Below are 57,671 nucleotides of genomic sequence, written 5' to 3' on the forward strand. Positions count from 1 at the left end.
TTTCAGAAATCGTCAGTTTTCTAAAAATGGAAGCTTCTTGCGGTAAATAGCCAATCCCTTTACGGGCTCGTTCATGCATGGCCAGATCTGACAAATCAAGATCATCCAAATGAATCTCGCCTTTGTCCATGCGGACCAGACCCACCACCATATAGAAACTTGTGGTTTTACCTGCACCATTCGGACCGAGCAAGCCTACAATCTGCCCACTCTGCATCTGGAAAGACACATCCTTGACTACCCATCTTTTACTATAGTTTTTTGCAAGGTGCTTAATACAGAGCGTTTGGGGCTGGTTGAGTGACTGATCCATTAATCACGTGCTCCCGGGAAAGATTTTGAGCTTGATGGCGGAATAACAATTTGCACACGGCCTGAAGAAGAGCCGGTATTGTTTGGTGTACCAGTCGCTTCTACATCACCTTTATTCATACTGTATTTCAAGGTATTACCGCGAATACTTGCCCCATCTTGCTGCAACCACGCACTGCCAGACAAAGTAATAATGCCAGTTTGGGCATTATATAAAATCTTTTGTGCCTGACCTTTGGCCATGCCTTTATTGACATCGGTTTTTTGCTGGAAACGTGCAGGACCACCACTCGCGGTAATAGTACTGATTTGTTTTTGACTGTTCAGATTTGCCACAATTGAATTGGCTTGCAACTTCATGGTGCCCTGTTCAATGATGACATTACCGGTATAAGTGGTCACACCTGTTTTTTCATTATAGGTGGCACGGTCAGCAACCAATGAAATGGGCTGATTTCGGTCAGAAGGAATAGCAAATGCCGCTGCCGACGAGAATACAACCAAACCGACTAAAGCTGCTTGCTTAAGCAAGGTTTTAGAAAATGTAAGCTTAAGATTTTGGTTCATATTTTCCTCGAATATTAAAAAATTCGTATTGACCGTCATTTAAATTGGCTTTCAGTCCTTGGCTCACGAATTCAGCTTGCGGAGATTCCACCATGACCTGTTTATCTGTTTCAATTTCCCGGCTTTCAGGATATCCGGTTAATTCTTGAGTCCGAAACTGCATTTGGCCTTGTTGCATCAGCTTGGTTGCCACTACATTGCCTGACAAAACCACGCGTTGATTATCATCATAACTATTTGCAACTTTGGCATAAAAAGTCGCATCTACTGCGCCGTTCTTATACATTGAGGCATTGAGGTTGGTCAGTTTTGCAGTTTCTTTTTGCAAGTCCTGTTCCAGACGATCCACCTGGGCACGGACATACAAATTACCTTTATCATCGGTTTGAGTCAGGTTAATTTTTTCAGCGGAATAGGTCATGCTTCTGGCTGAGTCAACCTCGAGCTTGTTACCCTTACCACTGTAATAGTAGTAACCACCACTTATAGCTGCAATTGCTATAGCAGTTACGTATAAAACTTTTGTATCCATAAGTGTGGTACTTAACTCAAATTCAATGGATTATTTAATCATTAATGTGGGACAGCGGTATATTTTTCAAGAAGCTCTTCATAAGCTCCTTTGGCCATTAAAATCATGTCACAGATTTCACGCACTGCACCACGACCGCCCATGGCCTGAGTGACCAGATCTGCACGGCGTCGAACTTCTACATGACCATTAGGTACCGTCACTTTCATGCCTGCAATGGCAAATGCCGAAAGATCAGGCCAATCATCGCCCATATACAAACAATCTTCTGGAGCAACATTCAATTGAGCACAGGCTTCGCGTAATGCCACACCTTTATCTTCTCGGCCCTGAAAAACCAGGTCTACACCTAAGTCAGACATGCGCTTTTCCACAATATTACTTTTACGTCCAGTAATAATAATGACTTTCACACCTGCTTTCTGTACAAGTTTCATGCCCAAACCGTCACGAATATCAAAGGACTTGATTTCATCACCAGTATTGGTCAGGGTCACAAAACCATCACTCAGAATCCCGTCGACATCAAGAACCAAGGCCTCAACATGACGCGCCTGTTCCAATAAAATATAAGATGCCATTTATTAATTTACCCCAGCTTGAATCAGATCATGCATGCTAATCACACCAATGACCTTATTTACACTATCTACTACTACAAATTGATTGATTTTCTTTTCATTCATTCGCTCTAAAGCTTCAACAGCACGTGCTTCTTGCGAAATGGTTAAAGGATTTTTAGTCATGACTTCAGCAACTGCCAAGTTCACATCAAAACCCTGTTGCTTATCAATTAGGCGACGCAAATCTCCGTCGGTGAAAATACCCAATAGAACGTCATTTTGATCCACAATTGTGGTTAAACCTAGGCGTTTATTTGAAATTTCGTATAAAACCTGATTCATTGGTGTATCTGGAGATACTTTTGGCAATTCTGCGCCTGTATGCATGATGTGTTTTACATGTAGCAACAAACGTTTGCCCAAAGCCCCGGCAGGATGAGACAGGGCAAAATCATCGGCAGTAAAGCCACGCGCATCAAGTAAGGCAACCGCCAAGGCATCGCCTAAAGCCAAAGTTGCAGTGGTACTTGAGGTCGGCGCCAGACCCAGTGGACATGCTTCCTGAATATTTCCCAAAGTTAAAGCCACATCTGCATTTTGCGGCATAGGTCCTTTGTCATCCCCACTAATGGTAATTAATGGGATTTCCAAGCGTTTGATTAATGGCATGAGCATCATGATTTCGTCGCTCTTGCCCGAATTTGAAATAGCAATGAGTACATCACCAGGAACCAGCATGCCTAGGTCGCCATGTCCGGCTTCACCCGGATGCATAAAGAATGATGGCGTACCTGTAGAGGCAAAAGTTGCTGCCATTTTACGGCCAATATGCCCTGACTTCCCCATACCGGTAATGACTAAACGCCCTCGGCACTGCAAAATAATTTCACATGTACGGCTAAAACGTTCATCAATTTGCGTCGCCAATATTTCTAGCGCTTGTTCTTCTATACGCAAAGTTTCTAATGCGACTTTTTGAAAGTCTATTTGATTTGGCATATTTGGTGGGTTCAAAGTAGGTTTACCTTAACTCTATATAGAGTTGACTCAGTCTAGCAAAAAATAATTTTCGCAATTTTATCATATCTATGCAAATGCCACGTTTTAATATGTATAAGATTTCATGAAATGTGCAGAAATTATGGTTTGATAAAGCAAGTGTATCTATGCTGTGCTCATTCTGAAAAATTCGGATTATTGGTGTACCCAAATTCCCTCATCCCCTATAAAGTAAGTGTGATTATGCTCTACTTCAATGGTATAAACATCAGCACAATAATGATCAAAGGTCGGTCTTAATTGTGCAAAAAACTGTACTTCAGGGTTATTTTTATCATCAGGCAATATGCGCTTGGTTTGAGTACTTGCTAATACTTTTTCAAGTAAACCACAACTTAAATAAGCACCACCGCCAGCAATAACTACAGCTAATCCTCCACGTAAATCTACATAGCAGCTAAAGTCATCATCATAAAGCATCGCAACTAGTGGGTCTGCTGTACAACTGATCGTTTTTTCATTATTAATATCGGCAGAAATCTTCTGGTTGCTCAATTTTTATTTCTCCGTCCATCGCTGTTTATTTTTATTTGCAATGCGCCATCTTAAGCCATAATTAATGACATTGAATATTCATATTTAAATCATGTGGTTCAATTCTAATTTAGTATTTTATTTTTACAGCCCATAAAAAAACCCTAATCTTTCGACTAGGGCTTTTCGTATTCTGGAGCGGGAAAGGAGACTCGAACTCCCGACCCCAACCTTGGCAAGGTTATGCTCTACCAACTGAGCTATTCCCGCAATATGGAAGTGAATTATAGAGAGTTTCATTCAACTGTCAACTCTTTATGCTTCCAAATGTTTAATTAATCAGCACGACGCCAAATGGTGCCTTGACGCGTATCTTCCAGAACTACCCCTTGATCGAGTAACGACTGGCGAATTTCATCCGCTTTGGCAAATTCTTTGGCCTTTTTCGCATCTTTACGTTGTTGAATCAAATCTTCAATTTGTTCTTCAGTTAAACCTAATGCTTCCTGACCAATATCCGACTTCAAAAAGTCATCTACATTATGCTGAACCAGACCCAGAATATTGGTGAGGTGACGTAAAGTTGAATAATAAACCTCTGCCTGTTCTTGGTTTTCATCTTTCACTGCACGGTTGAGCTCTTTGTTGATTTCAAACAATACGGCAATCGCTTCTGCAGTATTGAAATCATCACGCATGGCTGCATTAAAACGTTCAACCAAAGCATCATCTAAACGATCTACTGTTCTTTCACCATAAGCTTGTTGATACGCTTTAAATGAATGATAGAAACGGGAAAGGGTGTTCTTTGCTTCTTTTAAAGCAGTATCAGAGAAGTTGACCGGACTACGATAATGCGAAGAAACAATAAAGAAACGGATCACTTCAGGATGAAACTTATCCATTACATCGCGAATGGTGAAGAAGTTACCTAAAGACTTCGACATTTTTTCGCCATCGACATTAATAAAGCCGACGTGCATCCAGTAATTGACATACTGTTCACCAGTTGATGCTTCCGATTGCGCAATTTCATTTTCGTGATGCGGGAAAGTTAAATCTGAACCACCACCGTGAATATCAAAATGGTTGCCCAGGCAGCAGGTCGACATGGCTGAACATTCAATATGCCAGCCCGGACGGCCATTGCCCCAAGGCGAAGCCCAAGAAGGTTCGTTTTCCTTGGCGTGTTTCCACAGTACAAAGTCAAAGGGATGTTTCTTTTCTACTTCAACATCAACGCGTTCAGATGCACCAGCCTGCATATCTTCAAGCTTACGCCCAGAAAGACGGCCATATTTGGCAAATTTTTCCACCTGGAAATAAACATCGCCATTTGCAGATGGATAAGCCGTGCCGTTATTGACCAGGTTACCAATCATGTTTTGCATCTGGTCAATATAATCCGTCGCACGAGGCGCTTCATCTGGATGCAAACAACCCAGATTTTCGGCATCTTCATTCATGGCTTTAATAAAGCGATCAGTTAATGCAGTAATGCTTTCGCCATTTTCATTGGCACGGGCAATAATTTTGTCATCGATGTCGGTGATATTTCGAACGTATTTCACGTTCCAACCCTGACTGCGCAGGAAACGGATAATGTAGTCGAATGCAACCATGACTCGAGCATGCCCAATATGACAGTAATCATAAACTGTCATACCGCACACATACATGTCGATATGTCCTTCTTTACGTGGAACAAATTCAACTTTTTTACGTTGCTCTGAATTGTATAGAACAAATGGTTGCATAGGTCTTCTAAAATGCTTTTACAAATGATGGCTCATCTTAACCTAAGCATTATTTTTCATAAAGTTTTCATGCCTTTTTCTTCTGAATATTTTTATGAAGCATAAAAAAGACCAGCGGTTGCTGGTCTTTTTAAATATTAGGCTTTAAGTTCTGTCTTGCACTGTATCAACATTTTATCGGTTTTTGGACCAAAGAAATTGCTGGCACTGGTATTAGAAACACGTGCATAGTTTTGCTGATCTTTCTGGTAAAAATCCACCGTAAAACCTTGATATTTAGCTGTCATTAAATATTGATAATCATTAAAAGACTTTGCACTTTTTTGCTCCATTGATTTAAATAAAGCGTGCTTTTTCTTAGCAGAAATTAAGCGAAAAATACTCTGGTTTGAAATGGCATAAGACAAGTCATGCGCTTTTTCTTTGGAACAATCCAAAGCATAACGTCCTTTTAAAGGCTCTAAACTTGGTGTATTACCGTGCTGAGTATTTAAAGTTTGAGCGAATGTCAAATTGCAAATAAATACTGAACAACCCATAAATAATATACGACGTTTTTTCATACTTGATAACTCGTTAGACAATTAATAAAACTGTTTATTAATTTTTTAAAAAATCTATTTGCTCTGGTCTGACTTTATTTAAAAACACAGTATCATAACTATTATTTAAATGACCGACATCCAGTCCTCTTAGGCCATATTGATGTAATCTTGCGGAAAGAACTGTTCCTGTGGGGCCCAGTGCAATTAGAAACATATCCACATTTTTTTTTCTCAATACATTTCTGAAAAATATCATCAATAAAAGCATAAGCATTATTATTTTTAGAGAAAATATATTCTGCACTTTGAATATTAGAAAATATAGAATGGTTCGCATTCAAACGTGAATTTTCCCCTGTGACAAAACAGACTTTCTTATCGCACCAAATTGCTTTCCATAAATCTACAATCTGTTGACCATAAAAATAGAATGCTTCAGGTCTGGTAATCATAGAATCGCCTAAACGATTCTGATTTAAATAAAATTTACACTTAGGCCAAAATTCAGCCCAAAAATTATTCCAAAATGCATCTTCAATGAGTAGACCTGGATAACACACCATTAAATCATTATTCTGTAAACTAATATCTCTTAATTCCTGCATGAGTTTCCAATCATGCTTTTGGAAAATACACCCCGTGTTGGTTACCATGCAACGGATTTCACCATCGCCAAAACGAGCAACACTGAGTTGCTGTTCTTTAATCGCAATTAAAGTTTCACGTATTGATAAAAACCTATTGCGATAACTAGAAGCCATATCCATACAAACATCATGTAATCGTTTTAACTTCATTTCTTGATTAAGTTGAAATACATTAGAATTCAAGTTATTCAATAAATACTGATGATCCTGCTTGTACGCCAATAACTGGTCAATTAATTGATGAATAATTTGTACAATATTGTCTTTAACTGTAATTGCAAAACACTCAATCAAAGACCGGTTTTGAGCAACAATTTTTGTCTTATCTCTAAAAGGATAATTAAAATATTGGCTCATAAATTTCCGGCTTTGCTGATTTCTACATACCAGAAAAATATCCAGTTCAATATTAATATCTAAAGCAATAAAAAATGTATCCGTTTTAATATCTAAATACACCACTTCATTTTGAAAAATATTGACACGTTCAACATGCTTCAAAGCTAGAAAGTTGGTTTTCAATATTTCATAGAGCTGCTGTAAACTCATGATATTTTCCATTTTGCTTCGCTATTAGAAAATTACTTATCCTGTATACTAGGCGACATAAGCTTGCTTTAAGCCATAGCACCTAGTATGGATAATCATTAAGAGAATTGTTGAATTGCTTGTACCTGTTCTTCAAAACCAAGACGGTTTAAACACTGAATTAAATTTTGAACCTCAGAATAAGTATCTTTTTTAATTAAAGTTTGATAATCGTTTAACTGATGAATTACCCGCTGTACCAGACCTGCCGAAGCAGTTTTCAAAAGCTGCTTGAATGCCTGATATGCAATATTTTTTTGATCTAATTTAAATGCATTAATACATACTTCATAATGACACCAATATTGATAAATATCATTATTTAAGAATAACTTATTACCTTTTGGTAAAGACAGTTTCTGGGCTTTTTCTGCAAAACATAATGCTAAATCATAATGTTTATCCCAGTTATGTCGTCGAGCAAGATGATACCAACATTCAGCACGTGCAGGATCGATACTCACGCCACGTTGCCAATAATAGAGTGCTTCCATAATTTGGTTTTTTTTCTCATAAAGCAGTCCTAACTGCAAAAAACTAAAGTAGATTTCCTGATCCCAATCTCCAAGTTCAGTTCTTTTTTTATACCATTCAATAGCTTGTTCAGACTTTGCAGCATCTCGATAAGATTGCGCACAGTAAAATGAATAACGGGCGATTAAATCAGGATCGACTTGATCTTGAATTGCTTTTTCCAGAATTTGTGCATCTTTTAAATACTTATCGGGATCCAGACTACGATGTCCCTTACGGCCAGAAATGACCGTATAATCTCCCTCAATATGTGCGGTTTCTACAGGCTCTTTAGTGCCTAAAAATTCGTGCAGGACGCCTCGCCAATAATGTTTTCCATTATTTTTAATAAGTAATTGTCGCTGGTATTTTACCGCACTGCCTTCATTGGTCATTTTTAAATAATAAGCGTCTTTATCTAAAACCGGCAGGTTCAATTCACCCTTAAAATGGTCATCAGCATCAAAAAATAAAATATAATCACTTTTACCCTGACATGCTTTTAATGCAACATCACGGTTATGACCAAAGTTCAGCCATCGCTCATGAATAATTTCACCTGTTATATTTTTCTTTTTAAAAAAACTCTCAATGAGTTCTACAGTATTATCTGTCGACCCTGTATCAGAAATAACCCAATATGCTAATTCAACGTGCTGACAAATATTTTCCAAGGTTTTTTCTATAATATGACTTTCATTTTTTACAATCATATTTAAACAAATAGATGCCATATTTATTACTACTACCCTAATAACTTTAATTTTTAAATTTCTAATTACCAATATTAATGTTCATTTAAAAATCAAATATTGGTACTAAATTTGTGTTTAATTTTACTACATTAATCGCTTAATATTTCATTAATTATTAGAATTTTCCAATAAAAAACCGCTTCATAAATGAAACGGTTTTTTTAAACTAGAACAGATTAAAACAATAGCTGATTGTTATGCAATAACTCTTCCAGACTGGTATCGACATTTTTCAAGGTCAACAGAGGCGTGTTCGTTGGGTAATCATCAGGAATCAGCTTGTTGCTGGCATCATACTTTTTACCATCTCGGTCAATACTGATCACCGTATCATCTCCAACTTTCTGTACGTTCACAAATTGGCCTAAATAGTTCTGCGCACCAGTGATATCTCCATTATCAATCAATAGATGATCGTAGTTACTACGATCAAATTCACCCAATAATTCAGAAATATCAATTATGTCTGCATCCGCATTAAACTGTGTATTACCCTCTTGGAATCCATACCAGCTATCCGATCCGTGACCACCGGTTGCATCATTTGCAATCAGCAAATCATAAATCACCGTATCACGACCTCCGGCTTGACTGTGGAACTCATCATTTCCAGCACCACCCTTGAGGGTATTGGAACCAGTACCGCCATAGAGGATGTCATTCCCTTGGCCACCCAATAAGTAGTCATTTCCAGCACCCCCATAGATGATGTCGTTGCCGTCTCCACCAGATACATAGTCATTACCCGCACCCGCATTAATCGTATCATTACCGCGACCACCATAAATGGTGTCGTTATAACGACTGCCAATAAGGTTATCATCCCCATCATAGCCATAGATTATTGCAGATTTAGCTGAACTCGAAGCATCAAGGCGGTTAGCAGCATTATCACCTTCCACTAAATTCAAGCCTGAATTTAAGCTGGAATCCTGGGTAATCAGACTGAGATCCAGTAATTTACCCAATGATTCTGTTGTAGAAATATTTTGACTGTCTGTTGCCGTTACTTTGATGTTATTGAGCAAGTCAAGTGACAACAAATTACCATCGACAATGCCAAGTGCAGCATCTTCCGTGGTGAATTTCACTGTTGCCAGGAATTGGTTAATTGCCGCATTACTGATGTTTGGCTGTAAACCATTTGCACTGCTAATAGTTAAACTGACAGTCGGTGCAATCAGATTTAATACCCCTGTAGTGATTGAAATTTCAGCTTTAAGGCCTAGCTCTGCAGCCAGTTTGCTCGAATATGTAAATGTTGGTTTAGTCACATTTACACCCAAGATTTGTTCAAAGCTCAAGGTGACTTGACGTAAGTCATTATTCGGATCAACCACATAGATATCTTGAGCACCCAGATCAATCAGCCCTAAAACATCCAGACCCACCAAACCTAATAATGAGGTGTCCTTACCAAAGATGAGCGGCGCCTGATTATTTGGATTAAATGACACATCCGTTAAATTCGTGGTATCGAATTTCAGATCAGTGCTTGCCGTATCGCCATCGTTATCCTGAACCACAATATTGACATCAGTTACCGTACTGCTAGACGTAGCATTGATGGCATTGGTAATTAATTTACCATTGGCAATCAGTGAATTAATGACTTCATAATCAGAATTGAATTGAGCTGCATAAGTACCCTCTCCCTGCTGTAACAAATTCACATTATCCAGTTTAATCACCTGATTAACACTCGACATATGCAAGTCTGCGCTGAAACCACCTGTAAACAGACCATCTTTGCTGATGTAGATAATGGTTTGATTGGTGCTTGCATCGTAAGCGAAGTGCAAGTAATTCATTAAATTACCAGCACTAAAACCAAAGCGACCCGCACCCACAAGCAGATTTGAGAAATCCAACACATCCCCGCCCAGGGTTACAGGACGAATATCGAAGTCGGTAATACGATCTTCTGCTGCGTTAAAGCCATTCAGATAATCGTTTTTCTCCCAACGGAAGATATCTGAACCTTCACCACCTGTCAGGATGTCATTGCCCTGACCACCAACAATGAGGTCGTTACCCGCACCACCAACAATAGTGTCATTGCCTGAACCACCATACAGAATGTCATTGGCATTACCACCCTGAATCAGGTCATTACCGCCCAGACCATAAATTGAATAGGATAAATTATTGTCGATTGGACGAAGTTCCGAACTACGTGATCCATCATCAACAATGACTGTGGAAGCTTTTTCGCCTGAAAGCAGGTCACCTAAAAGACCGACATTGGCAAGTTCTGTATTGCCTTTTGAGGCCAATGTGGCACCCATGCTATTTTTTGCCACAATGTTCACGGTTGGCAAGACGGATAAATCCAGAATGCCACCCAAAGCACCGCCATCGACTGTTACCGTCTGTAATAACTGATTTACTTTGAGCGAATCCAAGTTATTAATTTCTGTACCATCCAGATTGGTAATGGTGAGCTTCATAGGTACCAAGCCTAGAGTTGCCTTTTGTGACACCACTTTTAAGCCCAGCTCGGTTGCCAGTTTTGCATTAAACAGTAACTCTTTAGAATTGCCTAATACCGTACCCAATAAGCCACCAACATCTACTGCCCAAATGCTGACTTCTACCGAGTGCATCCCTTGGCCTGACACCGAGAACAACTGGTTATTTTGCAGCTCAATCAGTCCGGCAACATTTAGACCAACCGTACCGAGCAAGCTATTTGACTGACCGCCCAATGAGACTGATACAGGCTCTGGCTGGTTATAAGTGCCTGGAGCTGCCTCAAATACCGAATAATGATATTCACCTGTAGTCAGATCAACTGTAATGGTTTCACCAGACAAGGTCGTTACCATCAATTCACCACCAGCTAGGCCTTTATAGTTATAGGCATAGCTAATAATTTCAGTAGATGAACCATTCTGCGTAACCGTGTTCTCTTTAGGATCGAAGACAAATTCCACACCAGACACAGTGACAGATTTGACAAAGCCGTCATCTGCACCATAGCCATAAACCTTGGTTGTTACAGTGCTGTCAGGTTGAGTGACATATTCAACAAAGACATTCCCTGTAACCTCATAACTATTGGTGAGATTATAAGTTTCGCTCGCTTTGGCCGTTGGCTGGTCATCTGTCATTTTTACCGTAATGTATTGCGATGCAGATACATCACCACGATCATTGGCAAAATTCATACGAATATCAAAGGCCAAGGCATCATCTAGCGTACTGCCCTCTAGGCCATGACCAATGGCTTGTTTCAGGTTCACGCTGTAGTTGCCGTTGTCGTCAATAGAGACAACCACGACCTCAGCTTTTACAACTTGTCCATTCACTGTTTTATTGACATAACCAATCAGGTCACCATTGTTATTGTGTTCCCACAATACGTCTAAACCTTGGGAAGTTAATGGCGTTGCAGGCTGCTCCAGATAAACCTGAGTATAATTGCTACCTGGTGTTGCAAACTGACCTGTATAGCTTAGACCCGTATTGGCATTTGCAGCCAGCAGCAAATCATTTTCACTAAATTCAACAATTGAACCTGCTTTATCCAAATCATTGTTTTTATAGTGTAATTCAAGACTTTCAGGTTTCGCTGCATTACCTGCCTTGTCAGTAACATTTGCAGTAATTGTGACCTGGGTATTATCAGTCCAAGTTATATCATCCAGTAAGGTCGCTGGAACATTCACACTCCATTGACCATTGGTGACTGTCGCATCTACAGGGCCTAGACCATTAACCGTGACTTTAACGATCTGACCATCTTCTGCACCTTCCGCTGTACCACTAATCGTTATACCTTGTTGTAGTTCAACGGCAGTGAGAATGTCATCGACTGCTACTGGCTGGTCAATGCTCAGCTCTGGTGCTACGGTATCTACAATTAAACTATGTGTGTCTGAGTTTTTATTACCTGCAGCATCAGTGACTTGTACAGTTACTGTATGGCTTGCATCAGGAATTGGCTGTTCTGCCGTAATACTCCAATCACCATTACTGTCTGCTTTTACAGCGCCGTAGGAAACATCACCAATTTTAACTTCTACGATAGCTCCCGGTTCAGTCTTGCCAGACCACGTAGGAGTAGCATCGTTACTATATCCAGCTTTATCGGTCAGGATATTTTGATTGGCATCATCTGTAATGGTAAAGGTTGGTTTAGCGATACTTGTATCTACAGTAAATGTACGTGTATCAACAGCAACTCCACTTATACCCGCTATTTCTATACGGTACTCTCCATCAGCCAATGATGTTAATTCACCTGCTGTTAGACTCGTTGACCATTGATCACCTGCACCAGCGGTAATGGTCTTGCTGATTAGTGCAGTTGACTCTCCAACCTTATAAATTTTCACATAGTTCGTTGTGATATTTGAGCTACCATGGAATGTAAGGTTTGCTTTTTCCGCAGCATTAATTACATCGTCCCCAGCGACCACAGCAATTTTTGCCGTCACATTTCCTTGAACTACATTATATGTTGGAACCTTTGTAATAGTTGCTGTGCCTATATCTGGGACGGTTGAAACATTCCCTGCTTCATCTTTAGCCATAGCCGTGATAGTGACATTACTACCTGCTGCAGGATAAGTCACAGCATTGCCTGGCACTTTATAACTCCAGGCACCAGTTGCATCGGCAGTTACATTTGCTGTATGCGGTGTACCACTTGCACCTGTAATCGTCACTGTCACTATTGCATTTGGATCTGTAGAACCTTTAACCGTATAACCAAAGGCGCGCTCGCCTTCATCAATACCGTTCCCATCTGCAATGCTGCTAATAGTCACTGTAGGGCCTGTGCTATCCAAAGTCACCGCTTTATTAAACTTACTAATGGTAGTGTTGTCATTACCGGCAGCGCTACCGTCATACTGACGTACCTGGATATCACCCGCCTTATACTGGCCTTGTGCTGGTAAATCGAAGCTGCCGGTTGTTGCTGGATCACCTGCTGCTGCACCAGTCTGCCAAGTATTTCCACCATCAGTTGAATACTGCCAGCCAAGATTTGGTTCTAGACCAGTCACCTGAATCGTTGGATTTTTGGTAATACCATCTTGCTTTTGATCATTGAATGCTGAACCAGCTGTTGCCGCAGTTGTATCCTCAGCCAGGCTCAACTCGACCTTTGGCGGTGCAATTACATCACCGGTAATGACACCCGGTCCTGCAAGCGAAGCAGCCGTATCGTTGGTTTTTCCTGTAGTCGTACTGCTAAATGCACCCGGATCTACAGTAATTTTCCCTGCCACATTATTGCCGGCATCTGGTGTAAATACCGCAGTATAAATTTCAGGGTTATTTACATCCTGACGTAAATTAGACAAGCTTCCGCCAGTGACATGAACATCATTAACATCAAAACCGCTGACCAATTCAGAGAATTTAAAGCTAATCAAAGTTGAGCTATCAGCTGCATTTACAACATAACTATCAGAAGTGATGGTTAAGGTTGGAGGCAAACTTAAATCAACTGTACTTATTGTACTTTGTGCAGCAGCATTGGCATTACCCACCTGATCGGTAAATGTACCTTGTGGCAGGGTTACCGTTACAGGGCCGTAGAAATCAACATTTGCCAAATCTACTGTAGCCGGATCGATAGCACTATTTGGATCCATTGGAACAAACTGAATATATGGCTGTGCATTTCCAGTTGGTGTCACGACAATAAATTTACCTTGATCGCTGTCTAACCGATCTGCAATATCTTGCAGGCTTGCTGCTGTGACCACACCATTATCCAGTTTAAATAATGGTTCTGTAGATGTAAGTTCAACTACACCATCTGCATTTACGCTAATAGCAACGACCGGCGCAGTACTATCAAGCAGGATCGAATTATCGTAAACAGTTGCACTAACATTGCCCACTGTATCCGTTGCCGTGATTTCAATATCTAGAGAACTATCAGCCTGTTGTTGTTGATAGCTATTTAATGTTGCCAAATCTGAAGTCGTTAACGTTACACTCCATTCACCTGTTGGGCCTGTAGTTACAGTATATGGCGTGTTCAAACCTTCAATAGCAACCACTACTTTTGAGTTTGGCTCTGCTGTTCCATTAAGAATCACCGGATTAGCCAGTTCATCGGCATTAATGGCTTTATCAGCAGCATAATTACCGCCACCTGTAGTGCTAATGGCAGTAATCACCGGATTAACTGTTTGCGTATCTACCAGAAAGCTGAGTGCTGAGCTATCGACATTACCTTCTGTATCTGTTGCTTTGACAGTAATATCATTTTGACCTTCACGTACTGCAATAGATACATCAAGTTTGCCAGCATCAATATCTGACTGTTTAAGCACGTAATTGTCGCCATTTACATTAATCACATCACCCGGTTTATTGGCACTGGTTAATGGAATGGCGATATCGATACGGTTATCGGCACCCAGCTCAGCTTTGTTAATTGCACCATCCGCAGGACTCACATCATCAAGTAATTGAATGGTGCCCACTAAATCTGTGGCTTGAGTATCAACGCTAAAGTCCAGTTGAGCCTGGTCGATATTGCCTTGTGCATCTGTCATTTTGGCAATGATCGTATTGGCATTTTCAGCTATGGCTACATTGGTAATGACCTTGCCTGCCAACCAGTCGTTTGCAGTTACAATATAATTAATGCCATTCAGTGAAATGGTATCGCCAGCTTTAGCATCACGACCTAAACTAATTTCAATTTGTGTAGAGGTGGTATTTGCAGCCAACTCTTTAGCATTTAAAACACCATCTGCGTTTTGGTCTGCGATCAGCTTAATACCGTCAATCAATTCTGCAGGCTTGGTGTCTACAGTCACTGTAATCGCTTTTTCTTCGATTACCTTAGCAGCAGAATCTTTCACAATAGCATTGAAAATGTTTTGGTCTTCTTTAATAGGACCTACGTTTTCAATAATCACATAACCTAGGCTAATATCTGCCGAAGTGACCGGTTTAACAATGCCGTTAATTTCAACTGTGTCACCCTCTTGAATGTCTTGACCCAGATTAACTTTTACATCAATCAAATTATCAGCGGGTTTTTCAGAAGCATTAAGAACTTGATCAGCGTTAGTATCTTCGACCACAGAGACATTTCCAGTTAAGTCAGAACTTACAACGTCAACAACTGTTATGTCCCGTTCAACTTGTCCTTTGCTATTGGTCACTTCCACTACAATTGCATTCGTACCAGGTTGTACAGCAACAAGAGCAGTGATCTCTCCAGCAGCAATATCAGCAGCTGTTAATATGTGAGGCTGACCATTTACAACGACCACATTGCCAGCAACAAGATTATTTGCAGTGGCATCGTTGAGTTCGATGCGAATGCTTGTTAAACCATCGGCTCCCACTTCTCTTGTGTCTAAATCGGCTGAACTGTTTGCATCATCAAGCAGTGTTATCTTTTTAATGAGGTCAGCGAGTGAACTTTCTCCTGTAGCACCCGTGTCGCCAGTTGCGCCTGTAGCACCTGTATCGCCAGTAGCGCCGGTATCACCCGTTGCACCAGTAGAACCTGTAGCGCCGGTATCACCTGTAGCACCTGTAGCACCTGTATCGCCGGTAGCACCCGTGTCACCTGTAGAACCAGTTGCGCCTGTATCGCCCGTTGCACCGGTAGAACCTGTAGCACCTGTATCGCCAGTTGCACCCGTTGCACCTACATCGCCTGTGGCACCCGTTGCGCCGGTATCGCCTGTAGCGCCTGTGGCACCTGTATCACCGGTAGCACCCGTAGCACCTGTAGCACCTGTTGCGCCAGTATCGCCAGTTGCACCAGTAGAACCTGTTGCACCAGTAGAACCTGTTGCACCTGTATCGCCAGTTGCACCGGTAGAACCTGTATCGCCCGTTGCACCAGTAGAACCTGTGGCACCTGTAGAACCTGTTGCACCTGTATCGCCTGTAGAACCCGTTGCGCCAGTTGCGCCCGTTGCACCCGTGTCGCCCGTTGCACCAGTAGAACCGGTAGAACCCGTAGCGCCTGTAGAACCTGTTGCGCCTGTGGCACCTGTATCGCCGGTATCACCCGTTGCACCTGTATCGCCTGTAGCACCCGTTGCGCCAGTAGCGCCGGTATCACCTGTAGAACCTGTTGCGCCAGTAGCACCTGTATCGCCCGTTGCACCTGTGTCGCCAGTTGCACCAGTAGAACCTGTTGCACCAGTAGAACCTGTTGCACCTGTATCGCCAGTAGCACCGATATCGCCTGTGGCACCTGTAGAGCCGGTAGCACCCGTTGCGCCGGTAGCACCCGTGTCGCCGGTAGCGCCTGTATCGCCTGTATCGCCTGTAGAACCTGTGGCACCTGTATCGCCGGTAGCACCCGTGTCGCCAGTTGCGCCGGTAGAACCTGTGGCACCTGTATCGCCAGTTGCACCTGTATCGCCCGTTGCGCCAGTAGAACCTGTAGCGCCGGTGTCGCCCGTTGCACCAGTAGCGCCGGTATCACCTGTAGAACCCGTAGCACCCGTGTCGCCTGTGGCACCTGTAGCACCTGTGGCACCTGTATCGCCCGTTGCGCCGGTAGCACCTGTATCGCCAGTTGCACCTGTATCGCCTGTGGCACCTGTTGCACCGGTATCGCCCGTTGCGCCGGTAGCACCCGTTGCACCAGTAGAACCTGTAGCACCCGTGTCACCTGTAGAACCAGTTGCGCCTGTATCGCCCGTTGCGCCTGTAGAACCTGTGGCACCTGTATCGCCAGTTGCGCCTGTAGCACCTGTATCGCCAGTAGAACCTGTGGCACCTGTATCGCCAGTTGCGCCTGTAGCACCTGTATCGCCAGTAGCGCCGGTATCACCCGTTGCACCAGTAGAACCTGTAGCGCCGGTGTCGCCCGTTGCACCAGTAGAACCCGTAGCACCTACATCGCCCGTTGCGCCAGTAGAACCTGTGGCACCTGTATCGCCTGTGGCACCAGTAGCACCCGTAGCACCTGTAGAGCCTGTGGCACCTGTGTCTCCAGGAGATCCTGTTTGACCACCTTCAATTTCAGCCGGTTTTGAAGTATTGCCCGCTTCATCTCGTGCAGTCACCGTGGCTTTTTCACCATCGATTAATGGACGATCCAAATCAATCACAAAGTTACCATTTTGATCCGCAACACCCGAACCAATCACCTGGCCTGAAAGGTCTTTCACTTCTACGGTTGAACCTGGTTCTGCTTTACCGGTAACCTGAGTACCTGCTGCATTTAGAGTCACTTCCGGCACTGCAGGTGCCAGAGTATCTTTATCACTTATAAAATTATCACCAGACTTGCTAGAACCAGAACTTGCAGCAACACTCCCTAAAATTGCGGCACCCGCTATTGCTCCAGCAATCGGCCAAATACTAATAAATGAACTTTCTGACTGGCCATATAATAAGGGTTCTATTTTATCTATTGGATTATAGTCAAGTGTTTCAAAATCAAATAAAAACAACTCTGATTGTTCATTTCTAAAAACTAATGAGCTTTCTTCTGCATTAAAATTTTCAATTATTATTTTTTCGCCATTTTTTAAAGTAATTATTACTTGATTATTTAAATATTCAATTTTTTCTATATCTTCAACATTTACATCTACCAGAACAACAGAATTTTCATTCAATCCTATTTTTTCTGAATATTCTTTTAATAAATGACTATTCCAATTAGCTTTAGAAACGACTTGAACCTGCATAAAAAAAACCCTCAAATTCCAACTATTATTGTTGGAATTAATTAAACGGGGATTTAAGTTATTTTTCAAGTGATTAATAAATATCTTTCACAACTAAAAAGCGATCCTATTTGATCGATATTTATACCCCGATTTTTAGAATTCATGCATAATTTACGCATGTAATACATCGATTCAAAGAAGCTTTCTGAAACACAGTTCAAGCAATACACCTGCATCACATGGTCAACCTTCTACTGAATGGTTGAGTAATTAAAGAATCATGTTCAACGAAAGGCAGATCACCTAAATTAAGGTCGCGGTGCTATGCGTGATTTGGAGCTATTTAAATGCAATTTAAACCAGATTCCTTTTGGGGTTTTTACCCTTGTAGATAAAGGCTATCAAGAAATGTATCCATTATATCCGAATGGTCTTTTATCCTTAAAAACCAAAAGACGATATAACTTAAATCCTGAACTAAAAATCTATCATCAGGAAATCAATAAAAGAAGAAGCGGTATTGGACATGTATTTTGGATCCTGAAAACTTTCAAAATTATTGCTAAACATCCTCCAAACCAAGGCAAAGAATAGGCTTAAGATTCAATTTAATCGCCAGGATTTACAAGATGAAATTAAACCAGAATTGACTTATAAAAGAGATCCAGTATCAAACTTTAGTTTTACTTTGCGGTATTTTATTTCAAAAATAACCAATAAATATTAAACTAAATAGAAATTAAGATATGAAAATGGAAGCAATATTAAATGTCGATGGATCAATACACAGGTTTAGAGTTTTTAACCGCAGTTAAAAATGGTGAAATTCCTCATGCACCCATGGCTAAAACCATTCCAATGAAACTGGTTGAAGTTCAAGAAGGCTATATTATCTATGAAGTTACCCCTGGCGAAGATCATATCAATTTGCAAGGCGGTGTGCATGGCGGATTCTGTGCAACAATTTTAGACAGTGTGACGGGTGCCGCAGCACATACCATTATGGAAAAAGGTGTACGTTTTGCCACGACTGACTTGAATATTAAAATGATCCGCCCGATGCAATGTGGAAAAACCTATCGCGGTGTGGGACAGATCATCAATCAAGGGCGCACGCTTGTCATGACCGAAGGTCGCATTATTGATGAAAATGATAAAATTTATGCTCACGGCACAGCGACACTAATGATTATTCGTAAATAGCGCTAAATATTTATTTTTTTATTGCAGGTATCCTTTCGATACCTGCCGTTTATTTAGACCAATGAATAATAGAAATTTCCTCTAAAAACCGATTTAAAACTACCCGACTTCATTACGAATATTATTCACCATATGCAGTAAGCGCGGTGCAATATCATCTTCCAGTTTTTCCCGATTTAAAATAAAGCTAGGACCACCACAGTTAAACACCAGCAAACCATGCTGTTCATGATAATAAGGCACCGCTACTGAATTGACATCCTTATGCCATTCCCCTATCGAGAAACAATAGCCAAAGTCTTGATAATCCTTAAAAGCTTTATCTAATTCACGATTGATTTTCATCCAGTCATCTTTATGCTTGGCACGGATGGCATTGAGTAAAAACTCTCGCTCATCTTCTGGCATCGCTGCCAGACATGCTCGACCAACTGAACTTAAATGAATCGGCAAATAGGTTCCCACCTGACGACGCATGGTCACATTTCCCTTGCCTTGCACTACGTCCAGATAGATCATATTTAAGCGATCACGCGTCGCCATCGCTACCGCGGCACCAGCATAATCCGCCAGATCCTTCATATAGGGATGTGCAATGGAACGGATCGAAAGATTCGACAACATGGAATACCCAAATGCAAGCACGCCAACTGAAAGCTGAAATTTACTTGAATTAGGCACCTGTTTTAGGTAACCCAAGCGTGACAGCGTATGGGTTAATCGGGTAATGGTCGGTTTAGGCAAACCCGTCATTTGTGACAATTCCTGATTGCCCAAATGCTGATGCTTGGCCGAAAAACAACGTAAAAGTTCTAATCCGCGAGCAAGAGCGGTAATGTATTGGCGATCATTTTCATCTTGCATATCCTCCATGGGATGCAAAAGTTCATGTCTTAATGGAGCCAAGAGCTTGTCCGCCTGTTCCGATTCTGTCTCTTTAGTCATTTAAATTGCCCCAATACTTCATTTCTGTTTCGCATTGCGAAAATTATAATATAAATATTGTATTAATAGCAAAGAAGCAACTTATTAAAAGTTGCTTCTTTATTAAACACATTCAAGTTTTATGGAAATTATTTATCCAATAATACCTTTAGTGCGTAATTCAGCCAATTGTTCAGCATTCGCTACACGCGCCAAGATTTCATCAGTATGCTCTCCCAGCATTGGCGGAGCTTTCTTATATTCCACAGGCGTACGCGAAAGCTTGATAGGTGAACCGATCACTTTAAGCTTATCTTTTAAAGGATGCTGCATTTCAATGAGCATGTTACGTGCTTTCACTTGAGGCTCTTCAAAAGCCTGTTCCAGGTTGTTAATTAAACCCACTGGAACTTTGACGGCATGAATCGCTTCAACCCAGTGCTTGGCAGTATTGGTCAGGAAGTGTGCTCCCAGCAATTCACCAATTTCGGTACGGTGCTTAATTCGTAGCGCATTGGTGGTAAAGCGCGGATCATTTGGCAGCTCAGGCAAACCAATCGCTGCACTTAACGCCACAAACTGATTGTCATTACCGCAGGCAATAATGAAGTCTTGGTCTGCTGCTTTAAACACCTGATAAGGCACAATATTGGCATGAGCATTACCATAGCGACCCGGCACTTTACCTGAAGCCAGATAGTTCATGCCCTGGTTCGCCAGTGTTGCCACCTGCACATCCAGTAAGGCCATATCAATATGCTGACCCAAACCGGTTAAAGTACGGTTCAATAAAGCCGCTTGAATGGCGATGGTTGAATACAAACCCGTGGTTAAGTCAGCAAAGGCTACACCCACCTTTTGTGGACCACCACCCGGCAAGTCATCTTTCTCACCGGTCACAGACATCAGACCGCCCATCCCCTGGATAATAAAGTCATAACCCGGTTCAGGTGCACGTGGACCAGTCTGGCCAAAACCGGTAATCGAGCAATACACCAGTTTGGGGTTGATGGCATTGAGACTATCGTAATCCAGTCCATATTTTTTCAGTGAACCGGCCTTATAATTTTCAATCACTACATCCGACTCTGCTGCCAAAGCACGCACCAGCTCCTGACCTTCTGGCGTAGAGATATCAATCGCAATAGAGAGTTTATTACGGTTGGCAGACTGATAATAAGCCGCTTCACGTGTGTCTTCGCCCTGGTTGTTCTTCATCCAAGGTGGACCCCATAAACGGGTATCATCACCCGTTTTTGGACGTTCAACTTTAATCACTTCTGCGCCTAAATCCGCAAGGATTTGACCACACCAAGGACCTGCCAGTACGCGACTTAAATCCAGTACGCGAATACCTTCTAATGCACCCATGTGTTTTCTCTTTTATACGCGTTCAATAACCATTGCGAGACCTTGTCCCACACCAATACACAAGCTGATCACAGCATATTTTTTGCCACTGCGTTGCAGTTCACGTGCAGTTGTCAATGCCAGGCGAGCACCTGAAGCACCGAGTGGATGACCGACTGCAATCGCACCGCCATTCGGGTTGACACGGGCATCATCAAAAGCCACATCCAGACCTTTTAGACAAGCCAGAACCTGAGAAGCAAAGGCTTCATTGATCTCGATAATGTCCATGTCATCTAGCGTCAGGTTGGCACGTTTCAATGCTAATTTGATCGCATCAACCGGACCTGCACCCATGATGCGTGGCTCAATCCCAGCTGCAGCAGAAGACAGGATTTTTGCCATTGGCTTGATTCCCAAAGTCTGCTCAGCCTGTGCAGAACCGATGATCAGTGCAGCTGCGCCATCATTGACCCCAGAGGCATTCCCCGCAGTCACCACACCACCTTCGAATAAGGGTCTCAATTTTTGTAGCGCTTCCATATTAGACGATGGGCGTGGATGCTCATCAACTGCAACTAATTTAGGCGGTAATTTGCGGCCTTGGGAAACTTCAATGCCAACAATCTCGCCTTCAAAGAAACCGGCCTGTTTCGCAGCTTCATATTTGGCTTGCGACGCTGCGGCAAAAGTATCGGCATCTTCACGGGTCACGCCATATTCAAACGCCACGTTGTCACCGGTTTTTGGCATGGTGTCATCACCAAACTGCTTTTCAATGGCCGGGTTCGGAAAACGCGCACCGATAGTTGAATCAAATACTTTAAAGTCACGGCTAAACGGAGTTTCAGACTTGGCAAATACGAATGGCGCACGCGACATCGACTCGACACCGCCAGCGATAAAGATATCGCCTTCATCACAGGTCACTGCACGCGCTGCATCAATCACCGCAGCCAAACCGGAAGCACATAAACGGTTCACGGTTTGTGCAGGCGTTTTTACATCCAGACCTGCAAGCAAAGTCGCGTGACGCGCAATGTTACGGCTGTCTTCACCAGCCTGGTTGGTATTGCCCAGAATTACATCCGCAAAAATATCATTCGGAAGATTGTGCTTTTCAACCACGGCCTTGATCACGTGAGCGGCCAGATTGTCCGGACGGATGGTGGCAAGGCTACCGGCATGGCGACCAAAAGCAGTACGTACGCCATCATAAATATATGCATTTAACATAGGAATATTCTCTTGGTTCGCGCTTAAACAGCCGCTGTATGAAGTAAAGATAAATTAAGTTGAGCACGACGTTTCAGCCACGGACTTGGACGGTAACGCTGGTCACCGGTATTGGCATAGATGCGTTCCAGAATCAGCAGAATGCGATCGTTACCCAAGACATCGCCCCAGGAAATTGGACCATGCGGATAACCCAGACCCAGTTTCACTGCTTTATCGATATCAGAAGCCGTGGCAATTTGCTGCTGCGCAATATCACACGCCAGATTCACTACCATTGCCAAGACACGCTGTGCAACGAAGCCGACACTTTCTGCAATCACGGTCACGCCCTGTCCATCTTTAGCAAATATCGCATGTGCTTGATCAATGTATGTTTTTTGCGTCAGAATTGATGGCATCAGGGTGCGGTGCTTGGCAAAGTCAGTCAGCATATCAATGCTCATGGCACGGCTCGCATCCACACCAAAACGCAAGGCCGCTGTAGTCGTGTCTTCACCATAAGTCGCCAAGACAATCAGGCTATCTGCTGCAGGTGTTCCAGCACTATCCAGCACTAAGCCTTGTTCACGGATGTAATCACGCAAGATCACGGCATCCTGTTCACGGTCGGCTTTAATCCAAACTGCATTAAACGCAGTCACTTCAGGTACAGCTTGTGCAGGGGCTTCATTGGTCTTTTGACCATCAACATATTTATAGAAGCCTTCACCGACTTTACGGCCCACCTTTTTACCCGCCAGCATTTGACGGGTTAAAGCATGTGGACGGTAACGGTCTTCCTGATAGAACTGGTTAAAGATCGATTCCATCACCGGATGAGAAACATCCAGCGCAGTCAAATCAAACAGTTCCAATGGTCCCATACGGAAGCCTGCACCATCACGCAAGATGCGGTCGATTTCAGAAACTGAGGCTACACCTTCACCCAGTGCTTTCAGGGCTTCAGTGCCATAAGCACGGCCGGCATGGTTGACGATGAATCCTGGGGTGTCTTTGGTACGCACACCGAAATGCCCCATACGCTGTGCCAGTTCAAGCAAATCGGCAATCACCTGTTCATCGGTAGCCAGTCCTGCAATCACTTCCACAATTTTCATCAGTGGCACAGGATTAAAGAAATGGAACCCGGCCATGCGTCCTTGATGTTCAAGATTTGAAGCAATTGCGGTCACTGAAAGTGATGAGGTGTTGGTCGCAAGAATGGTCTCTGCTGATACGATGCCTTCAAGCTGCTTGAACAGGCTTTGCTTGATCTCCAGGTTTTCGATGATGGCTTCAACCACCATGTCTACACCAGCAATCTGTTCAATGCTGTCTAAAATCTTAAAACGCGCCAAGGTTTCATTCAGCACCTGTTCAGTAAATTTACCTTTGGCCTGTAATTTTTCTAAAGTGGTTTTCAGTTTGGCTAAGCCCGCTTCGGCAGCCCCAGCCTTAGCATCAAATAAACGAACTTCGAGTCCGGCCTGGGCAGCAATTTGTGCAATGCCCATGCCCATGACACCAGTACCAATCAACGCCATCGATTGAATCGTCATTTCTTATTCTCCAGTGTACTGTGCAGGACGTTTTTCAAAGAACGCATTCACGCCTTCTTTCTGGTCTTTGGTATCGAATAAAATCTGGAATGCCTTACGTTCAAGCGCAAGTGCACCCTGTAAAGACTGGTCCTGACCGAGGTTAGTCACTTCTTTAATTTGCTGAACCGCAATTGGAGAGAAAGCAGCAATGGTTTTAGCCAGTTTTAAGGCATGCGGAATGGTTTGATCATCGTCTACCACTTCCGACACCAAGCCCATTTGGCTGGCTTCTTCAGCGCTAATAAATTTGCCTGACAATACCAACAGCATGGTCTGGAATTTACCAATGGCACGCAGTAAACGCTGGGTACCGCCAGCGCCCGGCATTAAGCCCAGCTTGACTTCAGGCTGACCAAATTGAGCAGACTGCCCGGCAATAATGATGTCGGCATGCATGGCCAGTTCACATCCGCCACCCAAGGCATAGCCATTCACAGCAGCAATAATCGGCTTGCTGCAATCAACAATACTTTGCCAGTACTGTTCGGTATGGCGTAAATACATTTGAGCGGTGGTTGCTGTGGTGAAGTCTTTAATGTCCGCACCGGCTGCGAATACTTTTTCTCCACCGGTCAATACGATGGCACGAACTGAATCATCTAAGTTCAGCTGTTGAAAAGTTTCCGAGAGTGCCTGACGCAACTCCAGATTGAGTGCATTCCTTGCTTCAGGTCGATGTATTTCTACTATCGCCACGCCATCTTCTTGAATAGTCAGTTTCAATATTGGGGTGTTTTCCATAATATTCTCATTTCGCACAGCGGTACTATACTTGCAATATACAGCGTTTTTCTGATGATTCAAGTCTATTATGTTTTATCTTAAATATTTTATTGTGGTATAAATTAATTAAATAATTAATAAAAACAATATATTAAAAATAAATTATGATTAAAAACTTAATACCGCATAGCGATATATACTTTCGTAGATATTGTTTAGTTGGTTTTTTTTGATTAGTATCCAACTAAATTTAGCTTAGTGACTAGATCTTGTTCGATTTCCATTTATCAAAACTGAGCAAGATTGACATCCTAAAAACGGAGTTAGGACATGATTCGCGATCAGGAAACCTTAGATCAATTAGTCGATATGATTCGTCAATTTGTGGAAGGTGTATTAATCCCAAATGAAGAACTCGTTGCTGAAACAGACGAAATTCCTGCAGAAGTCGTACAGCAAATGAAAGAGTTAGGACTGTTTGGTTTAACTATTCCTGAAGAATATGAAGGTCTTGGCCTAACTATGGAAGAAGAGGTTTATATCGCTTTTGAGCTTGGCCGCACTTCTCCTGCTTTCCGTTCACTGATTGGTACCAACAACGGTATTGGTGCTTCTGGTCTGATCATTGACGGTAGTGAAGAACAAAAACAATATTTCCTGCCTAAACTGGCTAGTGGCGAAATTATTGGTTCATTCTGCTTAACAGAGCCAGATTCAGGTTCTGATGCTGCATCTTTAAAAACAACTGCTGTAAAAGATGGTGACGAATACATCCTCAATGGTACCAAACGCTTTATTACTAATGCACCACATGCTGGCGTATTTACCGTGATGGCACGTACCAACCCAGACATCAAAGGTTCAGCAGCTATTTCTGCATTTATTGTCGACAGCAAATTACCGGGTATTTCACTCGGTAAGCGTGACAAGAAAATGGGCCAGAAAGGCGCACATACTTGTGACGTGATCTTTGAAAACTGCCGCATTCCAGCATCGAGCCTAATTGGTGGCGTGGAAGGTGTGGGTTTTAAAACTGCGATGAAAGTGCTGGATAAAGGCCGTATTCACATTGCTGCACTGAGCGTTGGTGCTGCTACACGTATGCTTGATGATTCTTTGCAATATGCCGTTGAACGTAAACAGTTCGGTCAAGCGATTGCAAACTTCCAGCTAATTCAAGGCATGCTTGCAGACTCTAAAGCAGAAATTTATGCAGCAAAATGTATGGTACTTGATGCAGCACGTCGTCGTGATGCAGGTCAAAACGTAAGTACTGAAGCATCTTGCGCGAAAATGTTTGCAACAGAAATGTGTGGTCGAGTTGCTGACCGGGGTGTGCAAATCCATGGTGGCGCGGGTTACATCAGTGAATATGCAATTGAGCGTTTCTATCGCGATGTGCGTTTATTCCGTTTGTACGAAGGTACAACACAAATTCAACAAGTCATTATTGCGCGCAACATGATTAAAGAAGCTACGCGTTAACAGTTTAAGCCGGGTCACTCTCCTTGCGACCCGGTTTTTTTTATAGGGTAATGGATTATGACGATTAAAAATACGATCTCAAAAATTGGTCCGAATACGTGGAAAATTGCATTTATTTTTGCATTCTTGGCCCTATTGGTCGATGGTGCAGATTTGATGCTTTTATCTTACAGCTTGAGCAGCATTAAAGCTGAATTCGGATTAACATCGGTTGAAGCAGGGATGCTTGGAAGCTTTACCCTTGCGGGTATGGCCATTGGGGGTATCTTCGGCGGCTGGGCATGTGACAAGTTTGGTCGTGTGCGTACCGTGGTGGTTTCGATTTTATTGTTCTCTGTATTGACCTGCGGTTTAGGCTTCACCCAAAGCTTTGCAGAATTCGGTACTTTACGTTTCTTTGCATCACTCGGTTTAGGTTCTTTATATATTGCATCTAATACCTTGATGGCAGAATACGTTCCAACTAAATACCGTACAACTGTACTCGGTACACTGCAAGCAGGCTGGACGGTGGGTTATATCGTTGCAACGTTGCTGGCGGGCTGGCTAATTCCAGACCACGGCTGGCGTATGCTGTTTTATGTGGCAGCCTTACCGATTGGTTTGGCAATCCTGATGCATTTCCTGGTGCCCGAACCTGCTGCATGGCAAGAAAACCGCTTTAAGAAAGTTGAAGTAACAGACAAACCTGCTGAATCGACTTGGAAATTAATTTTTCAGGACAAGAAAAACCGCAATATGTTCATTCTATGGGCACTGACTGCCGGTTTCCTTCAATTCGGTTACTACGGTGTAAACAACTGGATGCCTACATACCTTGAAAGTGAACTGGGTATGAAGTTTAAAGAAATGACTGCCTACATGGTCGGCACATATACTGCAATGATCCTAGGTAAAATTCTTGCAGGCTTCATGGCGGATAAACTGGGTCGTCGTTTCACTTATGCTTTCGGTGCGATTGGTACAGCGATTTTCCTTCCGTTAATCGTATTCTACAACTCACCAGACAATATCTTATATTTACTTGTGGTATTCGGTTTCCTATACGGTATTCCATATGGCGTAAATGCAACTTACATGACTGAAAGTTTCCCGACACTGGTTCGTGGTACAGCAATCGGTGGTGCATATAACGTCGGTCGTCTAGGTGCTGCAATCGCTCCAGCCGTAATCGGTTACCTGGCAAGTGGTGGCTCTATTGGTATGGGCTTTGTGGTGATGGGTGCAGCATACTTTATTTGTGGTGTAATCCCTGCGCTATTCATCAAAGAAAAACTATACGATCCGCAAAAATCATAATGATTTAAGCACATATAAAAAAAGCCTCTGATTGAGGCTTTTTTATTTGAAAAAAATTTAAAAATTAAGCTTCATAACAAATTTTAATAATGATAAAATACCGCCAAGCGAAATAGAGTTTTATAATTATGGATGATTTAGTTCGAGAATCGATGGAGTTTGACGTCGTAATCGTAGGCGCAGGCCCGGCCGGTCTGTCTGCCGCCATCAAGATCCGTCAACTTGCAATTGAAAACAACCTGAACGATCTGTCGGTTTGTGTCGTGGAAAAAGGCTCTGAAGTCGGTGCGCACATCTTGTCTGGTGCGGTGCTTGAACCGCGTGCCATGAATGAACTGTTCCCGGACTGGAAAGAACAAGGTGCGCCTTTAAACGTTCCGGTCACGGAAGACAAAACTTACTTCTTATTGTCGGATGAAAAATCCCAGGAAGCGCCGCACTGGATGGTGCCGAAAACCATGCATAACGATGGCAACTATGTCATTTCGCTCGGCAATGTGGTGCGCTGGTTAGGCACTAAAGCCGAAGAGCTGGAAGTGTCGATCTTCCCGGGCTTTGCCGCTGCTGAAATTCTTTATCATGAAGATGGTTCAGTAAAAGGCATTCAAACCGGTGACATGGGCATTGGCAAGGATGGCGAACCAACGCATAACTTTACTCCAGGTTATGAACTGCATGCCAAATACACCATTTTTGCCGAAGGCTGCCGCGGTCACTTGGGTAAACGCCTGATCCAGAAATTTGACCTGGCCAAGGATGCCGATCCGCAGCATTACGGCATCGGGATTAAAGAACTTTGGGAAATCGATCCGGCCAAACATAAACCAGGCTTAGTGATGCACGGTGCTGGCTGGCCATTGAATGAAACCGGTTCTTCAGGCGGCTGGTGGTTATACCACGCGGAAAACAACCAGGTGACTCTGGGCATGATCGTAGACTTGTCCTACACCAACCCGCACATGTATCCGTTTATGGAAATGCAGCGCTGGAAAACCCATCCTTTAATCAAGCAGTATCTGGAAGGCGGCAAGCGCATTTCTTATGGCGCGCGTGCCGTGACCAAAGGCGGCTTTAACTCGCTGCCGAAATTCACCTTCCCGGGTGGCTCACTGATTGGGGATGATGCAGGCTTCCTGAACTTTGCCAAAATCAAGGGCTCTCACACCGCGATGAAATCCGGCATGCTCTGCGGTGAAGCAGTATTTGAAGCGATTGCTGCCGGTGTGGAAAAAGGCGGTGACCTGGCGGTTGCGCGTGTTGTAGAGGGCGAAGATTTCTTCGTTAAAGAACTCACCGCGTATACCGACAAATTCAACCACAGCTGGCTGAAAGAAGAGTTATACAACTCGCGCAACTTTGGCCCGGCGATGCACAAGTTTGGCCAGTGGCTTGGTGGTGCGTTTAACTTTATCGACCAGAATGTGTTTAAAGTGCCGTTTACCCTGCATGATCTGGTGACCGATCATGGCGCACTCAAAACTGTCGATGCGGCAACCTTCAAGCCAAACTATCCAAAACCGGATGGCAAGCTGACCTTTGACCGCCTGTCTTCGGTGTTTGTATCGAATACCGTGCATGAAGAAAACCAGCCGGCACATTTGAAATTGACCGATGCTTTAATTCCGGTGAATGTGAATTTACCCAAATGGGATGAGCCTGCGCAGCGCTACTGCCCGGCCGGGGTCTATGAAATCATGGAAGACAGCGACGGTTCGAAACGCTTCCAGATCAATGCAGCCAACTGTGTGCACTGCAAGACCTGCGACATCAAGGATCCGTCTCAGAACATCACCTGGGTAACGCCTGAAGGCGGTGGTGGTCCGAACTATCCGAATATGTAATTTGGATAGTTCTTACGCTGCAATGCAGCGCATACCCAAATATGTAGCATTATTAATAACGCTTCATTTATTTTTTTAGGTAATCTGAGCCTCCAAGGAGGCTCAGATTAAAAATATAAAAATAGGTTTGATATTTACGCTTATAAATCTAAAAAATAATGTTCAAATTTAATAAATATTTTTGTTAATTCATAGGATTAAAATTTCAGTAACTAAAGCATAAAGATACATTTTTACCCTTTTCCCTTCCCTCATTCCAGCTATGTTAATCTTTGAACAGATAATGAATCTTGAAACAAGAGGATAGCATCATGGGTTACCAGCACATCTTAGTTTCTGTGGATGATTCCCCTATCTCTCTCGCTGCAGCTGACCAAGCAATGATGTTGGCTAAAGCCATGGGAAGTAAAGTGACCATCGTCAGTGTGGTAATTATTGATCCTTTAACCAGTGTCAGTTTTTATAAAAATGTACCTGGAGTCACAGATTATTTTATGGAAGCCAAAGCCCATGCTAAAAATATATTGGCTGAGCTAGCTGTCAGATTTTCTGAAGCAGGCATTACAGCAGAAACTAAACTTTTAGCTAAACAATCACCGAGTGAAGGCATTGCTGAACTTGCCGATGAATTAAATGCTGATTTAATCGTAGTCGGCTCGCATGGGCGTACCGGTTTGAAAAAGACTTTTATCGGCAGTATCGCACAAGACATTCTGACGGCAAGTCATGTTCCCGTTCTGGTGGTCAAACATACCCATTCATAGTTTTTAATCCTGAATTAACCCACATCATGTGGGTTAATTTATTTATATTTATAGCGATTTAACATTTATAAAAATAAAAACCAGAGTAATATCACCCAAATGACAATACTATTACGACCATAAACCAATACACATCATCATGCTTGAAGCATAAACTTTGCTCACATCTTTTTTATAGATATGCAAAGAGTAAAACATGTCACAACAAGATTATGAAAATGGATTAAAAGTTCGTACTGAAGTCATGGGCGAGACTTTTGTAAAACGTGCGCAGGACAATACCGTACCCTTTACCCAGCCCTTACAAGACTGGATTAATGAACATGCCTGGGGTTCAACCTGGCAACGTGAAGGCGTACTGCCGCGTAAATATCGTTCACTGATTACCATCGCCTTTTTAACCGCACAAAAAAGCCCAACCGAACTTAAGGGTCATGTACGTGGTGCACTTAATAACGGCGCAACGGTAGAAGAAATTCAGGAAGTCCTGCTTCACAGCTTGCCTTATTGTGGCGCACCCGCTACCCAGGAAGCTTTCCGTGCTGCACTTGAAGTCATCAATGAATATCAAAAACCTGAATAAACAACCTTGCGTTTTATAGCAATAGCTTAAGCATTTTATGTCTCAGTGCATTCAATACTTAGGCTATTTTTATTTTGAAGTGGTGAATCGTTTAGACAAATCCATCTGAAAGTTTTCTTGAGGCCACTGCTATACCCAATTAAAGTAAAACAACCTTTGGATACACGAGTGTGGCATGGATGCCACACGTTCCCCATCCTTGCGCTGCATTTTAAAGCAGTGCTTAAAACTGGCTCAGGACGTTGTGTATGGGTAACATAGGCTTTTGCCTACTTTTGGCCTTGCAAAAGTAGGATCTCGCCTACACAAATAGTTTTCTTTTTTACAGGAAAATTGAGGCTATGCGGGTATTGGTATTTACAGCTAAATCCCTATGCAATTCAAAAAATAGAAAATGTAATACCTTTAGTAAAAATTATGGGACAGTAATTTATCGAGGTCGTAACTGCCCTTGGCTAAGCTGTAAAGTTTCAGCCTCTAGATATTCCAGTTCTTCTTTATGATGTGTGACATAGATCATCGGCACATCCAGCTCATCTTTCATCCTTTTTAAAAAAGGTAAAATCTGCTGTTTTAATTTGCTATCTAATCCGGTGAGCGGTTCATCCAGCAGCAATAGATTTGGTGAAGATAACAGTGCCCGACCTATCGAGACGCGTTGCGCCTCGCCTCCTGAAAGCTGATGTGCTTTACGTTGAAGCAGGGATTTTAATTCCAACAACGCTACAATGTCATCAAACTGGAATTTTCGTTCCGATGCAGCCAGCATTTTTTCTGCATAGCACAAATTCTGTTTTACATTCAGATGCGGAAATAGCAAAGCCTGCTGAAAAATCAAAGCGATTTTACGTTGATGCATCGGCACCTGAATGTTTTGCCGGGTATCGACCAAAATATGCTGATTAAACTGGATATAACCCTGAGTGGGCTTTAATAATCCCACAATATTTTTTAATAAAGTGCTCTTGCCACTACCAGAAGCACCGACAATGCCCAAAAGTGACTGCTGCATCTCCAGTTCAATATTCAACAGGCAATTATCTTGTTGATATTGAAATGCACATTTCAACATTTCAAGCTCCCAATTTGCGTTGATATTTTTGCAGAATAAAATAATTGGCAATTAAGGCGCTAAAAGCCAAAATAAGGGATAAAGCCACCAGTCGCATCGCCATATCTTCACCATTGGGTTGTTGTAGCAAGGAATAAATCGCGATTGGAATGGTTCGGGTCTCATCTGGAATGTTCCCAACAAAGGTAATGGTCGCGCCAAACTCCCCCAAGCTGCGGCTAAAACATAAAATGCTGCCAATCACTATTCCGGGAATAGCCAAAGGTAAGTTAATACTGAAAAATACTCTCCACGGCACTGCTCCCAGCGAACCGGCAATCTGTTCCAGCTGCTGATTCATCAGCTGAAAGGAAAGCCGAATCGGTTGCACCATAAGGGGAAATGCCACAATCATCGATGCCAATACTGCCCCTTTCCAGTTAAAAGCTAGCTGTATGCCAAGGGTGTGCAGACATTTTCCAATGATGCCCTGATTGCCAAACAGCACCAGCAGCAAATAACCCAGCACTACAGGTGGAAGTACCATCGGTAACTGTAAAAATGCTTCTACCAGAAACTTGAGCCGAAATTCATGCCGTGCCAAAACCCAGGCCAATCCTATTGCAAAAGGCAAGCAAAACAAGGTTGCAAAGCTGGCCACTTTGGCTGATAAATAAAGTGCACTCAGTTCTTCCGGACTTAACATATTTCAGCCATTTCCCCCGTGATCTGCCTAAGATTTCAGGCTAAAACCATATTTTTTAAATACTGCTTTGGCCTGAGCGCTTTTTTTCACAAACTGTTCAAATGGTGCTGCCTCTTTATTCTGTTCACCTTGTTTGGTCAAAGCGAGAGGATACGCGATCGGGCTATGTGAGTTTGCCGGGAAAATACCAATAATTTTCACTTTCTGGCTAATCAAGGCATCGGTTTTATAAACAATCCCGACCTCACATTCACCACGTTCAACAAAAGCCAAAGCCGAGCGTACATCATCCGTACCGACAATACGGCCATTTAAGCCATTCAACCAGTTCAGTTTAATCAGACTCTGTTTGGCATATTTACCTACAGGAACCGATTCCATTTGTCCCGTACAGAGATGTCCTTTAAACGCTTGTGCAAAATTAAAATTGGCCTGTGGCTTAAAGCGAATATTTAAATTTTTTGGACTGATGGCCACCAGTTGATTAAACAATACAGGACGCACCGAAGCCGCATTCACCACGTTGTTCTGTACCAGATAATTCATCCAGTCCTGATCGGCCGAAAAGAATACATCACTGCTGGCTCCTGCCTGTTGCTGTTTTGCCAAGGCAGAGGATGCGCCAAATACGGAAACAATTTTAGTTTGTGGATGTTTGGCTTGGTAGATGTTGGCTATATCGGTCATGGCATTGGTCAGACTGGCCGCTGCATAGACTTTTACTGTCCCTGCATGAGCAGCCGAAAATGTCATGCTTAAACATAAAGATAAAAATAGCGTTTTTTTCATATGTTTTTTCCTGATCAGTGAATGAACAAACCGTGTACAATTTGACCTTCGAGCATGCTTTGACCGGCAGGAATCCGTACCAGACAATTGGCCTGCATTAAATTGCTCAGCATATGCGACTGCTGTTTGGACAGACTTTTTACTGTTAAAACTGCTTGATCAAAACTGGCGGACATTCTTAAAAAGCGCTCTCGGCTGTCCATTTTCACATCCTGGCTTAGTACCGCACTAAACCACTGTGGTGACTGCTTTTGCCCTTGCAAGGCATTGAGTAAAGTTGCGGTATAAATTTGCATGCCCACATAGACTGCTGCCGGATTACCCGGAAGTCCGAGCAAATAACAATGTGTCTGATCATCGCGTATTAAATCTGCAAAGAACATCGGCTTGCCCGGTTTCTGTTTCACTTTCCAGAACACTTGTTCAAAGCCTAAATCGAGCGCAACCGGACGAATAAAATCATAATCTCCAACCGATACTCCGCCCGTGGTCAAAATCAGATCATAACTTTGCGATAATTTTTGTATTAAAGCCTTAACCGCATCTTCAGTATCAGCTACATGGAAAATTTCAACCTGCTGCCCTTCTTTCTGAAACCACGCTTCTATTAATGGTCCATTGGCATCGAAAATCTTGCCTGTTACAAAGTCTGCGATACTTTCCGCGACTTCATCTCCAGTAATCACTACAGCTACTTTGGGATATTGAAAAACTTCAACACTTTGAATACCGGCCATACTTAGGGATGCAATTGCACCTACAGAAAGTTGCTGCCCCTTATGGGCCAACTGTTGTCCTATCGAAATTTCTTCACCCACATCGCGAATATCGGCATGGACGTTTAAGCTTTCAGTGATTGCAATTTTGCTTGAATCAAGTACTTTCACAATTTCCTGACGAGCCACAGTTGTGGTTCCACATGGAATTTGGGCACCGGTAAAAATCCGCACTGCCTGCCCGGCTTGGAGTTGCAGCTCATCCTGTTGCCCTGCCCGAATTTCACCGATCAGTTTAAATTCGCTATGCGGCTCAATTGCAGACTGGGCACACAGCGCATAGCCATCTACCGCACTTTGGGAAAATAGAGGCAGGTTGATGGCGGAATATACATCCTGCGCTAAATAGCGGTTTAGAGCCCGATTTAGGCCAAGACTTTCCGTGGCGAGGCTTTTGCTCTTCTGCAAAATTAAGTTCAAGGCCTGATCTACCGTAATCAGGCCATGCTCTGCTCCGCATCCTCCAGACATTAGACTATTCATTGATAGCCGCCTTGATGTGGAATATTGTTTTGCACATCGAATAAATGTACCAAGGCTGGTAGCACGGCAATTAAAGATTCTTTTGCCCCCTGACGACTACCCGGCAAAGTCATCACCAGACTGTTATCAATATAACCGGCTACACCGCGACTTAAGGCAGCATAAGGCGTACGTTTTTGCCCAAAACTACGTGAAGCTTCCATCAGTCCGGGAATTTCACGTTTTAATAAAGGCTGAATGGTTTCCACGGTTAAATCTTTTGGCCCCAGCCCTGTTCCACCTACGGTTAGAATCAGCGGATAGTCATTTTTTTGCTGTTCAATCAGTGCCAGCAACTGTTCAGGGCTATCCGGAATCACTTGATAGGCAATATTGCTAAAATTGGCTTCCTGTAAAATTTCCAGCACATTTTGTCCTGCCGTATCCGGCTTTTTGCCTGAAGCCACGGTATCTGACAGTACAATGATAGAAGCTGGCAGCGCTTCTTTTAAGGCACGGGTAAAATGGGACTTGCCGCCTTTTTTCTTTTGTAATTTAACCTGATCCAGACATAGGTCTTCCGGCTCACAATGCGGTTTAAGCATGTCATATAGCGTTAAACCAGCCAGACTGACTGCAGTCAAGGCTTCCATTTCCACACCCGTAGGACCAATGGTTTCCACCGTGGCAATAATCTCGACATGCGCATCAAACAGCTCATATTCAACGTCGGCACGGTAAATCGGTAATGGATGACACAGCGGAATCAGCTCATCGGTACGTTTGGCCGCTAAAATTCCCGCAATACGTGCAGTCTTCAGTGCATCACCTTTTTCAGTATTGCCATTACGGAGCAATTCAATGCAATGTGGCGGTGCGTGCAGAATTCCCGTAGCTACTGCAGTCCGATAACTCTCTGCTTTCATCCCGACATTTTTCATTGCATATTTCCTGAATTCATTTTTACTTTAAATATTGCTGTTGACTGATATCTAATCTGGTTCAATAAGTAGATTAATCTGGCTTTAATGATGACAATGTGCATGATCAGCGTGTGCAGCTTGTTTATCTGTATATGGTTTATCTGCATGATGAGGTGCAGGCTCCTGCTGTGCTGTATCTTTACGGATACAGCAGCCTTCTACATATTGACTGCTGCCATCCATGTAAAATTCCTCTTTCCACACCGGAACTTCATGTTTTACCCGCTCTACAGCTTCTTCACATGCGGCAAAGGCTTCCCTGCGATGTGCGGCATAAGCAATGGCAATAATGGCTTTTTCACCTATATCCAAAGCACCAATCCGGTGAATCACCCGTACATAGGACACAGCATATTTGGCTTGAATCTCCTGCTCAATCTGACGAATCATTTTTTCCGCCACAGGTGCATAAGCGGTATATTTCAGCGCTTTAACCGCTTTACCTTCATGATGATTGCGTACAGTGCCGATAAACACTCCAATGCCACCGCATTCAGGAAACTGCTGAATCTGATCAAAGCTGTCTAGGGTTAAGGCGGTATCCTGAACTCTGGAAAATGTTTTCAATACTGTCATTTCAACCTCCGGCCACTGGAGACAACAGCACGAGCGTACTATTTGCATTAAGCTGGGTTTGACGTGGAATAATGTCTTCTCCGATGGCGCAGGCACAGCGTTCAATCATGGCAAAAGCTGCCGGATAATCTTGTCCAACTTGCGCCAAGACTTCAGACACGGTACTTTGGGATTTGCAAATAATTTCGAGGTCTTGCGGTAACTGTCGTTCTACCGCACCGAAGGCTTCAATTTGAATTTTGATCTGTGGCATTTTAACCTCCAAGCATATGCATACTGATTTTGCGGCTGCTTTTATCCATACTTTGATTTTTTAAACCTTGCTCTATGGCGTGAAAGCCTTGTTCTTTATGCCAGATGTAGTTAAATAATGCGCTATGCAAGCTCACCTCACTCAGGGGCTCAGATGCAGCCAGCGCTTTAATTTCAGTTTTTAGCTGCAAACCTTGCGGTGCAAACAGGCAGTTATAGAATTCGCCTTGTGCGGTTAAACGCAGCCGATCGCAAGTTCCACAAAAGGAATTGGTGATGGTGGAAATCATGCCTATAGCATGACCATCAATAAAATAGTGTCGTGCTGGATCGGAAGTTGACTGAGCTGCATGCTGCTCTTGGCTGGTTACGACAAATTCAGTGCTTAGGGTATCTAAAATTTGCTGTTCACTGACCACATGTGCAGTTGACCATTTACGCTCACCGTCCAGGGGCATAAATTCAATAAAACGTAGCTGGATATTTTGCTTAACTGACCAGCGTGCCAACGGCAAAATCTGATTGTCATTGATGCCGTTCATCAATACGCTATTGATCTTGATCGGCAAACCAGCCTGTTGTGCTGCACGGATTCCGTCAAGTACAGGGTTTAAATCTTTTTGCGTGAGTTGTTTAAACTGGGTAGCATCCAGACTATCCAGACTGATGTTTAAATCATCCAGTCCAGCCTGTTTTAAAGCCTGTGCATATTGTTTGAGATAATGTGCATTTGTGGTCATGGAAATGCGTTTCAGTCCCAACTGCTTCAGGTTTTGCAGTTGTGCCACAAAATGCACTACCCCTTGACGCATTAAAGGCTCTCCCCCGGTAATGCGAATTGATTCGATGCCACGACGCACCATAAAAGCACAAAAATGATAAAGCTCTTCAAAACTGAGCAAGTCGTGTTTTTTCATCCATTCTGGATGTTCCGGCATGCAATAGACACACTTAAAGTTACAGCGATCGGTTACTGAAATTCGCAATTTGCGCTTGCTGCGACCAAACTGATCGACAAATCGCGCATCGGTTTCAAGTTCTGTCATCATATTCATGTTGAACATCCATCTTCAGGCATCTTGTTGTCATTGCACAGATGTTGTGCGCAAGATCCAAATCACCCAATCTTGTTAGGATTAGATTTGCAATAAGTATTCCAACTTTGTGCCAAAGACAAAATATTCAGTTTCAGTGCAAAAATTTAAGTTGCTGATACTGCTGCAGCTCATCCAGCGAGTTAATACTGTGAAAAAACAGGGCATTATTTTCAAAATGTGCCACTTGAGCGTGCAAATCGGCAAAACAGTGCTTTAAACTGCGCTGTTTTTGCTCAAGACGCATGGCAAAGCTGCTTAAGCTGCTGCGCTTGACCAGACAAAATGGATACAGGGCCGTACCATTAATTTCGACATAAGCCACTTCTGCCAGCGGATTTTTGCTCAAAGCCTGATGCAGTTTGAGAACTACTTTCGAAGGAATAAAGGTCACATCACAGGGTATGAACAGCACATAATCGGCCTGTACATGTGACCAGGCACTTTTCATTCCCATCAGCGGACCTAAAAATCCACTGTCATCATCCTGATAGCAATGAATGCTGGGAATGATTTTTTGATAAATGGAATAATCGCGATGGCTATTGATCCATATCTGTGCAACATCAGATTTTAGCTGTTGATGTATTTTGATGAGCTGGATTTGATCATCAAATTGCTGCAACAGTTTATTGATGCCATTCATCCGTTTTGCCTGTCCACCCGCTAGAATCACCAGATCGGTGCTGGGATAAGCCGAAAGTTTCAATTTCCTTCTCATTCCACCGCCTCCATCTGACAAGCCTTGATCAGGCCACGAATTTCAGGCAAACATGAACCGCAGTTACCGCCCGCTTTTAAGCATGCAGTGACCTGTTTTTCATCGCTGATATTTTTCTCTTTAATCGTTTCAATAATGCGATTTTTACCGACTTTAAAACAGCTACAGACCAGTGGACCTTCATTGTTGGCCATCGACATGGGTTGTCCAGCCAATAAGGCTTTACGGTGCATGGCACTTAAACGTTCACGCTTAAACAGGCTTGCGACCCAGTCGCGTTCTGGCAATAAAGCCTTTGGTGCAATATACAGGCTGGCAATCAAGTGCCCATCCTTCAACACCACAGTGTGACTGATATGCGCAGTTTGATCTTCAACGTTCAGCCATTCAAAACTTTCATCCTGAAACGGCAACAGCTCTTTTAACTGTTCAGTGGTCTGGGTAAATTTTTTACGGTCTGCCAGTTCATAACGTACGGCTTTGGCGCTGGTGATTTTGGTCCACCACACCGTGTTCTGAATGGAAGATTGCACGACCTTTTCAAAGCCCTGACGCACATAAAATACGCCTTGCCACTGGCTATAAAATGGGTGAATGATCACCGGGGTATGCTTAAATTCAGGCTCACCGGATATGGCATCTACCACCGGATTAACTACTTTGCCAATCCGCGCATCCGATGCGACCTGATCATTCCAGTGAATCGGTGCAAAGACTTGTCCACGGCGAATGTTGTCACTCACCGTGGCACGAAGTACACAATTGCCCCATTTCGATTTGACTTCTACCAACTCGCCATCTTTCACCCCATATTTCAAGGCATCATGCGGATGAATTTCACAATACGGCTCGGCGCGATGGCTAGCTAAATTGGCAGATAAGCCGGTACGGCTCATGGTGTGCCACTGGTCACGAATCCGTCCGGTATTCAAAACCAGTGGAAATTCATTACAAGTTTGATGAACCGGATTTACCGCCGAAATAGCAATAAATTTGGCTTTAGCATCAGCATGACTAAACTGACCTTGAGGATAAAGTCGAGCTACAGAGCCATCTGCCTGATCTTTGTTCCAGACCGGCCATTGCACCGGTTGCAGTTCATCATATTCAGCTGCATTTAAATCGCTTAAACCGCTTAGATTGAAATAACGGAAATTTTCCACTTCATCGCGATGAGCCAAGTCTGAGTTTTGTTCAGCCGACAATTGCGCATGTTCCAGGAAAATTTCATGACTATTTTTAAAATCAAAGCCATTGAAACCTAATTTTTTTGCGACCTGACTGATGGCCCACCAATCCGCTTTCGCCTGTTCTGGCTCATCTAAAAATGCACGCTGTCTGGAAATGCGGCGTTCCGAATTGGTCACTGTACCGTCTTTCTCTCCCCACCCTAAAGCCGGTAACAGCACATCGGCATATTGCGTGGTATCGGTGTCCTGGCAAATGTCGGACACCACCACAAATTCACATTTTTCCAGGGCACGTTTCACCTGATCTGCATCGGGCAAACTCACTACCGGATTGGTGGCCATAATCCAGATGGCCTTAATCTTGCCGCTTTCAACTGCATGGAATAAATCGACCGCCTTGAAACCCGCTTGCTTGGCAATATAGGGACTTTGCCAGAAGTTTTGTACCAGCTGTTGATGGCTCGCATTTTCCAGTTCTAAATGCGCTGCCAGCATATTCGCCAAACCACCCACTTCACGACCGCCCATCGCATTCGGCTGACCGGTCATGGAAAATGGTGCAGCACCCAGCTTGCCAATTTTCCCGGTGAGTAAATGACAATTGGTAATGCTATTGGCCTTGTTCACCCCTTGGGAGGATTGATTCACCCCCATGGAAAACAGGCTCATGACTTTTTCAGTTTGGGCAAATTTTTCATAGAACATGTGCAGTTTTTCTATGGAAATACCGGTACGTTCAGCAACATTTTCAAGCGATGCTTCGCTTTGGCTTTGTGCTAAAGCTTGTTCTAAACCTTGAGTATGTGCAGCAATAAAATCTTGGTCTGCATGACCATTTTTAAATAAATATTGTAATAGGCCATTAAATAGAGCGACATCTTGTCCCGGTAAGATCGGCAAGTGTAAATCCGCAGCCTCACAGGTACTGGTAAAACGCGGGTCAATCACCACCACAAACAGATCACGTTGCTCTTTGGCTTTCATGATGCGTTGATACAGCACCGGATGACACCATGCGGTATTTGAACCCACCAAGACCACCATTTCGGTATGTTCAAAATCTGCATAGCTGGCTGGAACGATATCTTCACCAAAGGCACGTTTGTGTGCAGCAACCGCTGATGACATGCAGAGTCGTGAATTGGTATCGATATTGGCAGTGCCCAAATAACCTTTAACAAATTTATTCACCACATAATAGTCTTCGGTCAGCAATTGTCCCGAGACATAAAATGCAATGCTGTCACGACCGTATTGGTCGATACATTGCTGAAATTTATTGGCAATACTTGAAATAGCCGTGTCCCAATTGCTAGTCTGACGTTCTGTGTGTCGCCCCATCATCGGTTCAAGCACACGGGTTTCCAGCCCCAAGGTATCCGCCAGATTACTGCCTTTAATGCACAGCTTGCCGTAGTTGGAAGGATGATTAATATCCCCTTCAACGGTAACTTTTTGACCCAGTGGCGTTTGGGTGACATGTGCAGTCACACCACAGCCCACGCCACAATAGGGACAGGTGGTATTGGTGATTTTCGTATTTATTTCTGTGGAGCTATGCAGTTCCATCACAGGGATACTATTCATGATCGCTCCTTAGTTTTGAAATATACAATTTGATTCATTTCAAATAGATTCATTACAACGGTGTCTTTTCAATAGAACTCATTTTTCTGGATTAACCTTCGGTTCGACCTACTTTTCTTTTGGGAAAAGTAGGCAAAACCATTGTCATCCGCAAAACTCGTTCACATCCGTCATTTATCAAAAAGTTCGCAGAAACATGAGTTTTCATATTTCGTCCTGCCTCAAACAGTTGCGGATGACGTTTCCGCGTATCCTGTTTCTTACAGTACAAAATGGATTTTTATTAACCTGCTTTCTTTAATGCAAAATCTTTACCAAAGAGCAATTTATTACGAATATTTGAAATTGGTGTTTGATCTGCAATGAGTTCCGCATACCATGCACCATCTTCAGTATCACCAAACAGCACTGCACCAATGACTTTATCTTTTTGAATAATAATGCGTTTATAAATTTGACGCTTTTCATCATTCAAAATAATGTCTTCATAATCATCTTGAGGTTCAAAACTTCCAGCTGAAAATACATCACAGCCACTGACCTTGAGCTGGGTGGGAACCGTCGGTGCCTTAAAGGTCAGGCTGCCATGCTCTGCCAAATGTGATGCACAAATGAAGGCTTGACCCCAAAGTGGTTCAACCAGACCAAAGGTTTGGTTACGGTGTTCAATACATTCACCCACCGCATAAATACTTGGGTCAAAGGTTTGCATGGTGTCATTCACCATCACGCCACGGTTACAACGCAAGCCGGCACTTTGTGCCAAGGCCATATTCGGACGAATACCGACGGCAAAGACCACCAGATCAGCCTCTAACAACGTGCCATCTTTAAGTTTAATGTGGGTCACATGACCGTCTTCGCCAATCAATTGTTCTGTATTGGCTTGAGTAATGATATTGATGCCCTTCGCTTCAATACTTTGTCTTAACAAGCTGCTTGCTCGACTGTCCAATTGACGTTCCATAATCCGGTCCATCAAATGTAAAACCGTCACATTCATGCCACGTTGTTTCAGACCATAAGCTGCTTCAAGCCCAAGCAGACCACCACCAATCACCACTGCATTCTGTTTAGATTTGCAGTAATCCAGCATGGTGTTGACATCGTAAATGTCACGGAAACTGAGCACACCTTTTAAGTCACTACCAGGAATCGGCGGAACAAACGGTTTGGAACCAGTCGCCAGAATCAAACGGTCATAATCCACCACTAAGCCTTTTTCGGTATAGACCTGCTTACGGGGACGGTCAATTTTTACCGCAGCATCGCCGGCAATAAAGCGAATACCCTTCTCTGCATACCAGGCATGTGGATGCAGCATAATGTCATCAATGGTTTTATCACCTGACAGGACTGGCGAGAGCATGATGCGGTTATAGTTGCCCCAAGGTTCTTCACCAATCACGGTCACTTCATAACGCTCAGGCGCCATATCCAGTAAATCTTCCAGACAACGCATACCTGCCAGACCATTACCCACCAGCACCAGTTTCATCTTTTCCTGAGTGGTGCCATTGTTGGTAATATAGGTTTTTTGCGGCGTTGGATGAACCCAGACTTTGCCGTGTTCAATTTTGCTTGGAAATACCAGCAGCTTTTGGTCTTTATCTTCCAGGCAGCGCCCAGTTGCCAGACTGAAATGCTGTTTATAGATTGGAGAGGCAACAACACGCTCACCTTGCAAATCACCCACAATTCCGCGTGACATCACAAAGGCCTGGCTAAAAGGATCCTGATTACTTAAAGCATAAACCCGTTTTTCATTGCCGACACGGAACAGCGCAATTTGTTGATCGTTGATCAATGCACCTACCCCGGTATTGGGCGTAATGTCATCCAGACTACACACTTCGACCCAATCCAGCTCATTCATTTCTTTTAAAATTGTCATATTTATTCTCCTTTATTTTCCTGAAAATGCTTAGGCTTCTACCACAGGGATACGGCTTGCATCACGTTCCGCCGCAGTTTTTGGGCGAATTTGTCCACGTTCAGCAGCAAACTGAATATGCGGATCATTTTGCTTTTCAGCTTTAGCATTAATAAAGGTGACGAAGCGTTTACGCACTTCAGGATCTTCCACAGCAGTACGCCATTCATCCTGATAGGTGCCGACGACATGCTCCATACGGCGTTCCAGTTCAGCAGCGATGCCTAAAGAATCTTCAACCACCACGGCTTTAAGATAGTCCAGACCACCTTCCAGATTGTCACGCCATACCGAAGTACGTTGCAGGCGATCTGCAGTTTGGATATAGAACATAAAGAAACGGTCGATATAACGGATTAAAGTTTGGGTATCCAGATCAGAAGCCAGCAGTTCCGCATGACGCGGTTTCATACCACCATTACCGCATACATATAAGTTCCAGCCTTTTTCAGTCGCAATAACACCGACATCCTTTCCTTGTGCCTCGGCACATTCACGGGTACAGCCAGACACCGCCATTTTCAGTTTGTGAGGAGAACGCAAGCCCTTGTAGCGGTTTTCCAGGAAAATCGCCAAACCCACCGAATCATCTACGCCATAACGGCACCAGGTACTACCGACACACGATTTCACGGTACGTAAAGACTTACCGTAAGCATGACCCGATTCAAAACCGGCATTGATCAGTTTTTCCCAGATTTCAGGCAATTGATGGACTTGCGCACCAAACATGTCGACACGTTGCCCACCTGTGAGTTTGGTATATAAGCCATATTCTTTGGCAATTTGACCGATGGCAATTAAGCCATCTGGCGTGACCTCACCGCCTGCCATACGAGGCACGATCGAGTAAGAACCGTCTTTTTGGATATTACCCAGATAATAGTCATTGCTGTCTTGCAGACCTGCATGGCTTGGCTTTAATACAAAGTCATTCCAGCAAGATGCCAAAATATTCGCAACGGTAGGTTTACAGATATCACAGCCTAGGCCATGGCCATGCTGCCCGATCAGATCATCAAAAGTTTTGATTTCATTGACCCGCACTAGGTGATATAGCTCTTGGCGTGAATAGGCAAAATGCTCACATAAGTGGTTGTTGACGGTCACCCCTTGGCGTTGCAATTCAGACTTCAATACTTGCGTAACTAAAGGCGCACAGCCACCACAGGCAGTTGCAGCTTTGGTGCATTTTTTTAGTGCACCAAGTGAAGTTGAACCGTCTGCAATCGCACTGCAAATATCGGCCTTAGAAACGTTATTACATGAACAGATGGTTGCACTGTCAGGCAATAAATCGACACCGCTGCCACTGGCTTTGGCTGTAGATTGTGCATAACCCGGCATAATCAGGCTTTCAGGATTTTCTGGAATTTCCAATCCATTCAGCATCATTTGCAGCAGGTCATTATATTCTTTGGCACAGCCCACCAGCACTGCACCGAGGAGTTTGGTTTTTTCCGCATTCACCACAATCTTTTTATAGATCATGGCATCTTCATCGGCATAGAAATAGCTGAGCGCATTCGGGGTCATGGCATGCGCATCACCCACCGATGCCACATCAACACCCATCAGTTTCAGCTTGGTACTCATATCCGCGCCGGCAAATGAATTGCAGGCTTGATTCATCACATGTTTTGCTGCAATACGCGCCATGTCATAGCCCGGTGCAACCAAACCGTAGATTTTATTTTGCCAAAGCGCACATTCACCAATCGCGTAAATGTCTGCATCTGAAGTTTGGCAATAATCATTGATCACGATACCGCCACGCTCACCAAGCGCCAGACCACTTTGACGTGCCAATTCATCACGTGGGCGAATACCCGCAGAGAATAAAACGATATCGGTTTCAAGTTCAGAACCATCGCCAAACTTCATCACATGGGTCGTATTTTCACCTGCTTCGATGCATTGAGTGGCTTTTTGGGTATGAACTTTTACACCCAGATTTTCGATTTTTGCACGTAAAACCTTGCCACCCAGGTCATCAATTTGCACTGCCATTAAGCGAGGTGCAAATTCCACCACATGGGTTTCCAAGTCCAGGTCACGCAGTGCTTTAGCAGCTTCAAGACCTAACAGACCACCGCCAATCACCACACCAGTCTTGGCATTCAAGCTGGCTGCACGAATGGCATCCAGATCTTCAATGGTGCGGTAAACAAAACAGTTTTCACGCTCATTACCTGGAATAGGAGGAACAAAAGCATATGAACCCGTTGCAAGCACCAGTTTGTCATAAGCAAGTACATCACCATGATTGGTCGTGACTGTTTTATTTAAGCTATCAATGGCAGTTGCCTTGGTACTTAAACGCAGATCAATCCCATAAGCATCAGCAAAATCTGCACGGCAAAGTGTGAGGTCTTTGGCTGATTTACCGGTGAAATATTCGGTTAAATGAACACGGTCATAGGCTAAACGTGGTTCTTCTGCCAAGATGGTAATTTCAACTTCATCACCTGCATGTTCAAGTACGGATTCAATAAATTTGTGTCCTACCATGCCATGGCCAATCATTACCAGTTTCATATTGCTTCTCCTATTCTTTTAATCTATTGATTTAAGCCATGTTGTTTCGTTCAAGCACTGCTTGTTCATACAGTTTTTGTTCCTTCTCTTTATGTTCAACCGAGAAGCGGATCACCAGAACAAAACTTGCTGCAATCACCACCAAGCCGCCAAGAGCCATCAAACAGGTTTGAATATCCAGCATGCCTTTCAACAAGAAACCTGCAGCGACTGCACCGACGTTACCGCCTGCACCAATAATGCCTGCTACGCCACCCAAAGCATCACGGTCAATAAATGGCACCAGTGCATAGGTTGCACCACAAGCCATATGGGTGAATAAGGCAAAGATAGTCATGGTTAAAATCGCCAGCATTGCGCTGTTCATTTGTGAGAATACGATCAGGAACAAACCTTCCATCAAGATCATGGTAAACAGCACTTTGGTACGACCATCCAGACCTTTTTTGGTTGCCACTTTGTCAGAAACAATTCCACCTAAAGCACGGGCAAATAGTGCGAGTAAACCAAAGATCCCGGCAGCCAGTCCTGCTTCTTTCAGGCCAAAGCTGAAATGTTCGACGTAGTACATCGCCACGATGTTATGAATGAAGATTTCGATACCGAAACAAGCAGCATAGGCACCAAACAGAATCCAGACACGGTAGTTGCGCGCAGCATGCATCAGAATTGCCATACCGCCTTTTTTATCGCTACCGACTTGAATGCCTTGCGCACGAAGTTCCTTAAAGTTGCCTTGTGGACAGTCTTGAGTGAATTTCCAGTAAAGCGCACCGACAATCAGCATCATCACACCTGGAACAATCAGGGCAATTCTCCAGCCCATCGCTTGCTCAACACCAAACATGACAATCGCGCCAAGCATTAACGGCATCAATGCTTGTGTTGCACCACCACCGGCGTTACCCCAACCTGCCGATGCAGCATTGGCCGTACCGACTACATTCGGTGCGAACATGATACTGGTGTGATATTGGGTGATAACAAAGCTGGCACCAATCGCACCAATCAATAAACGGAAAAATAAGAAAGATTCATAGCTGTTGGCAGAGGCCACACCAAATACAGGAATACTGCCGATGATTAATAATGCGGTATAAGTTTTGCGTGGACCGTATTTGTCACACAAAGGCCCTACAATCAGCCGGACAATAATGGTAATGGCGACTGCGGCAATATTGATATTGGCGATTTGATCTTTAGTAAGATGAAATTCACCTGCAATGACCGGCATCAGGGGCGCACAGGCAAACCATGCAAAGAAACAGACAAAAAAAGCGAGCCAACTCATGTGGAAGGCTCTCATCGCTGCGCTGTTAAAACTAAAAAGACTTATTTTTGTTGCCTTTTTTTCATATAAATTTGAAGACATAAGCTTCTCCTTCCTGAACTGAACGTATTGGGTTATCTGTTATGAGGATAGCTGCATAGCAGATTCGATCAGAACGGACATCGTTGGCCGTCTTACAAATTTTTTAGAGTCGTCTTTGACTCAGTAGAGATTAAGCAACGAATGTGCCAACAATTATTAAATATCTTTAAATTATTATTTTTTAACGATTTTTATTTAATTTTTGCCATTTTTTTCGCAAACCAGTTGCTTCATCAGCCCTACTGAACAACAAAATGAGTATTCACAGCAACTGCACTTGTGCTTCCTCGTAGCGCATTTTTGCATCAAGACAGTGCAATATGCTGTGAGATTCAAGTTTTATGTCTGATTCTTATAAAAAAAATAGAGTTTTATTAATTTTGGCATCTAAATTGCTTTCGATTAGATAGAAATTTCTCTGGCTCTGCTTAGATGGTATTTAGCTCAATATGCCAAAACTAAAAATTGCACTGATTGATGACGATCAAGAACGTGCCAACTATATAAAAGCTTCCCTGATCGAACATCATTTCGAGGTGGTTGCCTGCCTGACCATCGACCATTTAAGCCTGTTCCGTTTAGAACAGTTACATGCAGATGTGATTTTGCTGGACATGGATCATCCCCACCGCGACATTATTGAAAGTTGTGTCAGCCAGTTCGACTTACCCACCGTGCTGTTTACTAAAAACAGTCATAAAGACACCATTAAAAGTGCCATTGATGCCGGGGTCACCGCGTATATCGTGGACGGGATTGATCCGGCCAAACTGCAAAACATTTTGGAAATTTCAATTGCCCAGTATAAAAAACATAAAAAATTACTGGATGATCTGGAAGAGACCAAAAATAAACTGGCTGACCGTAAAGTGGTAGATCAAGCCAAAGTACTGATGATGCAATTGCATTCCCTCACTGAAGATCAGGCATTTCAATTACTCAGAAAAAATGCCATGAGCCATCGCATGACCATTGGAGAAATGGCACGGCGTTTACTGGATGCCCAACAACTGTTACAAAACCAATTCAAGGATTAGCCCATGACAGATTTAGAAAAAACCCAAATCCAGATTGGCTATATTCCTTTGCTTGACTGTGTGGCTATCCTTTGGGCCAAACAGCGCGGCTTTTTTGCAGAGCTTGGTCTGGAGGTGACTTTAGTCAAGGAAGCCTCATGGGCAAGTTTAAGAGACCGGCTGGCCTTTGGCTTTCTGGATGCAGCACATTGCCTGTCTGCCATGCTTCCTGCCGCAGCGTTAGGTGAAGACCAGCTGGGCATTCCCTTACAAACGGCATTGGTGCTCAGTCATAACCGCGCCTTTATCAGTTTAAGTCAGAAATTATGTTTCGACCTGCACATTTCAGCGCAAGATAATGCCCAACAATCGGCAGAAAAAATTGTCTCCGCCATACAGGCACAGCAAACGATTCAACTGGCGCATGTGTTTAAGCAGTCCATTCATCATTATTGTTTAAGAGAATGGTTAGCCCTTGCCAATGCTGAGGTGGCCCAAAAAATCAAACTGACCACCCTTCCACCTCCGTATATGGTGGAAGCCTTAAGCAATCACGTGATTGATGGTTTCTGTGTCGGGGAACCCTGGAACACTCAAGGAGAACTGTTGGGCATCAGCCAGATTGTGGCCAGCAGTCAGGATATAATTCCCAAGGTTGCAGACAAGGTACTGGCCGTCACGGCCGACTGGGCAACACAGCATCCTCATACGCATCGCTCTTTAGTGGCTGCGATTGAAAAAGCACAGCAAGAATTGCAAACGCTGGAGGACTATACCGAAGTCTGGAAAATGCTGATTGACTTTAATATTGTTCAGTTCCAATGTTCTGAAAGCATCCATGTGAAAAAATTCCATTCTATCCAGAATATTATCCGTAACTTTGTCATTGAATCATCGTTGCCAAAGCTGGCAGATTTTCACTGGCTGATTCAGCAAATGCTGAAATGGGATCACATTAGCCTGAATCAGCAAAACATTGATCAGATCAGCCAGAACTGTATTTTATCTTTGCAAAAATAGACCAACATCAGTATTGCCCCAGCGATATAAAAATTGACCAAACACTGGGGCTAAGCCATTCATTTTGATTATTTTATCGCTATTATCGGATTTTTATCTTTTATTTTTATTTGCGCGATTTTCCACAATTTTTCTCCACATTTTTACGTTATCTTACGCACAAAACAACATACGGAACATTCAATAATGAAACGCATACAACCGCGTTGGAAATTAAGCGCATTAAGTTGTGCTTTGTTTACTTTTATGTCCCCAACTTGGGCTGCTGATAGCACAACAGATACAACCACAACAGACAGCACTGCGGCCCAAACCGCACCAGTACAAACCCTGGCTACCCTAAAGTTTCAAGCTGCCCCGGCTCAAGCCAAAGACCCGGATATCAGTGCAGTAGCCAAAACCATTGTCACCCGGGAAGAAATGCTGCAATTTGGTGATCAGTCCGTGAATGATGCCTTGCGTCGTGCAGCCGGTTTTCAAATGCCCACTCCAGGACAAGGTCCACGCGGTGGTGGCGGTGCTTCAGCTATGCGTTTTCGTGGCGGCGGTGCCCCGGTATTCTTAATCAATGGCGAACCGGTTCAAGGCGGCCCACGTGGTGGCATGTCGGTCGTCGACAGCATTACGCCAGACATGATTGAACGGATTGAAATTATCAAACAGCCGAGTGTTGCTCAGGCCTCTGTGGCCTCTTCTGCGGTCATTAATATTATTCTAAAAGAACCGCTGGACAATGCCCGCATCAGCGGAACCGTCCGTGCAGGATATGGTTTGGCAAAATCGGATCAAAAAGAAGAACAGCGTAAAAATATCAGTATTCAGGCCGATGGTCGTGATAATGCCTGGTTATACAGCATGTCTGCCAACCAGATGTGGAATGACACGACTTCGATCACCCAGACCCAAACCAGCAGCGAAACCCGCGAACAAAAGCGCATCACTGAACGCAAGTCGCAAATGCTGGCACCACGTGTAGAGTACCAGCTAGATGACCAGCAAAAACTGGTTGCCGAAGTGTTCTATCGCAATAATGAAAGTGATGGTAGCCGTGGCGATCAGACTCAAAATGACAAGAATGACAGTATCCGTTTAAATACCCGTTATGAACGCAAGGACAAGGGCAATTCGGACAAGATTCGTCTTTCTGTAGAACAGCAGAATGAAACTGAATCAACACGTTCCCCTGCCTTTAGCAGCTACACCGATGAAACCGTGAATGAATATGGTGTGGCTTATGATGGTGTGCGTAAATTTGATGAACGCAAGCAACTGAAGTTTGGTAGCGATATTCGTTCCAGTGAGCTTGAGAGCAATATTAGCAATACACTCGATGAACAACGTTATGCCTTATATACAGAAGGTAGCTGGAAGTTTAGCGACCGGCAAACCGTAACCTTGGGTGCGCGTCAGGAATGGATTAACCGTTCCGGACTGGTGGATTATAGTGACCAGCACTTTAGCCCTGTTTTGGCACATCGCTTTGATTTTGACGATCATTGGTCATTACAAACCAATATCAGCCAGGCGTTCCGCAGTCCCAAAACAGACCAGCTATTACCTACGGTTTCTGTTTCTACCGACAGCGATGCCGGCAGCCTGAATAACCCTGACCGTGGCGGCAATCCAAATTTACGTCCGGAAAAAATTACCGCCTTTGAGTCTACCCTGGGTTATAACACCCCGGCAGGCGGCATCAATATCACGGCATACCAACGTGAAATTGAGGATTACATCGAGAAAGTGATTCGTCAGGAAGGCACCCGTTTTGTGGAACGCCCACAAAACCAGGACAATGCCACCACTTATGGTGTTGAAATTGCTGGTCGTTATGCATTAAAACAAACTGAAAATGGCCATTCATTTATGTTGAATGGGCAACTGTCGACGGTACGTGCAAAAATTGAAGATGCCAATCATCAAAAACGTTTAGCCAGTGATGTGGCGCCTTATACCGCAAGTGCCGGCTTGTCTTATAACTATCAGCCTTGGCGCCTTTCCAGCAGTGTGAATCTGAACTATGTTCCTGAATTTACCCGTGCCCTAGATAACCAGCCTTATGACCGTACCAGCAATGAACGGGTGAATATGGATATCAGTGTGACCAAACGCTTTAATGATGACTGGGCAACTACCCTGAGTGCGCGCAATATTTTCAGCACCGATTATAAAGAGCGCTTGAACAATCAGTCCGATGGAAGCCTGTATGAATCACGGGTGAATCAGGCCATTCCAAGTGTACTCCTCAGTGTAGAAAAGAAATTCTAAACTAAAATGTAAAAACCGGTGCCAGACACCGGTTTTTTATAATACGTTATTTGTTGTATCTCGGCTTGTTTCTGATTGAGTTAATAAAAAATGAATCTTTGAATGAACTACCCATCGCCCCATTCAAGGTAAATGTTAAACAAGCAAGGCTTTAAGCAGACTTGCAATTCTTAAGGTATGCTGTTTATTGCCCTTTTGTTCCATCACCTTATGTTCAATGCGCCATAAATAATCAAAAATTTCCGACTCACTTGCATTTTCATTCAGCATGTTAAAAATTTTTGGTAAATAATCCTCATATTCATCCCGCATGGACGGATTACAACAAATCCCCAAGGGATCCCATTCCTGCAGTAAAATTTTATGTATGGCATGCAATAATGTGACATCTTTTTTTTGTGCAGCTTCCATACACACCCCCTAAAATTTCATATAACAATCATACAAATAGAATATTGCGTGTTCAGTAATAGATAATCCATTGCGATCAGCAAAATACCGATATAACCCTTGCAGATTTGCTGTTAATCCTTTTTTATCCCTAAAAAATGGTTTTTTAGATTATCTCTTACATTAAAAGTTGTATCACTCATTAAATGTAATTCCAACCCCTTTATCCATTTTAATTTTATATTTGAATTTTCACAATCTAGGCATGAAAAAATATATAAAATTTAGAAACTTATAATGGTAGGTTTTTGGTAGGTGGGATTTTTTCAAGCTTCATTGAATACTCAAGTGACGGTGAGGGTCACCGATAATACAATGAATGGTAGAAGGAATCGCACCATGGCTTTTAAAAATATTGCAGATCAAACCAACGGTTTTTATATTCCCTGTGTCTCACTTTTCGGTCCGGGCTGTGCCAAAGAAATTGGCGCGAAGGCACAAAATTTAGGGGCTAAAAAAGCCTTAATTGTGACTGATGCCGGTCTGTTCAAATTTGGTGTTGCAGATAACATTGCAGCTTACTTAAAAGATGCTGGCGTAGACAGTCATATTTTCCCGGGTGCAGAACCGAATCCCACGGATATTAATGTACATAACGGCGTTCAGGCTTATAACGAATATGCTTGTGACTTTATTGTGTCCCTAGGTGGCGGTTCATCGCATGACTGCGCCAAAGGGATTGGTCTGGTCACTGCTGGCGGTGGTCATATCCGTGATTATGAAGGGATTGATAAAAGCACCGTACCGATGACACCACTGATTGCGATTAACACCACAGCAGGTACCGCATCGGAAATGACACGCTTCTGTATCATTACCAATACCGAAACCCATGTAAAAATGGCCATTGTCGATTGGCGTTGTACCCCGCTGATTGCCATTGATGACCCTAAATTAATGCTGGCCAAACCTGCAGCCTTAACTGCTGCAACAGGCATGGATGCTTTGACGCATGCCGTTGAAGCCTATGTTTCCACTGCAGCCAATCCCATTACCGATGCCTGTGCAGAAAAAGCTATTAGCATGATTAGCGAGTGGCTCAGCCCTGCGGTTGCCAATGGTGATAATCTGGAAGCGCGTGATGCCATGAGCTATGCGCAATATCTTGCCGGCATGGCCTTTAACAATGCATCACTCGGTTATGTCCATGCAATGGCGCATCAGCTGGGCGGTTTCTACAACTTGCCACACGGGGTATGTAATGCCGTATTACTTCCACATGTATGCGAGTTTAACCTGATTGCCTGCCCGGACCGTTATGCCAAAATTGCCCAGTTGATGGGGGTTAATACCCAAGGACTGAGCATCACTGAAGCTGCCTATGAAGCCATCCAGGCTATTCGTCAACTTTCAGCTTCAATTGGCATTCCAGCAGGTTTAGCCGAATTGGGTGTAAAAGAAGCTGATTTAGGCATCATGTCAGAAAATGCACAAAAAGATGCCTGCATGCTGACTAACCCACGTAAAGCTACACATGCACAAGTGGTCGATATCTTTAAGGCAGCTTTGAAATCCAATGCATCGGTAGTCGATTTTAAAGCAGCGATATAAGACTCCAATGTAAGTCTTCTCTCCTATCTTTTGACTTACACTTTTAGCAACCAAGGTTTGCACTTCGTCATGAAGTGCGCCAAGAAAAAGTATCCGGTACACTTTCTTGGTTTATCCTGTTCCTTTTATTACAGGATAAAGAACTGCGGTTGCTTCTTTTTTTATAAAAATAATTCAATTTGACAAATCACTGCTCATCAGGAAGGATAAGAAAAAAACAGATGATTCTAAATGAGTATAAAAATGAGCAATGGCAGCACCCTTCCCCTTTATCAGTTGGATGTATTAGGTACAGGCTATGAACAGGCCACTTTAAATTTCCCCGATGATTATGAAGGACAAGTTACTGCAACTTTAATCCGAAAAAAAGCAGCGCAAGCCACAAACAAAGCCGTATTATATATTCATGGTTTTATTGATTATTTTTTTCAAACCGAAATGGCAGAATTGTTTAACCAGCATGGTTTTGACTTTTATGCACTCGATTTACGTAAATATGGCCGCTCGATTCTGCCTCATCAAAAATATTATAACGTACGTGAAATTGCCGAATACGATGCCGAAATTACTGAAGCTTTAAACATTATTGCCGCTGAAGGCCATGATGCCGTTCTGCTCTCTGGCCATTCGACAGGCGGACTCACCACCACTTTATATGCTGCACATCACCCTGATCATCCTTTAATTAAGGCACTCTGGGTCAATAGCCCCTTTTATGACTTCAACATGAATCCGATCAAGAAAAAGCTCGGCCTTCCCAATTTAAGCCGGGTCGGCAAAATTTGTCCGGATTTAAAAATACCCAGCAATCTGAATAAATGGTATACCCCCAGCCTGCATAAAAATTTCCATGGCGAATGGTACTTTAATCTGGACTGGAAACCACCTTCCTACCCTTTGGTACGCCTGAGTTTTGTAAGGGCAATTTTTGAAGCACAAAAAGAAATTCATCAAGGAGTGACATTAAATGTCCCTGCCTTAGTCATGCATTCACACCAAACCAAAAATCCGAAAAAATGGCATAAATATGCGCAAACCAGTGATGTAATTCTGGATGTCAAACATATAGACAAATATGCAAAAAAAATTAAAGGTGATGTCACCCTCAGTGAAATAAAAAATGGCTTACATGACTTGGTGCTGTCTGAAAAATCGGTACGCGAAAATGTCTATCAACAGCTGTTTGAATGGCTAAATCTGAAAGGTTTATAAAGATAATGATGCAGCAATATTGGTATTAATTATCTTTATATTTAAGCAAGGTTTGATGCACGGGATGAGTTCTGGGCATCAGCTCAATCAAGCGCTCAACGGCATCAATCGCTTCAGGAAAATGTGCCACATGTTTAAGTAAAACGTCGGTTTCATTGGCTTTAAAAATGGCATTACTTAAACGCGATTCCAGACAATCGCGCCAGGCACATAAAAATGGACTTTCGGTTTTGGCTAAAAATATGCCGGTGCATAGTTTTAAGGCGGAATCGATATATCCGGCATCTAAAGACTGTTCGGTGAGTAAAAAGTCAGCCTCGACATGGGCCAACAACCGATAAGGTCTGGAACCCAGCATACCGCCCAGTACATCACGTAATTGTGACATTTCCGCTTTTAATGTGCCTATACTGACTTTTCGCTCACCATATAAAGCCTGATGTAGATTATCCAGGCTTAAACCTTGCGGACATAAAGCCAGAATGGTCAAAATTTCAATCTGTCGTGGCGTCAGCACCAGAACCTTGCCATTAAACAACACTTGCGGCACGGAAAAAGCCCGGATAAACAATCGCTGCTTTTGATATTCAAGTAATGCAGATTGAATAATCGAGGCACAGCGTTCCGCAGCCAGCAGTCCCAAACTGTTGTGTTTTTGCCAAGTGGTCGACAGGTCAATCACCCCCAAAACCTGTTTTGAGTAGGGATCAATAATCGGGGCAGCATAGCAGACCCAATCATGAATTGAAGGCATGTAATGTTCATTGGAAAACACGCAACTGGATTGCTGGGTTTTTAACGATAAAGCCAGAGCATTGGTTCCCACCAGTTCCTCGCGCCATTGCCCGCCTTCAATAAAATGCACACTTTCTGCTGCACTCTGCATTTGTGGGCTCGATGCCGTCCAGATAATGGTGCTGCCTATATCCCCCACAGCAAGCACCATAGAGGATTGTTCTGCAATATGTTTTAAATCTTGCGCACAATGTTGCACCGCATGTGCCAAGGCAGAAGGATAGTTATCTTTTTGTAAATGAACCAGCGGCGCAGCCAAACGATCCTTGGGAATTTCAGCCGATGACGAACGTTGCCAGGAGCTGGCAATACTTTGGCCTAACTGTTCTGCATGTAAGGGAGATAAACTGCTACTTTGCCTAAATTGATCAATTTTAAGCCTTTTTTGCATCAAACTTTGCTTATTCATCATTCCTTATTCTCACAACAATTCATGACTTACATCCACTGTAATGGTTATTTTTTAAGGCCGTTTGAAAAGTTTGTAAACCTTCTTGTCTCCAACCTTTCTCCAACCTTATTCAAGCTATGCTAATCAAATAATGTACAAAAGTACCTTATACCAAAGCTGTAGATGCGGTTTACAACACTAAAATAAGCAAAGGAAAATACATATGCGTTACGTCGATCCTAATCAACCCGGTTCAAAAGTTCAGTTTAAAGCCCAATATGAAAACTTCATTGGCGGTCAATGGGTAGCGCCGGTAAAAGGAGAATACTTTGACAATATTTCTCCTGTAGATGGCAAAGCCTTCACCAAAGTTCCGCGTTCAAGTGTTGAAGATATTGAGCTGGCACTCGATGCTGCACATAAAGCTAAAGCACAATGGAATGCTTCCTCTCCCACCACCCGTTCCAATATCCTGTTAAAAATTGCCGACCGTTTAGAAGCCAATCTGGAGCTTTTGGCCGTGGCCGAAACCTGGGATAACGGTAAACCGGTTCGTGAAACCCTGGCTGCAGATATTCCTTTGGCGATTGACCATTTCCGCTATTTTGCCGGTTGTATCCGTGCCCAGGAAGGCGGCATTTCAGAAATTGATGAAGATACCATTGCCTACCATTTTCATGAACCTTTAGGCGTGGTGGGACAAATTATTCCTTGGAACTTCCCTATTTTAATGGCAACCTGGAAACTGGCACCGGCATTGGCTGCGGGTAACTGCATCGTTTTAAAACCGGCTGAACAAACCCCGGTCAGTATTCTGGTACTGGTTGAACTCATTCAAGACCTGTTACCTGAAGGTGTATTAAACATTGTCAATGGTTATGGTATTGAAGTGGGCCGTCCGCTGGCGACCAATCCACGTATTGCCAAAATTGCCTTTACCGGTTCAACTTCAGTCGGTCAGCAAATTATGCAATATGCCACTGAAAACATTATTCCGGTCACCCTTGAACTTGGCGGTAAATCACCGAATCTTTTCTTTGAAGATGTGATGGCACAAGACGATGACTTTTTAGATAAAGCACTTGAAGGTTTTGTCATGTTTGCGCTCAATCAAGGGGAAATTTGTACCTGTCCTTCTCGTGCTTTAATTCAAGAAAGCATTGCAGATCAATTCCTGGAAAAAGCTGTTGAGCGGGTTAAACGGATTAAAACCGGCCATCCGCTAGATACCGATACCATGATTGGCGCTCAGGCATCGCAAGAGCAACAAGATAAAATCTTGGGCTGTATTGCAACCGGTCGTGCAGAAGGTGCGGAAATATTAACTGGCGGTGGTGAACGCTGTGAAGTAGGTCAAGGTTTCTATATTGAACCGACCATTTTCAAAGGCACCAATGACATGAGAACTTTCCAGGAAGAAATTTTCGGGCCGGTCCTTGCTGTCACCACCTTTAAAGATTTTGATGATGCCATCCGAATTGCCAATGACACCATTTATGGTTTAGGTGCGGGAGTCTGGTCACGCTCTGCACATACCTCTTATCGTGCCGGTCGTGCCGGTCGTGCCATTCAGGCTGGTCGGGTATGGACCAACTGTTACCACATCTACCCTGCGCATGCCGCATTTGGTGGATATAAAAAATCAGGTATCGGTCGTGAAAACCACAAAATGATGCTTGATCATTATCAACAGACTAAAAACTTGTTGGTAAGCTATGCAACCAAACCAATGGGCTTCTTCTAAAAACCTATCTGTATAAATCATAAACAAGCGAACTTCGGTTCGCTTTTTTGCTTTAAATAGCAAAGAAACAACCGAAAAATCTTCATTTTTCTAAGTATTCAAGCTAAATTGCTCTTATTCCAGATATCTTAAAAAATAGCATGACGACCTTATCTCCAGATTTTCCCGACACCATTTATGCCATTCAACATCTTGCCTTTGAAGACTTAGGCGCACTAGAAGATGTATTTTATCAACTCGGTTTTCGGGTGCGTTATTTTGAAGCTGG

The 57,671-nt window shown here is 43.3% G+C and carries 45 protein-coding genes, 1 tRNA gene and 1 pseudogene (2 of these 47 running past the window's edge); 14 read left to right on the plus strand and 33 right to left on the minus strand.

Annotated elements, in window-relative coordinates; genetic code table 11:
* The 13 genes and pseudogenes from lptB to B9T26_RS00910 form a co-directional block, all read right to left on the minus strand.
* Nucleotides 1-313 carry the 5' end (the start) of an LPS export ABC transporter ATP-binding protein gene (gene lptB, locus B9T26_RS00855; RefSeq protein WP_086197929.1) on the minus strand. The gene continues 434 nt to the left of window position 1, outside the view, so 313 of the gene's 747 nt are visible here — the first part of the coding sequence; it begins with the start codon at nucleotides 311-313; the stop codon falls past the left edge of the window.
* Nucleotides 313-879, minus strand: a complete 567-nt coding sequence (gene lptA / locus B9T26_RS00860) for a lipopolysaccharide transport periplasmic protein LptA (RefSeq protein ID WP_086197930.1) — start codon at nucleotides 877-879, stop codon at nucleotides 313-315. Before lptA ends, lptB begins: the two co-directional genes overlap by 1 nt.
* The gene (gene lptC / locus B9T26_RS00865) at nucleotides 863-1,411 is read right to left on the minus strand and encodes an LPS export ABC transporter periplasmic protein LptC (protein WP_086197931.1); all 549 of its coding nucleotides are present in this window, start codon (nucleotides 1,409-1,411) and stop codon (nucleotides 863-865) included. Before lptC ends, lptA begins: the two co-directional genes overlap by 17 nt.
* Nucleotides 1,412-1,452: 41 nt before the next feature.
* Nucleotides 1,453-1,992, minus strand: coding sequence for a KdsC family phosphatase (locus B9T26_RS00870; protein ID WP_086197932.1), 540 nt, complete (start codon nucleotides 1,990-1,992; stop codon nucleotides 1,453-1,455).
* A gap of 3 nt (nucleotides 1,993-1,995) precedes the next feature.
* The gene (locus tag B9T26_RS00875) at nucleotides 1,996-2,973 is read right to left on the minus strand and encodes a KpsF/GutQ family sugar-phosphate isomerase (protein ID WP_086197933.1); all 978 of its coding nucleotides are present in this window, start codon (nucleotides 2,971-2,973) and stop codon (nucleotides 1,996-1,998) included.
* Nucleotides 2,974-3,168: 195 nt separating this feature from the next.
* Nucleotides 3,169-3,528: a hypothetical protein gene (locus B9T26_RS00880; RefSeq protein WP_086197934.1), complete on the minus strand. Its 360-nt coding sequence runs from the start codon at nucleotides 3,526-3,528 to the stop codon at nucleotides 3,169-3,171.
* 173 nt (nucleotides 3,529-3,701) lie between these two features.
* Nucleotides 3,702-3,777, minus strand: a tRNA-Gly gene (locus B9T26_RS00885).
* A 65-nt stretch (nucleotides 3,778-3,842) separates the two neighbouring features.
* Complete coding sequence (gene cysS / locus B9T26_RS00890; protein WP_086197935.1) at nucleotides 3,843-5,264, minus strand: cysteine--tRNA ligase; 1,422 nt, start codon at nucleotides 5,262-5,264, stop codon at nucleotides 3,843-3,845.
* Between the two features lie 137 nt (nucleotides 5,265-5,401).
* Nucleotides 5,402-5,827 (minus strand): hypothetical protein, encoded by a 426-nt coding sequence (locus B9T26_RS00895; RefSeq protein ID WP_143222981.1) that lies wholly within the window; start codon nucleotides 5,825-5,827, stop codon nucleotides 5,402-5,404.
* A 37-nt stretch (nucleotides 5,828-5,864) separates the two neighbouring features.
* Nucleotides 5,865-6,146, minus strand: coding sequence for a GT-D fold domain-containing glycosyltransferase (locus tag B9T26_RS15930; protein ID WP_413772750.1), 282 nt, complete (start codon nucleotides 6,144-6,146; stop codon nucleotides 5,865-5,867).
* A pseudogene (locus B9T26_RS15880) lies at nucleotides 6,043-7,017 on the minus strand (GT-D fold domain-containing glycosyltransferase); the annotation flags it as partial. The gene B9T26_RS15930 and the pseudogene B9T26_RS15880, both read right to left, overlap by 104 nt.
* A gap of 86 nt (nucleotides 7,018-7,103) precedes the next feature.
* On the minus strand, nucleotides 7,104-8,291 hold the full coding sequence (locus B9T26_RS00905) for a glycosyltransferase (RefSeq protein WP_086197938.1): 1,188 nt from the start codon (nucleotides 8,289-8,291) through the stop codon (nucleotides 7,104-7,106).
* A gap of 197 nt (nucleotides 8,292-8,488) precedes the next feature.
* Nucleotides 8,489-17,956 carry an Ig-like domain-containing protein gene (locus B9T26_RS00910; protein WP_086197939.1) on the minus strand — a complete coding sequence of 3,156 codons (9,468 nt, stop codon included), beginning with the start codon at nucleotides 17,954-17,956 and terminating at the stop codon, nucleotides 8,489-8,491.
* A 306-nt stretch (nucleotides 17,957-18,262) separates the two neighbouring features.
* On the opposite strand from B9T26_RS00910, the gene B9T26_RS00920 reads away from it, so the two are divergent.
* The gene (locus B9T26_RS00920; protein ID WP_086197940.1) at nucleotides 18,263-18,532 is read left to right on the plus strand and encodes a hypothetical protein; all 270 of its coding nucleotides are present in this window, start codon (nucleotides 18,263-18,265) and stop codon (nucleotides 18,530-18,532) included.
* A gap of 174 nt (nucleotides 18,533-18,706) precedes the next feature.
* A complete protein-coding gene (locus B9T26_RS00925) occupies nucleotides 18,707-19,141 on the plus strand; it encodes a PaaI family thioesterase (RefSeq protein WP_086197941.1) in 435 nt (144 codons plus the stop codon).
* Between the two features lie 99 nt (nucleotides 19,142-19,240).
* Here B9T26_RS00925 and B9T26_RS00930 read toward each other — a convergent pair whose 3' ends face one another.
* From B9T26_RS00930 to B9T26_RS00950, 5 genes are all read right to left on the minus strand, one after another.
* Complete coding sequence (locus B9T26_RS00930; RefSeq protein ID WP_086197942.1) at nucleotides 19,241-20,086, minus strand: IclR family transcriptional regulator; 846 nt, start codon at nucleotides 20,084-20,086, stop codon at nucleotides 19,241-19,243.
* Between the two features lie 132 nt (nucleotides 20,087-20,218).
* Nucleotides 20,219-21,436 (minus strand): CaiB/BaiF CoA transferase family protein, encoded by a 1,218-nt coding sequence (locus tag B9T26_RS00935; protein WP_086197943.1) that lies wholly within the window; start codon nucleotides 21,434-21,436, stop codon nucleotides 20,219-20,221.
* Between the two features lie 12 nt (nucleotides 21,437-21,448).
* Nucleotides 21,449-22,651 carry a 3-oxoadipyl-CoA thiolase gene (locus B9T26_RS00940; protein WP_086197944.1) on the minus strand — a complete coding sequence of 401 codons (1,203 nt, stop codon included), beginning with the start codon at nucleotides 22,649-22,651 and terminating at the stop codon, nucleotides 21,449-21,451.
* Between the two features lie 23 nt (nucleotides 22,652-22,674).
* Nucleotides 22,675-24,192, minus strand: coding sequence for a 3-hydroxyacyl-CoA dehydrogenase (locus B9T26_RS00945; protein WP_086197945.1), 1,518 nt, complete (start codon nucleotides 24,190-24,192; stop codon nucleotides 22,675-22,677).
* A 3-nt stretch (nucleotides 24,193-24,195) separates the two neighbouring features.
* A complete protein-coding gene (locus B9T26_RS00950; RefSeq protein ID WP_086197946.1) occupies nucleotides 24,196-24,975 on the minus strand; it encodes an enoyl-CoA hydratase in 780 nt (259 codons plus the stop codon).
* Nucleotides 24,976-25,287: 312 nt separating this feature from the next.
* Here B9T26_RS00950 and B9T26_RS00955 point away from each other — a divergent pair, with 312 nt between their 5' ends.
* The 5 genes from B9T26_RS00955 (at nucleotide 25,288) to B9T26_RS00975 (ending at nucleotide 30,929) form a co-directional block, all read left to right on the plus strand.
* Entirely contained in the window at nucleotides 25,288-26,442 is a 1,155-nt protein-coding gene (locus B9T26_RS00955) for an acyl-CoA dehydrogenase family protein (RefSeq protein ID WP_086197947.1), read from the plus strand.
* Between the two features lie 57 nt (nucleotides 26,443-26,499).
* Nucleotides 26,500-27,741 carry an MFS transporter gene (locus B9T26_RS00960; RefSeq protein ID WP_086197948.1) on the plus strand — a complete coding sequence of 414 codons (1,242 nt, stop codon included), beginning with the start codon at nucleotides 26,500-26,502 and terminating at the stop codon, nucleotides 27,739-27,741.
* Nucleotides 27,742-27,869: 128 nt separating this feature from the next.
* A complete protein-coding gene (locus B9T26_RS00965) occupies nucleotides 27,870-29,582 on the plus strand; it encodes an electron transfer flavoprotein-ubiquinone oxidoreductase (protein WP_086197949.1) in 1,713 nt (570 codons plus the stop codon).
* Nucleotides 29,583-29,893: 311 nt separating this feature from the next.
* On the plus strand, nucleotides 29,894-30,346 hold the full coding sequence (locus tag B9T26_RS00970) for a universal stress protein (protein ID WP_086197950.1): 453 nt from the start codon (nucleotides 29,894-29,896) through the stop codon (nucleotides 30,344-30,346).
* Between the two features lie 196 nt (nucleotides 30,347-30,542).
* Entirely contained in the window at nucleotides 30,543-30,929 is a 387-nt protein-coding gene (locus tag B9T26_RS00975) for a carboxymuconolactone decarboxylase family protein (RefSeq protein ID WP_086174350.1), read from the plus strand.
* 430 nt (nucleotides 30,930-31,359) lie between these two features.
* On the opposite strand, the gene B9T26_RS00980 is transcribed toward B9T26_RS00975, so the two are convergent.
* The 13 genes from B9T26_RS00980 to B9T26_RS01040 form a co-directional block, all read right to left on the minus strand.
* Complete coding sequence (locus B9T26_RS00980; protein WP_086197951.1) at nucleotides 31,360-32,001, minus strand: ATP-binding cassette domain-containing protein; 642 nt, start codon at nucleotides 31,999-32,001, stop codon at nucleotides 31,360-31,362.
* A gap of 1 nt (nucleotide 32,002) precedes the next feature.
* A complete protein-coding gene (gene modB / locus B9T26_RS00985; protein WP_086197952.1) occupies nucleotides 32,003-32,686 on the minus strand; it encodes a molybdate ABC transporter permease subunit in 684 nt (227 codons plus the stop codon).
* A 27-nt stretch (nucleotides 32,687-32,713) separates the two neighbouring features.
* Nucleotides 32,714-33,475, minus strand: coding sequence for a molybdate ABC transporter substrate-binding protein (gene modA, locus B9T26_RS00990; protein WP_086197953.1), 762 nt, complete (start codon nucleotides 33,473-33,475; stop codon nucleotides 32,714-32,716).
* A 14-nt stretch (nucleotides 33,476-33,489) separates the two neighbouring features.
* On the minus strand, nucleotides 33,490-34,734 hold the full coding sequence (locus tag B9T26_RS00995; RefSeq protein WP_086197954.1) for a molybdopterin molybdotransferase MoeA: 1,245 nt from the start codon (nucleotides 34,732-34,734) through the stop codon (nucleotides 33,490-33,492).
* The gene (moaCB, locus tag B9T26_RS01000) at nucleotides 34,731-35,654 is read right to left on the minus strand and encodes a bifunctional molybdenum cofactor biosynthesis protein MoaC/MoaB (protein WP_086197955.1); all 924 of its coding nucleotides are present in this window, start codon (nucleotides 35,652-35,654) and stop codon (nucleotides 34,731-34,733) included. Before moaCB ends, B9T26_RS00995 begins: the two co-directional genes overlap by 4 nt.
* Before the next feature lie 84 nt (nucleotides 35,655-35,738).
* Complete coding sequence (locus B9T26_RS01005; RefSeq protein ID WP_086197956.1) at nucleotides 35,739-36,272, minus strand: molybdenum cofactor biosynthesis protein MoaE; 534 nt, start codon at nucleotides 36,270-36,272, stop codon at nucleotides 35,739-35,741.
* Between the two features lies 1 nt (nucleotide 36,273).
* Nucleotides 36,274-36,525 carry a MoaD/ThiS family protein gene (locus B9T26_RS01010; protein ID WP_086197957.1) on the minus strand — a complete coding sequence of 84 codons (252 nt, stop codon included), beginning with the start codon at nucleotides 36,523-36,525 and terminating at the stop codon, nucleotides 36,274-36,276.
* A 1-nt stretch (nucleotide 36,526) separates the two neighbouring features.
* Nucleotides 36,527-37,579 carry a GTP 3',8-cyclase MoaA gene (gene moaA / locus B9T26_RS01015; RefSeq protein WP_086197958.1) on the minus strand — a complete coding sequence of 351 codons (1,053 nt, stop codon included), beginning with the start codon at nucleotides 37,577-37,579 and terminating at the stop codon, nucleotides 36,527-36,529.
* A gap of 133 nt (nucleotides 37,580-37,712) precedes the next feature.
* The gene (locus B9T26_RS01020; RefSeq protein WP_086197959.1) at nucleotides 37,713-38,339 is read right to left on the minus strand and encodes an NTP transferase domain-containing protein; all 627 of its coding nucleotides are present in this window, start codon (nucleotides 38,337-38,339) and stop codon (nucleotides 37,713-37,715) included.
* Nucleotides 38,336-41,116, minus strand: a complete 2,781-nt coding sequence (locus tag B9T26_RS01025) for a nitrate reductase (protein ID WP_086197960.1) — start codon at nucleotides 41,114-41,116, stop codon at nucleotides 38,336-38,338. The genes B9T26_RS01020 and B9T26_RS01025 overlap by 4 nt, the downstream gene beginning before the upstream one ends.
* A 283-nt stretch (nucleotides 41,117-41,399) precedes the next feature.
* Nucleotides 41,400-43,010 carry a nitrite reductase small subunit NirD gene (gene nirD, locus B9T26_RS01030; protein WP_086197961.1) on the minus strand — a complete coding sequence of 537 codons (1,611 nt, stop codon included), beginning with the start codon at nucleotides 43,008-43,010 and terminating at the stop codon, nucleotides 41,400-41,402.
* A gap of 30 nt (nucleotides 43,011-43,040) precedes the next feature.
* A complete protein-coding gene (gene nirB / locus B9T26_RS01035) occupies nucleotides 43,041-45,587 on the minus strand; it encodes a nitrite reductase large subunit NirB (RefSeq protein WP_086197962.1) in 2,547 nt (848 codons plus the stop codon).
* Nucleotides 45,588-45,618: 31 nt separating this feature from the next.
* Nucleotides 45,619-46,959, minus strand: coding sequence for an MFS transporter (locus B9T26_RS01040; protein ID WP_086197963.1), 1,341 nt, complete (start codon nucleotides 46,957-46,959; stop codon nucleotides 45,619-45,621).
* A 449-nt stretch (nucleotides 46,960-47,408) separates the two neighbouring features.
* On the opposite strand from B9T26_RS01040, the gene B9T26_RS01045 reads away from it, so the two are divergent.
* The 3 genes from B9T26_RS01045 (at nucleotide 47,409) to B9T26_RS01055 (ending at nucleotide 51,260) form a co-directional block, all read left to right on the plus strand.
* Nucleotides 47,409-47,996 (plus strand): ANTAR domain-containing response regulator, encoded by a 588-nt coding sequence (locus B9T26_RS01045; protein ID WP_086174364.1) that lies wholly within the window; start codon nucleotides 47,409-47,411, stop codon nucleotides 47,994-47,996.
* Nucleotides 47,997-47,999: 3 nt separating this feature from the next.
* Nucleotides 48,000-48,995, plus strand: coding sequence for an ABC transporter substrate-binding protein (locus B9T26_RS01050; protein WP_086197964.1), 996 nt, complete (start codon nucleotides 48,000-48,002; stop codon nucleotides 48,993-48,995).
* Between the two features lie 186 nt (nucleotides 48,996-49,181).
* Nucleotides 49,182-51,260, plus strand: coding sequence for a TonB-dependent receptor plug domain-containing protein (locus B9T26_RS01055; protein ID WP_086197965.1), 2,079 nt, complete (start codon nucleotides 49,182-49,184; stop codon nucleotides 51,258-51,260).
* 135 nt (nucleotides 51,261-51,395) lie between these two features.
* Here B9T26_RS01055 and B9T26_RS01060 read toward each other — a convergent pair whose 3' ends face one another.
* A complete protein-coding gene (locus tag B9T26_RS01060; RefSeq protein WP_086175867.1) occupies nucleotides 51,396-51,671 on the minus strand; it encodes a hypothetical protein in 276 nt (91 codons plus the stop codon).
* Between the two features lie 378 nt (nucleotides 51,672-52,049).
* Here B9T26_RS01060 and mdh point away from each other — a divergent pair, with 378 nt between their 5' ends.
* Together mdh and B9T26_RS01070 are read left to right on the plus strand one after the other, a co-directional pair.
* Nucleotides 52,050-53,261: an iron-dependent methanol dehydrogenase gene (mdh, locus tag B9T26_RS01065; RefSeq protein ID WP_086197966.1), complete on the plus strand. Its 1,212-nt coding sequence runs from the start codon at nucleotides 52,050-52,052 to the stop codon at nucleotides 53,259-53,261.
* A 243-nt stretch (nucleotides 53,262-53,504) separates the two neighbouring features.
* A complete protein-coding gene (locus tag B9T26_RS01070; protein ID WP_086197967.1) occupies nucleotides 53,505-54,473 on the plus strand; it encodes an alpha/beta hydrolase in 969 nt (322 codons plus the stop codon).
* Between the two features lie 25 nt (nucleotides 54,474-54,498).
* On the opposite strand, the gene B9T26_RS01075 is transcribed toward B9T26_RS01070, so the two are convergent.
* Entirely contained in the window at nucleotides 54,499-55,680 is a 1,182-nt protein-coding gene (locus B9T26_RS01075) for a helix-turn-helix domain-containing protein (RefSeq protein ID WP_086197968.1), read from the minus strand.
* A gap of 202 nt (nucleotides 55,681-55,882) precedes the next feature.
* On the opposite strand from B9T26_RS01075, the gene B9T26_RS01080 reads away from it, so the two are divergent.
* Both B9T26_RS01080 and B9T26_RS01085 read left to right on the plus strand, forming a co-directional pair.
* On the plus strand, nucleotides 55,883-57,403 hold the full coding sequence (locus tag B9T26_RS01080; RefSeq protein WP_086197969.1) for an aldehyde dehydrogenase family protein: 1,521 nt from the start codon (nucleotides 55,883-55,885) through the stop codon (nucleotides 57,401-57,403).
* Between the two features lie 140 nt (nucleotides 57,404-57,543).
* Nucleotides 57,544-57,671 carry the 5' portion of a glutamine amidotransferase gene (locus B9T26_RS01085; RefSeq protein ID WP_086197970.1) on the plus strand. It continues 592 nt past the right edge of the window, so the window shows 128 of its 720 coding nt (coding positions 1-128); it begins with the start codon at nucleotides 57,544-57,546; its stop codon lies beyond the right edge, outside the window.

It is taken from the genome of Acinetobacter sp. ANC 4169 (genome assembly GCF_002135355.1).
Lineage (GTDB): Bacteria > Pseudomonadota > Gammaproteobacteria > Pseudomonadales > Moraxellaceae > Acinetobacter.

Coding starts and splice junctions, on each gene's coding strand:
- lptA (WP_086197930.1), bottom strand. CDS start 879: ATGAACCAAAATCTTAAGCTTACATTTTCTAAAACCTTGCTTAAGCAA.
- lptC (WP_086197931.1), bottom strand. CDS start 1,411: ATGGATACAAAAGTTTTATACGTAACTGCTATAGCAATTGCAGCTATA.
- B9T26_RS00870 (WP_086197932.1), bottom strand. CDS start 1,992: ATGGCATCTTATATTTTATTGGAACAGGCGCGTCATGTTGAGGCCTTG.
- B9T26_RS00875 (WP_086197933.1), bottom strand. CDS start 2,973: ATGCCAAATCAAATAGACTTTCAAAAAGTCGCATTAGAAACTTTGCGT.
- cysS (WP_086197935.1), bottom strand. CDS start 5,264: ATGCAACCATTTGTTCTATACAATTCAGAGCAACGTAAAAAAGTTGAA.
- B9T26_RS00895 (WP_143222981.1), bottom strand. CDS start 5,827: ATGAAAAAACGTCGTATATTATTTATGGGTTGTTCAGTATTTATTTGC.
- B9T26_RS15930 (WP_413772750.1), bottom strand. CDS start 6,146: ATGCGAACCATTCTATATTTTCTAATATTCAAAGTGCAGAATATATTT.
- B9T26_RS00905 (WP_086197938.1), bottom strand. CDS start 8,291: ATGGCATCTATTTGTTTAAATATGATTGTAAAAAATGAAAGTCATATT.
- B9T26_RS00910 (WP_086197939.1), bottom strand. CDS start 17,956: ATGCAGGTTCAAGTCGTTTCTAAAGCTAATTGGAATAGTCATTTATTA.
- B9T26_RS00920 (WP_086197940.1), top strand. CDS start 18,263: ATGCGTGATTTGGAGCTATTTAAATGCAATTTAAACCAGATTCCTTTT.
- B9T26_RS00925 (WP_086197941.1), top strand. CDS start 18,707: ATGTCGATGGATCAATACACAGGTTTAGAGTTTTTAACCGCAGTTAAA.
- B9T26_RS00930 (WP_086197942.1), bottom strand. CDS start 20,086: ATGACTAAAGAGACAGAATCGGAACAGGCGGACAAGCTCTTGGCTCCA.
- B9T26_RS00935 (WP_086197943.1), bottom strand. CDS start 21,436: ATGGGTGCATTAGAAGGTATTCGCGTACTGGATTTAAGTCGCGTACTG.
- B9T26_RS00940 (WP_086197944.1), bottom strand. CDS start 22,651: ATGTTAAATGCATATATTTATGATGGCGTACGTACTGCTTTTGGTCGC.
- B9T26_RS00945 (WP_086197945.1), bottom strand. CDS start 24,192: ATGACGATTCAATCGATGGCGTTGATTGGTACTGGTGTCATGGGCATG.
- B9T26_RS00950 (WP_086197946.1), bottom strand. CDS start 24,975: ATGGAAAACACCCCAATATTGAAACTGACTATTCAAGAAGATGGCGTG.
- B9T26_RS00955 (WP_086197947.1), top strand. CDS start 25,288: ATGATTCGCGATCAGGAAACCTTAGATCAATTAGTCGATATGATTCGT.
- B9T26_RS00960 (WP_086197948.1), top strand. CDS start 26,500: ATGACGATTAAAAATACGATCTCAAAAATTGGTCCGAATACGTGGAAA.
- B9T26_RS00965 (WP_086197949.1), top strand. CDS start 27,870: ATGGATGATTTAGTTCGAGAATCGATGGAGTTTGACGTCGTAATCGTA.
- B9T26_RS00970 (WP_086197950.1), top strand. CDS start 29,894: ATGGGTTACCAGCACATCTTAGTTTCTGTGGATGATTCCCCTATCTCT.
- B9T26_RS00975 (WP_086174350.1), top strand. CDS start 30,543: ATGTCACAACAAGATTATGAAAATGGATTAAAAGTTCGTACTGAAGTC.
- B9T26_RS00980 (WP_086197951.1), bottom strand. CDS start 32,001: ATGTTGAAATGTGCATTTCAATATCAACAAGATAATTGCCTGTTGAAT.
- modB (WP_086197952.1), bottom strand. CDS start 32,686: ATGTTAAGTCCGGAAGAACTGAGTGCACTTTATTTATCAGCCAAAGTG.
- modA (WP_086197953.1), bottom strand. CDS start 33,475: ATGAAAAAAACGCTATTTTTATCTTTATGTTTAAGCATGACATTTTCG.
- B9T26_RS00995 (WP_086197954.1), bottom strand. CDS start 34,734: ATGAATAGTCTAATGTCTGGAGGATGCGGAGCAGAGCATGGCCTGATT.
- moaCB (WP_086197955.1), bottom strand. CDS start 35,654: ATGAAAAATGTCGGGATGAAAGCAGAGAGTTATCGGACTGCAGTAGCT.
- B9T26_RS01005 (WP_086197956.1), bottom strand. CDS start 36,272: ATGACAGTATTGAAAACATTTTCCAGAGTTCAGGATACCGCCTTAACC.
- B9T26_RS01010 (WP_086197957.1), bottom strand. CDS start 36,525: ATGCCACAGATCAAAATTCAAATTGAAGCCTTCGGTGCGGTAGAACGA.
- moaA (WP_086197958.1), bottom strand. CDS start 37,579: ATGAATATGATGACAGAACTTGAAACCGATGCGCGATTTGTCGATCAG.
- B9T26_RS01020 (WP_086197959.1), bottom strand. CDS start 38,339: ATGAGAAGGAAATTGAAACTTTCGGCTTATCCCAGCACCGATCTGGTG.
- B9T26_RS01025 (WP_086197960.1), bottom strand. CDS start 41,116: ATGAATAGTATCCCTGTGATGGAACTGCATAGCTCCACAGAAATAAAT.
- nirD (WP_086197961.1), bottom strand. CDS start 43,010: ATGACAATTTTAAAAGAAATGAATGAGCTGGATTGGGTCGAAGTGTGT.
- nirB (WP_086197962.1), bottom strand. CDS start 45,587: ATGAAACTGGTAATGATTGGCCATGGCATGGTAGGACACAAATTTATT.
- B9T26_RS01040 (WP_086197963.1), bottom strand. CDS start 46,959: ATGTCTTCAAATTTATATGAAAAAAAGGCAACAAAAATAAGTCTTTTT.
- B9T26_RS01045 (WP_086174364.1), top strand. CDS start 47,409: ATGCCAAAACTAAAAATTGCACTGATTGATGACGATCAAGAACGTGCC.
- B9T26_RS01050 (WP_086197964.1), top strand. CDS start 48,000: ATGACAGATTTAGAAAAAACCCAAATCCAGATTGGCTATATTCCTTTG.
- B9T26_RS01055 (WP_086197965.1), top strand. CDS start 49,182: ATGAAACGCATACAACCGCGTTGGAAATTAAGCGCATTAAGTTGTGCT.
- B9T26_RS01060 (WP_086175867.1), bottom strand. CDS start 51,671: ATGGAAGCTGCACAAAAAAAAGATGTCACATTATTGCATGCCATACAT.
- mdh (WP_086197966.1), top strand. CDS start 52,050: ATGGCTTTTAAAAATATTGCAGATCAAACCAACGGTTTTTATATTCCC.
- B9T26_RS01070 (WP_086197967.1), top strand. CDS start 53,505: ATGAGCAATGGCAGCACCCTTCCCCTTTATCAGTTGGATGTATTAGGT.
- B9T26_RS01075 (WP_086197968.1), bottom strand. CDS start 55,680: ATGATGAATAAGCAAAGTTTGATGCAAAAAAGGCTTAAAATTGATCAA.
- B9T26_RS01080 (WP_086197969.1), top strand. CDS start 55,883: ATGCGTTACGTCGATCCTAATCAACCCGGTTCAAAAGTTCAGTTTAAA.